Source organism: Bradyrhizobium sp. Leo114, from assembly GCF_055229415.2.
This window is the reverse complement of the sequence record NZ_JBUYEN020000002.1, coordinates 1-55,681: the sequence shown is the minus strand read 5'-3', so window position 1 is coordinate 55,681 and position 55,681 is coordinate 1. Positions and strand designations below refer to the sequence as shown.

At 63.4% G+C, this 55,681-nt stretch carries 57 protein-coding genes (1 of these 57 cut by a window edge); 24 read left to right on the top strand and 33 right to left on the bottom strand.

Annotated features, from left to right (window positions below; all coding sequences use genetic code 11):
- The 3 genes from ACZIRK_RS02630 to xoxF5 form a co-directional block, all read right to left on the bottom strand.
- Positions 1–177, bottom strand: partial view of an S-(hydroxymethyl)glutathione dehydrogenase/class III alcohol dehydrogenase gene (locus ACZIRK_RS02630; RefSeq protein ID WP_463326929.1) — the beginning only. The gene continues 933 nt to the left of window position 1, outside the view; 177 of the gene's 1,110 nt are visible here — the first part of the coding sequence; it begins with the start codon at positions 175–177; its stop codon lies off the left edge, out of view.
- 44 nt (positions 178–221) lie between these two features.
- A complete protein-coding gene (locus ACZIRK_RS02625) occupies positions 222–710 on the bottom strand; it encodes a c-type cytochrome, methanol metabolism-related (RefSeq protein ID WP_130225916.1) in 489 nt (162 codons plus the stop codon).
- A gap of 102 nt (positions 711–812) precedes the next feature.
- A complete protein-coding gene (gene xoxF5 / locus ACZIRK_RS02620) occupies positions 813–2,618 on the bottom strand; it encodes a lanthanide-dependent methanol dehydrogenase XoxF5 (RefSeq protein ID WP_130225905.1) in 1,806 nt (601 codons plus the stop codon).
- A 375-nt stretch (positions 2,619–2,993) separates the two neighbouring features.
- Here xoxF5 and ACZIRK_RS02615 point away from each other — a divergent pair, with 375 nt between their 5' ends.
- Complete coding sequence (locus tag ACZIRK_RS02615; RefSeq protein ID WP_130225906.1) at positions 2,994–3,971, top strand: helix-turn-helix domain-containing protein; 978 nt, start codon at positions 2,994–2,996, stop codon at positions 3,969–3,971.
- 98 nt (positions 3,972–4,069) lie between these two features.
- Entirely contained in the window at positions 4,070–4,468 is a 399-nt protein-coding gene (locus tag ACZIRK_RS02610; RefSeq protein ID WP_130225907.1) for a penta-EF hand family protein, read from the top strand.
- A gap of 69 nt (positions 4,469–4,537) precedes the next feature.
- On the opposite strand, the gene ACZIRK_RS02605 is transcribed toward ACZIRK_RS02610, so the two are convergent.
- Positions 4,538–4,777 carry a hypothetical protein gene (locus ACZIRK_RS02605; protein ID WP_130225908.1) on the bottom strand — a complete coding sequence of 80 codons (240 nt, stop codon included), beginning with the start codon at positions 4,775–4,777 and terminating at the stop codon, positions 4,538–4,540.
- A 158-nt stretch (positions 4,778–4,935) separates the two neighbouring features.
- Here ACZIRK_RS02605 and ACZIRK_RS02600 point away from each other — a divergent pair, with 158 nt between their 5' ends.
- A complete protein-coding gene (locus ACZIRK_RS02600; RefSeq protein ID WP_028162642.1) occupies positions 4,936–5,262 on the top strand; it encodes a hypothetical protein in 327 nt (108 codons plus the stop codon).
- 255 nt (positions 5,263–5,517) lie between these two features.
- A complete protein-coding gene (pqqA, locus tag ACZIRK_RS02595; protein ID WP_035689484.1) occupies positions 5,518–5,598 on the top strand; it encodes a pyrroloquinoline quinone precursor peptide PqqA in 81 nt (26 codons plus the stop codon).
- A gap of 99 nt (positions 5,599–5,697) precedes the next feature.
- Here pqqA and ACZIRK_RS02590 read toward each other — a convergent pair whose 3' ends face one another.
- Positions 5,698–6,006 (bottom strand): EthD family reductase, encoded by a 309-nt coding sequence (locus ACZIRK_RS02590; RefSeq protein ID WP_130225909.1) that lies wholly within the window; start codon positions 6,004–6,006, stop codon positions 5,698–5,700.
- A 209-nt stretch (positions 6,007–6,215) separates the two neighbouring features.
- Between ACZIRK_RS02590 and ACZIRK_RS02585 the strand changes: the two genes are divergently transcribed.
- Entirely contained in the window at positions 6,216–7,049 is an 834-nt protein-coding gene (locus tag ACZIRK_RS02585; protein ID WP_245474708.1) for a hypothetical protein, read from the top strand.
- 105 nt (positions 7,050–7,154) lie between these two features.
- Entirely contained in the window at positions 7,155–7,391 is a 237-nt protein-coding gene (locus tag ACZIRK_RS02580; RefSeq protein WP_130225910.1) for a hypothetical protein, read from the top strand.
- A 2-nt stretch (positions 7,392–7,393) separates the two neighbouring features.
- On the opposite strand, the gene ACZIRK_RS02575 is transcribed toward ACZIRK_RS02580, so the two are convergent.
- From ACZIRK_RS02575 to ACZIRK_RS02560, 4 genes are read right to left on the bottom strand one after another with little or no spacing between them, the layout of a single operon-like run.
- Positions 7,394–7,747 carry a hypothetical protein gene (locus tag ACZIRK_RS02575; protein ID WP_130225911.1) on the bottom strand — a complete coding sequence of 118 codons (354 nt, stop codon included), beginning with the start codon at positions 7,745–7,747 and terminating at the stop codon, positions 7,394–7,396.
- A gap of 53 nt (positions 7,748–7,800) precedes the next feature.
- The gene (locus tag ACZIRK_RS02570; protein WP_130225912.1) at positions 7,801–8,511 is read right to left on the bottom strand and encodes an ABC transporter ATP-binding protein; all 711 of its coding nucleotides are present in this window, start codon (positions 8,509–8,511) and stop codon (positions 7,801–7,803) included.
- A complete protein-coding gene (locus ACZIRK_RS02565) occupies positions 8,501–9,238 on the bottom strand; it encodes an ABC transporter permease (RefSeq protein ID WP_028162636.1) in 738 nt (245 codons plus the stop codon). Before ACZIRK_RS02565 ends, ACZIRK_RS02570 begins: the two co-directional genes overlap by 11 nt.
- Before the next feature lie 3 nt (positions 9,239–9,241).
- Positions 9,242–10,222, bottom strand: a complete 981-nt coding sequence (locus ACZIRK_RS02560; RefSeq protein ID WP_130225913.1) for an ABC transporter substrate-binding protein — start codon at positions 10,220–10,222, stop codon at positions 9,242–9,244.
- Between the two features lie 84 nt (positions 10,223–10,306).
- On the opposite strand from ACZIRK_RS02560, the gene ACZIRK_RS02555 reads away from it, so the two are divergent.
- On the top strand, positions 10,307–10,666 hold the full coding sequence (locus tag ACZIRK_RS02555; RefSeq protein WP_028162634.1) for a hypothetical protein: 360 nt from the start codon (positions 10,307–10,309) through the stop codon (positions 10,664–10,666).
- A gap of 6 nt (positions 10,667–10,672) precedes the next feature.
- On the opposite strand, the gene ACZIRK_RS02550 is transcribed toward ACZIRK_RS02555, so the two are convergent.
- Positions 10,673–11,503: a quinoprotein dehydrogenase-associated SoxYZ-like carrier gene (locus ACZIRK_RS02550; protein WP_463326928.1), complete on the bottom strand. Its 831-nt coding sequence runs from the start codon at positions 11,501–11,503 to the stop codon at positions 10,673–10,675.
- 59 nt (positions 11,504–11,562) lie between these two features.
- Positions 11,563–12,489 carry a quinoprotein relay system zinc metallohydrolase 2 gene (locus ACZIRK_RS02545; protein ID WP_130229623.1) on the bottom strand — a complete coding sequence of 309 codons (927 nt, stop codon included), beginning with the start codon at positions 12,487–12,489 and terminating at the stop codon, positions 11,563–11,565.
- Positions 12,490–12,652: 163 nt separating this feature from the next.
- Between ACZIRK_RS02545 and ACZIRK_RS02540 the strand changes: the two genes are divergently transcribed.
- Both ACZIRK_RS02540 and ACZIRK_RS02535 read left to right on the top strand, forming a co-directional pair.
- Positions 12,653–13,537, top strand: a complete 885-nt coding sequence (locus ACZIRK_RS02540; protein WP_130229622.1) for a substrate-binding domain-containing protein — start codon at positions 12,653–12,655, stop codon at positions 13,535–13,537.
- A complete protein-coding gene (locus ACZIRK_RS02535; RefSeq protein ID WP_130229621.1) occupies positions 13,534–14,097 on the top strand; it encodes a PQQ-dependent catabolism-associated CXXCW motif protein in 564 nt (187 codons plus the stop codon). The genes ACZIRK_RS02540 and ACZIRK_RS02535 overlap by 4 nt, the downstream gene beginning before the upstream one ends.
- A gap of 69 nt (positions 14,098–14,166) precedes the next feature.
- Here the strand turns inward: ACZIRK_RS02535 and ACZIRK_RS02530 are convergent, their stop codons facing one another.
- The 8 genes from ACZIRK_RS02530 to ACZIRK_RS02495 form a co-directional block, all read right to left on the bottom strand.
- Positions 14,167–14,460, bottom strand: a complete 294-nt coding sequence (locus ACZIRK_RS02530; RefSeq protein WP_028162629.1) for a copper-binding protein — start codon at positions 14,458–14,460, stop codon at positions 14,167–14,169.
- Positions 14,461–14,586: 126 nt separating this feature from the next.
- Positions 14,587–15,201: a hypothetical protein gene (locus tag ACZIRK_RS02525; RefSeq protein ID WP_130229620.1), complete on the bottom strand. Its 615-nt coding sequence runs from the start codon at positions 15,199–15,201 to the stop codon at positions 14,587–14,589.
- Positions 15,198–16,046 (bottom strand): ABC transporter permease, encoded by an 849-nt coding sequence (locus tag ACZIRK_RS02520; protein WP_130229619.1) that lies wholly within the window; start codon positions 16,044–16,046, stop codon positions 15,198–15,200. The genes ACZIRK_RS02525 and ACZIRK_RS02520 overlap by 4 nt, the downstream gene beginning before the upstream one ends.
- Positions 16,043–16,819 carry an ABC transporter ATP-binding protein gene (locus tag ACZIRK_RS02515; RefSeq protein WP_463326985.1) on the bottom strand — a complete coding sequence of 259 codons (777 nt, stop codon included), beginning with the start codon at positions 16,817–16,819 and terminating at the stop codon, positions 16,043–16,045. Before ACZIRK_RS02515 ends, ACZIRK_RS02520 begins: the two co-directional genes overlap by 4 nt.
- 41 nt (positions 16,820–16,860) lie before the next feature.
- Positions 16,861–17,832, bottom strand: a complete 972-nt coding sequence (locus ACZIRK_RS02510; RefSeq protein WP_245475051.1) for a YVTN family beta-propeller repeat protein — start codon at positions 17,830–17,832, stop codon at positions 16,861–16,863.
- A gap of 14 nt (positions 17,833–17,846) precedes the next feature.
- Positions 17,847–19,028 (bottom strand): ABC transporter substrate-binding protein, encoded by a 1,182-nt coding sequence (locus ACZIRK_RS02505; RefSeq protein WP_130229617.1) that lies wholly within the window; start codon positions 19,026–19,028, stop codon positions 17,847–17,849.
- Positions 19,029–19,229: 201 nt separating this feature from the next.
- The gene (gene fghA, locus ACZIRK_RS02500; protein WP_130229616.1) at positions 19,230–20,075 is read right to left on the bottom strand and encodes an S-formylglutathione hydrolase; all 846 of its coding nucleotides are present in this window, start codon (positions 20,073–20,075) and stop codon (positions 19,230–19,232) included.
- Positions 20,076–20,162: 87 nt separating this feature from the next.
- Positions 20,163–20,783 carry a response regulator transcription factor gene (locus tag ACZIRK_RS02495; RefSeq protein ID WP_130229615.1) on the bottom strand — a complete coding sequence of 207 codons (621 nt, stop codon included), beginning with the start codon at positions 20,781–20,783 and terminating at the stop codon, positions 20,163–20,165.
- Positions 20,784–20,975: 192 nt separating this feature from the next.
- Here ACZIRK_RS02495 and ACZIRK_RS02490 point away from each other — a divergent pair, with 192 nt between their 5' ends.
- Complete coding sequence (locus ACZIRK_RS02490) at positions 20,976–22,343, top strand: histidine kinase (protein WP_463326927.1); 1,368 nt, start codon at positions 20,976–20,978, stop codon at positions 22,341–22,343.
- A gap of 236 nt (positions 22,344–22,579) precedes the next feature.
- On the opposite strand, the gene ACZIRK_RS02485 is transcribed toward ACZIRK_RS02490, so the two are convergent.
- A complete protein-coding gene (locus ACZIRK_RS02485) occupies positions 22,580–24,190 on the bottom strand; it encodes a rhodanese-like domain-containing protein (protein WP_463326926.1) in 1,611 nt (536 codons plus the stop codon).
- 195 nt (positions 24,191–24,385) lie between these two features.
- On the opposite strand from ACZIRK_RS02485, the gene ACZIRK_RS02480 reads away from it, so the two are divergent.
- On the top strand, positions 24,386–26,824 hold the full coding sequence (locus ACZIRK_RS02480; protein ID WP_130229613.1) for a TonB-dependent receptor: 2,439 nt from the start codon (positions 24,386–24,388) through the stop codon (positions 26,822–26,824).
- Here the strand turns inward: ACZIRK_RS02480 and ACZIRK_RS02475 are convergent.
- The 3 genes from ACZIRK_RS02475 to ACZIRK_RS02465 form a co-directional block, all read right to left on the bottom strand.
- Positions 26,821–27,195 carry a YkvA family protein gene (locus ACZIRK_RS02475; RefSeq protein WP_130229612.1) on the bottom strand — a complete coding sequence of 125 codons (375 nt, stop codon included), beginning with the start codon at positions 27,193–27,195 and terminating at the stop codon, positions 26,821–26,823. The genes ACZIRK_RS02480 and ACZIRK_RS02475 overlap by 4 nt on opposite strands.
- Positions 27,196–28,185: 990 nt before the next feature.
- Positions 28,186–28,560, bottom strand: a complete 375-nt coding sequence (locus ACZIRK_RS02470) for a response regulator transcription factor (RefSeq protein WP_130224997.1) — start codon at positions 28,558–28,560, stop codon at positions 28,186–28,188.
- Complete coding sequence (locus ACZIRK_RS02465; RefSeq protein WP_463326925.1) at positions 28,557–29,426, bottom strand: S1C family serine protease; 870 nt, start codon at positions 29,424–29,426, stop codon at positions 28,557–28,559. Before ACZIRK_RS02465 ends, ACZIRK_RS02470 begins: the two co-directional genes overlap by 4 nt.
- A gap of 179 nt (positions 29,427–29,605) precedes the next feature.
- On the opposite strand from ACZIRK_RS02465, the gene ACZIRK_RS02460 reads away from it, so the two are divergent.
- The 4 genes from ACZIRK_RS02460 (at position 29,606) to ACZIRK_RS02445 (ending at position 35,092) form a co-directional block, all read left to right on the top strand.
- A complete protein-coding gene (locus ACZIRK_RS02460) occupies positions 29,606–30,838 on the top strand; it encodes an amidohydrolase family protein (protein ID WP_130224995.1) in 1,233 nt (410 codons plus the stop codon).
- A 174-nt stretch (positions 30,839–31,012) separates the two neighbouring features.
- Positions 31,013–33,271 (top strand): TonB-dependent siderophore receptor, encoded by a 2,259-nt coding sequence (locus ACZIRK_RS02455; protein WP_130224994.1) that lies wholly within the window; start codon positions 31,013–31,015, stop codon positions 33,269–33,271.
- Between the two features lie 12 nt (positions 33,272–33,283).
- Positions 33,284–34,423, top strand: a complete 1,140-nt coding sequence (locus tag ACZIRK_RS02450) for a PepSY-associated TM helix domain-containing protein (protein ID WP_130224993.1) — start codon at positions 33,284–33,286, stop codon at positions 34,421–34,423.
- A gap of 243 nt (positions 34,424–34,666) precedes the next feature.
- Positions 34,667–35,092 carry a DOPA 4,5-dioxygenase family protein gene (locus ACZIRK_RS02445; RefSeq protein ID WP_245474619.1) on the top strand — a complete coding sequence of 142 codons (426 nt, stop codon included), beginning with the start codon at positions 34,667–34,669 and terminating at the stop codon, positions 35,090–35,092.
- Between the two features lie 146 nt (positions 35,093–35,238).
- Here ACZIRK_RS02445 and ACZIRK_RS02440 read toward each other — a convergent pair whose 3' ends face one another.
- Complete coding sequence (locus ACZIRK_RS02440) at positions 35,239–35,682, bottom strand: MarR family winged helix-turn-helix transcriptional regulator (RefSeq protein WP_028162613.1); 444 nt, start codon at positions 35,680–35,682, stop codon at positions 35,239–35,241.
- 186 nt (positions 35,683–35,868) lie between these two features.
- Here ACZIRK_RS02440 and ACZIRK_RS02435 point away from each other — a divergent pair, with 186 nt between their 5' ends.
- The 8 genes from ACZIRK_RS02435 to ACZIRK_RS02400 all read left to right on the top strand — a co-directional run bounded on the left by ACZIRK_RS02435 (position 35,869) and on the right by ACZIRK_RS02400 (position 44,542).
- Positions 35,869–37,047 (top strand): substrate-binding domain-containing protein, encoded by a 1,179-nt coding sequence (locus tag ACZIRK_RS02435; protein ID WP_165435121.1) that lies wholly within the window; start codon positions 35,869–35,871, stop codon positions 37,045–37,047.
- Positions 37,048–37,205: 158 nt separating this feature from the next.
- Complete coding sequence (locus ACZIRK_RS02430) at positions 37,206–38,720, top strand: amidase (protein ID WP_463326924.1); 1,515 nt, start codon at positions 37,206–37,208, stop codon at positions 38,718–38,720.
- A 36-nt stretch (positions 38,721–38,756) separates the two neighbouring features.
- Complete coding sequence (locus tag ACZIRK_RS02425; protein WP_130224990.1) at positions 38,757–39,614, top strand: branched-chain amino acid ABC transporter permease; 858 nt, start codon at positions 38,757–38,759, stop codon at positions 39,612–39,614.
- 4 nt (positions 39,615–39,618) lie between these two features.
- Complete coding sequence (locus ACZIRK_RS02420) at positions 39,619–40,839, top strand: substrate-binding protein (RefSeq protein ID WP_463326923.1); 1,221 nt, start codon at positions 39,619–39,621, stop codon at positions 40,837–40,839.
- A gap of 7 nt (positions 40,840–40,846) precedes the next feature.
- Complete coding sequence (locus tag ACZIRK_RS02415; protein WP_130224988.1) at positions 40,847–41,941, top strand: branched-chain amino acid ABC transporter permease; 1,095 nt, start codon at positions 40,847–40,849, stop codon at positions 41,939–41,941.
- Entirely contained in the window at positions 41,928–42,662 is a 735-nt protein-coding gene (locus ACZIRK_RS02410) for an ABC transporter ATP-binding protein (RefSeq protein ID WP_130224987.1), read from the top strand. Before ACZIRK_RS02415 ends, ACZIRK_RS02410 begins: the two co-directional genes overlap by 14 nt.
- Positions 42,655–43,356 carry an ABC transporter ATP-binding protein gene (locus ACZIRK_RS02405; protein WP_130224986.1) on the top strand — a complete coding sequence of 234 codons (702 nt, stop codon included), beginning with the start codon at positions 42,655–42,657 and terminating at the stop codon, positions 43,354–43,356. The genes ACZIRK_RS02410 and ACZIRK_RS02405 overlap by 8 nt, the downstream gene beginning before the upstream one ends.
- Before the next feature lie 313 nt (positions 43,357–43,669).
- A complete protein-coding gene (locus ACZIRK_RS02400) occupies positions 43,670–44,542 on the top strand; it encodes a DUF2778 domain-containing protein (protein ID WP_245474618.1) in 873 nt (290 codons plus the stop codon).
- Positions 44,543–44,705: 163 nt separating this feature from the next.
- Here ACZIRK_RS02400 and ACZIRK_RS02395 read toward each other — a convergent pair whose 3' ends face one another.
- The 9 genes from ACZIRK_RS02395 to ACZIRK_RS02355 form a co-directional block, all read right to left on the bottom strand.
- Positions 44,706–45,752 (bottom strand): uroporphyrinogen decarboxylase family protein, encoded by a 1,047-nt coding sequence (locus ACZIRK_RS02395; protein ID WP_130224984.1) that lies wholly within the window; start codon positions 45,750–45,752, stop codon positions 44,706–44,708.
- 37 nt (positions 45,753–45,789) lie between these two features.
- Positions 45,790–46,659 (bottom strand): fumarylacetoacetate hydrolase family protein, encoded by an 870-nt coding sequence (locus ACZIRK_RS02390; protein ID WP_130224983.1) that lies wholly within the window; start codon positions 46,657–46,659, stop codon positions 45,790–45,792.
- On the bottom strand, positions 46,656–47,321 hold the full coding sequence (locus ACZIRK_RS02385; RefSeq protein ID WP_130224982.1) for a polysaccharide deacetylase family protein: 666 nt from the start codon (positions 47,319–47,321) through the stop codon (positions 46,656–46,658). The genes ACZIRK_RS02390 and ACZIRK_RS02385 overlap by 4 nt, the downstream gene beginning before the upstream one ends.
- A gap of 11 nt (positions 47,322–47,332) precedes the next feature.
- A complete protein-coding gene (locus ACZIRK_RS02380) occupies positions 47,333–48,133 on the bottom strand; it encodes an ABC transporter permease (protein ID WP_130224981.1) in 801 nt (266 codons plus the stop codon).
- Positions 48,134–48,141: 8 nt separating this feature from the next.
- On the bottom strand, positions 48,142–48,948 hold the full coding sequence (locus ACZIRK_RS02375; RefSeq protein WP_456642622.1) for an ABC transporter ATP-binding protein: 807 nt from the start codon (positions 48,946–48,948) through the stop codon (positions 48,142–48,144).
- Positions 48,927–49,682 carry an ABC transporter permease gene (locus ACZIRK_RS02370; protein WP_130224979.1) on the bottom strand — a complete coding sequence of 252 codons (756 nt, stop codon included), beginning with the start codon at positions 49,680–49,682 and terminating at the stop codon, positions 48,927–48,929. The genes ACZIRK_RS02375 and ACZIRK_RS02370 overlap by 22 nt, the downstream gene beginning before the upstream one ends.
- Position 49,683: 1 nt before the next feature.
- Entirely contained in the window at positions 49,684–50,649 is a 966-nt protein-coding gene (locus ACZIRK_RS02365) for an ABC transporter substrate-binding protein (RefSeq protein WP_474417445.1), read from the bottom strand.
- A 58-nt stretch (positions 50,650–50,707) separates the two neighbouring features.
- The gene (locus tag ACZIRK_RS02360) at positions 50,708–51,436 is read right to left on the bottom strand and encodes a GntR family transcriptional regulator (protein ID WP_130224977.1); all 729 of its coding nucleotides are present in this window, start codon (positions 51,434–51,436) and stop codon (positions 50,708–50,710) included.
- 221 nt (positions 51,437–51,657) lie between these two features.
- A complete protein-coding gene (locus ACZIRK_RS02355) occupies positions 51,658–53,616 on the bottom strand; it encodes a putative bifunctional diguanylate cyclase/phosphodiesterase (RefSeq protein ID WP_130224976.1) in 1,959 nt (652 codons plus the stop codon).
- 304 nt (positions 53,617–53,920) lie between these two features.
- Here ACZIRK_RS02355 and ACZIRK_RS02350 point away from each other — a divergent pair, with 304 nt between their 5' ends.
- Positions 53,921–55,534, top strand: coding sequence for a GMC family oxidoreductase (locus ACZIRK_RS02350; protein WP_130224975.1), 1,614 nt, complete (start codon positions 53,921–53,923; stop codon positions 55,532–55,534).
- The last annotated feature ends 147 nt before the right edge of the window (positions 55,535–55,681 follow it).

Below are 55,681 nucleotides of genomic sequence, written 5' to 3'. Positions count from 1 at the left end.
GATGGAAGGGAAGATTCCCTCACTGTCGAAGCCGTCAAGCGTGTAGGCGTCGGTATGACAGATACCGGTCGCCTTGATCTCGACCAGGACTTCACCGGCCTTCGGGCCTTCCAGGTCGAGCTCGACGATCTCAAGCGGCTTCTTGGCTTCGAATGCGACGGCAGCGCGTGTCTTCATGTTGATCTCTCCGTAAAGCGTGTTGTCGCCCGCGCTCCGCAGCTTCAATTCTTGCCCATGCAGGAATCTTCCGCCTGCTTATAGGCGGCGGGCTTCTCTTCATGCTTTGCGGGGCGTACGCGCCCCACCGCGTCATTGGCGCGGGCGCGCAGGTAGACATAGAGGTCGTCCATGTAGCAGGCGACGTTTGGATTGTCACCGAACGCCGGCATGACATTCTCCTGTGCGGTACTGACGTTCTTGCGGCCGCTGGCGACGACGCCGAGGAAATCGGCGTAACTCATGGTCTTCAGCGAACTCGCCAATGCCGGTGCATAGGTCGAACCCATGCCGTCCGGGCCATGGCAGACATGGCATTCGGAATGATACCGCCGATATCCGGAGTAGGTGTACCAATCCACCGTCCCGTCGGCTGCGACCTTGTAGGTCGGGTTACCTTCCTTATCCAGATATTTGCCGTTCTCTTCCTTGACGGCGGTCGGATCGACCGCATCGTCGGCAAAGGCGAATCCTCCAGATACGGCGATGATCATCGCCGCAACCACAAACCAGCTTTTACGCAAGAGCATGTCCTCGAGATCAGATACAGGCAAAACCGGCGCGTGGATGGTCCACGCGCCGGAACGACGTTCGGCTCACTGCGGGAGGGAGAACACGGTGAGCGTTCCGCCGAGGGCGGTATAGTTGCTCAGCGCCGCATAGCCGCCGACTGCGCCGAGACCGGCAGTCGGATCGGTCAGCCCTGCAGCAAGGCCGATGCCCGCCCAGCCGCCGACACCCGAGAGTATGGCCACATACTGCTTGCCGCCCTGCTCATAGGTCGTGACGTTGCCGATGATGCCGGAGGGAGTCTTGAACTTGTAGAGCTCCTTGCCGGTCTTGGCATCAACTGCCTTGAGATAGCCTTCGAGCGTGCCGTAGAACACCACGCCGCCGGCGGTCGCAAGCGCGCCTGACCAGACCGAGAACTGCTCCTTGTTCGACCAGACGATCTTTCCGGTCTTGTTGTCCCAGGCGATGAAGTTGCCCATGTGGGTTTCGCCGGGAGGCGGGTACATCGAGAGCGTCGCGCCGACATAGGGCTGGCCCGCGGTGTAGCTCACCTTGAACGGTTCATAGTCCATGCAGACGTGGTTGGTCGGCACGTAGAACAGTTGCGTCTCCGGCGAGTAGGCTGCCGGCTGCTCGTCCTTGCTGCCGAGCGCAGCCGGGCAGATGCCCTTGACGTTGACATCTTCGCCCTGCTTGTCCGTCGAATATTGGTCGAGGACCTTCGGCCGGCCGTAGGTCGGCGAGCTCTTGTTCATGTCGACGCCGCTGGTCCAGTTGACCTTCGGGTCATACTTCTCGGCGACGAGCAGTTCGCCGTTGGTGCGATCGAGCGTATAGGCCAAGCCGTTACGATCGAAATGCGTCAGCAGCTTGCGCTCCTGGCCGTTGAAGGGCTGATCGGTCAGGATCATCTCGTTGACGCCGTCATAGTCCCATTCGTCATGGGGCGTCATCTGATAGACCCACTTGGCCATGCCGTTATCCGGACTGCGCGCGAAGATGGTCATCGACCACTTGTTGTCGCCCGGACGCTGCTTCGGGTTCCAGGTCGAGGGATTGCCCGAACCGTAATAGACGAGGTCGAGCGTCGGGTCATACGACAACCAGCCCCAGGTGCAGCCGCCGCCGGTCTTCCACTGGTCGCCCTGCCAGGTCTTGAGGCTCGAGTCCTTGCCGACCGGCTTGCCGAGAGCGGTGGTCTTCTCGGGATCGATCTTGATCTGGTCGTCTGGCCCTTCGGAATAGGCGCGCCAGACCTGCTTGCCGCTCTTCGTGTCGTAGGCGGTCACGTGGCATTGCACGCCGAACTCACCGCCGGAGATGCCGACCAGCACCTTGTCCTTCACGACCAGCGGCGCGGATGTGCCGGTCTCGCCCTTGCCAGGATCGCCGTTCTTGGCCGTCCACTCCACCTTGCCGGTCTTGGCGTCGAGTGCCACCAGCGAGGTGTCGGCCTGGTGCAGGAAGATCTTGCCGTCGCCATAGGCCACGCCACGATTCACCGTGTCGCAGCACATCACCGGGATTACGTTCGGATCCTGCTTCGGCTCGTACCTCCAGACAATCTTGTTGTCCTGCGACAGGTCAAGAGCATAGACCTTGTTCGGGAAGGGCGTATGCACGTACATCATGTTGCCGATGATCAGCGGCCCGCCCTCATGGCCACGCAGCACGCCGGTCGAAAATGTCCAGGCGACCTGCAACTTTCCGACGTTCGAGGCGTTGATCTGATTCAGCTTTGAGTAGCGCGTATTGGCGTAGTCACCCGCCGGCATAACCCAGTCCTTCGGGTTCTGCGTCATTTTGCTGAGTTCTTCGTTGGCACTGGCAGCACCTCCGCCGAGCGCCGCCACGGCGCCGATAGAGGTCGCGATTAGCACCTTGCGCATAGTGATTTCCTCCCAATGATGACCTTCCGCTTTCAATCGAAACGGCCCATTTTTTTGGTTCCTCCTCCTATCCCCTTCGTCGACGCGCGACTTGCCCAAGAGAGAAGGGCGGCTTGCTCAGAAGTGAAACTCGAAGAACTTTTTTGCTTGCGGTGCAGCGCGGTGGCGCACGGGCGTGGCCCCGGTCGCGGGCGTAGGAGACTGATTTTCCTTGACGGCACTTGAAGTAAAGTCGAGGATTAAACCTCAAGGTTGTCAGGAGGAACGCTGCTCAGGGATCAAAGACCGCATTAAGATTGAGGTAACGGTACTTCACGGTGACCAAAGCCTCTTGCGGCGAGCAGTCACGCTTTCATCTCGAATCGGTGGCTGGATATGCCCGATACCGTCCGTTCGCTCACTACCTCCGGATTGACGCCAAAGAAGCAGGTTCAATGTTGGACAGACGCACTGACCGATCTATGCGGCCGGTTTGATGTCGATCCGATGGACGCCTCCTCGCTCGAGGCACGGGTCAACTACACCACAGTCTCGCGGCTGAAACTGTGCCAGATCGAGGTGAGTCAGCACCGTATCGCGCATGTGAATGCGCGCTCGAAACTGAGCGATCATCCCTACATCAAGATCCTGTTCCAGACCCATGGCACCTCCTATTTCGAGCAGGATGGCCGCCATTTCGAGCTCGTTCCCGGCGATTGCCTCGCCTATGACGTTTCCAGCCCGCACACCATCATCAGCCCGTCGCTGACGCGGCATGAGGTCGTGATCGTGCCGAAGGCGCTGTTGCAGGAACGTGGTTTCCGTTCGGCACGGATGCCGGCCTGCAAGCTCTCCGCCCGCAGCGGCACCGGCCGCATCGCCTACGATTTCGTGCATGCGGCCTTTTCCGAGGCGAGCCGGCTGTCTCCCTACAATGCGATGGGCGTCGCCGATTCGTTGATCGATCTGTTGCTGTTGCCGCTGCGTGAAGCCGAGACGACGTTCAACCATGGCGGTGCGGAGGCGACCTATATCCGAGCCCAGTTCTTCATCCGCGAACACCTGCGCGATCCGGATCTCTGCATCGACCAGATCTCGACCGCGCTAGGCTGCACCAAGCGCTATCTCCACATGCTGTTCAGCGAGCGCGGCATGACCGTGAGCGACTATATCTGGCGCGCGCGGCTGCAGCATTGCCGTGAGGAGCTGGAAGCGCAGCCCGGCAAGACCATCACCGACGTCGCATTCTCCTGGGGCTTTTCCAGCTCCTCGCATTTCAGCCGCGTGTTCCGGAAGTATTTCGGCATCGTGCCGTCAGCCGTCCACCGGCAGCAGCAGGTCGGCTCCGCGGAATTTTCCGCAACCTCGGACTAGATCGTAAAGCGCGCCGTGGGCGGCTGGCGTGCGCTCCGCTATCTACGCAAGCTTCTCTGCCGCCCTTGCCGTGCAGGTTCTGCCAAGGGAGATGAGAGATGAAATTGCGTGGTCTTGTTATCTTGATATCGGCTGCTGCGCTGCTTACGGCGCCCGCTCTGGCCGCGCCCAAACGCGCCGACCCGATCAAGGCATTCGACACCGACAATGATGGCACCCTCGATCTGGCCGAGGTGAAGAAGGCGGCATCGGCGCTGTTTACCAGACTGGACCGGGATCATGACGGCACGCTCGATGCGCGAGAATTGCGCGGCCGCCTCAGCGCCAAGGAACTGGCGGCTGCCGATCCTGACCACGACGGAACGCTGACGCAGGATGAATATCTTGCGGTCGTGGAGCAGCGCTTCAACGCGGCCAATCCGGACAAGGATGGAACGCTTGACGCCAAGGAACTGCAGTCGCCCGCCGGTCGCGCCCTCCTGCGGCTATTGCGATAGGATGACAGGGTCTTTGTTTGAGCATGGTCTTTTCGGAAAACCGGTTTCCACTTTTCCGGACCATGCCCTCTAGCTGGCAGGCCCGTGCGAGCAGGCTGCGGGCCGCGGCCTGGAGCCGCGCTTGTCGGGCGGAACGTTGCAATTATCGATCCGCTGCTCGTCCATCCATTTCTTGCCGAGCCGTTCCTTGCCGGTCAGCGTCGCCGGCATCTGCGTCCGCCCAGGCTGAGGCCGTTCCTCGGCGGCGGCTGGCGACGCAACAGCGATCATGATGAATGGAACGAGTAAGAGGCGGGATGACGTTCTCATGCGAGGCCTCGAAAAGCGCTTGCAACTGATGCGGCGTGAACGGCGGCAGTGAACAGCATCGGATTTCACCTCGCCACCCGGAACCTGGGACGCGTGCTTCGGTTCTTCCGTGATCCCGGCGTGCAGGGGCACGCGCCGATTCGAGAAGGAGACGAGACATGAGCACAAGACGCACCATCTTTGCGGGTTGCTCCATCCTGGTGCTGAGCGCCGGCGCCGCGCTGGCAGGTCCCTGCAATACCCAAGGCCAAAGCGCCAATAAGGATGCGGGTTCTGGCCCGGCATCGACCAGCAGCCAGACCACAACGGGCATGGCGAGCGACAAGGAGCATCCGCCGACCAGCACGATGAATAGGGCTACCGGAGATGTCGCCACGTCCTCGCAGGATGTGCAGCGGCAGATGCAGGGCGAGCCCACGGCAGCACAGCAAGCCGAAGGAAAGAAGTCCGAAGGCCAGATGGCGAACAAAGACAACGATTGCTGAGCGCGTTGCTCTTGAACGGCGTCACGCCTCACGCTGTGTCGTGCGATCGATCGTTGAAGCACTCGCGTGCGAGTGTGTGCCCAACGTGACAGGCTTTGCCCAAGAGGGAACTTGTTTGTCCAGGAGGGAACTATCGGCGCACAACTGCGGCACAGATGCGCTCGCTGGTCGATCTTGTCCACTTGCGCCACGCGCGAGCTGGCCATAGGTTCGACCTTGGCGTGAACCTCGCGCCAAGCCATTTGGGAGGATCGAATGAGCTGGAAGACTCCGAAGATCGTCGAAGTGCAGGTCGGCATGGAAATCAACATGTACGCCTGCGCATCACGCAAGTAAGCGTCAAGCGCCTGCCCGGCTCGCGCAGCGCTATCTGCGCAAGCCGCGGCAGGCGAATTCGTCAGGCTCACATTTGTTGGGCCTCTGTGTGAGACGCCCTTAAACTTCCTTCGTATCGAAAATGTAGAGATCGGCGCCGCCATCGGCAAAGTTGGCGAGATCCGCGCCTGCCGCCTTTCCTTCCGCCGATCCCATGCCTGCCTTCAGCGCGTCGAGCGAGTCGAAATACAGCGTTGCCGCAAGGTGGACGTTGCTCTCGCCCGCTGGCGTCCTGAGCGGAGCCGTGCTGATGTCGTATTTCTTCAGTCCCGGGATCTTCTTGGCCAGCGGAATGTGCACCGATGCGTAATACTTGTCGAAGGCCTCGGCGTTTTTCGGCATTTTATAAAGTACCAGAACTCGTGCCATTCGGTTTATTCTCCCTGAAGCGATTGTTCTTCCGCCGGCCCTTCCCGGGTCTTGCATTGCAGCCGAAATGGTCCTTGCAATCAAGCTTCCAATCGCTGCCGCTCGACTGGACGTTGTGATAGGAATGTTCTTGTCAGCGCTGCTGACGCTTTCGATTCGCTCTCGGGACGAGAATGTCTTTTCGCGCAACGATGCTCCGGGCGGCTGCCGTGTGCTTTTTCGCACTGCTTGCTGCCGTCGGCGCGCGTGCCGATGAAATCGATACTGAGCATCTGTTCGGCTTCCTGATCGGCACCGACGTCGGGCATGTCGGCGAGCGCGAATTCCAGACCGAGACCACGGGAAGCTTTTCCAGGAATGGTGGCAGCTATCGTGCCGTCGCCCAGGAGTTCGAACTCGAATTCGTGCCGGCCCGCGACATCCGCATCGAGCTCGGCGGCGCCTTTGTGGCGCACCAGATCTACGGCATTCCCGGCTTTGAAGATCGGCGTCAATTGACCTGGCAAGGTCTTTCTTTGGATGTCCGCTACCGATTTCTCGACCGCGAGACGGCGCCGTTCGGCCTGACCCTCGCAGTGGAAAGCCACTCCGACCGGATCGACGAGACCACAGCCGATCGCATCCGCAATTTCGGCACTGAATTGAGGTTGGCCTTCGATCGCGAGTTGGTACCGAACTTCCTGATCGCGGCACTCAATTTCATCTATCAGCCGGAATGGACGCGTTTTCTTGCCTCGCGCGCTGCGCAACAGGAGGCGACGGTTGGCGCGGCCGTCGGGCTGATGGCGCAGATCAGGCCCGGCGTTTTCGTTGGCGGCGAGGCGCGCTATCTCCGCCATTATGACGGGATCGGGCTGAACGAGTTCGAGGGGCAGGCCTTGTTCATCGGTCCGGTCGCCTATCTCCAGCTCTCGGAACGTTCGCGGCTGACCGCGGCCTGGAGCGTGCAGGCCTGGGGGCGTCCTGCCGGATCGGCTGCGGCGCTCGATCTGGTCAATTTCGAGCGCCATCAGGCGCGGCTTGTGTTTGGCATGAATTTCTAGGAACCTCCCGCAGTGGTTCCGGCTTTCACGGTGAGGCGAAACCTGGCCTCGCCGCCCACGTAGCTTGCTGTGCGTTACTTCACCGAAGCACCAGGGATTTGAGGCATGAATCCGATCGATCTCATCGTGACCGTCTGTGCCGTGCTGTCGCCCGCCACCTGCGAGGAGACCCATCTGGTGTTCTCCTTCAACGGTTCGCTGCGGCAATGTGCGATGGCGGCTCCGCCCTACATTGCGCAATGGATCGGCGAGCATCCGAAGTGGACCGCGGTCAAATGGCGCTGCGAATATCCGCACAGCAATGATCGAGCGGAAAAGACGGCGGCTCCGATCGCGGGCTGAGCCTATTTGTTGCAGTCCTTCAGATCCTTGTCAGAGATCGAGAACACCGCGTCGGCCTTGATCTCGATGTCGCGGACGAAGCACTGCCTGGCGCCGGCATAACTCACCTTGGCGTCGTAGCGTCCGGGCTCGACGCCAACGAGGCGCAGCCGCTCGTCGTGGTCGACCTCCTTGTCCTTGTCATTCAGGGTCTGATTGGGACCCCAATCGTTCTTACCGACCGGCGAAAGTTGGAAGCCGGAGATGGTCGACGTCGTGAGATTCCAGAGCCTGATGCCTTTACCTTTGGTCTGCGCGCTGAGTTCGCTGGGCAGTGCGAGCAGCAGGAGGGCGACAGCAATCAATCGGCGCGGCATCGTGAGCTCCCAATCTTTTCTCGATATAATTTTCTCAATATGAAGACCACGTCTCATATCTTTGCAAGCCGCCGCCGCACCAGGTCGGCCTTGATGTGGTTGATCTCGGCAGCGCTCCGTCGCGCGCGCGGTGTCGGGATCGGCACTTCCTGCAGAATCCTGGCCGGCCGCGCCGACAGCAGGAACAGCCGGTCGCCAAGATAAACGGCATCGTCGAGATTATGCGTGACCAGCAGCGTCATCATCGAGCGGCTTTCCACCAGCGTTGCGATCTGCTCGCGCAGGTGAGCGGCGAGCGCATCGTCGAGTGAAGCCAGTGGCTCGTCGAGAATGAGGAAATCCGGCTCGATCGCGAAGGCTCGCGCAAGCGCGACGCGGCGCGCGAGGCCAAGCGAGAGCTCGCCGGGGAAATGGCTGCGATGCTGCGTCAGTTCCAGGATGGCGAACAGTTCCGAGAGCCGTTTCTCGTCAATATGTGGCGCAGCGAGCCGGATATTGTCCTCGACCGACCGCCACGGCAAAAGCCGCGGCTCCTGAAACACCATCCCGAGCCGCGCCGCTGTTGGACGCGAGACCTTTCCCTGATAGTCGTGGTCGAGGCCGGCCAGGATCTTCAGCATTGTGCTCTTGCCGCAGCCGGAGGGGCCGACGAACACGCCGACTTCGCCGCCGTGAAGCGAGAACTTGACGCCCGCGAGCACGTCGTGCCGCTCGCCCGCCGCACTCTCGAAATGCTTACCGGTGATGTCGACCTCAAGCTGCACGGGGCCGCCACCGGGATGCGCGAAGTTCGAATGGCTGCACCAGCACCGTCTCGATCACCAGTACGACCGCGGCAAAGGTCAGCGAATAGGCGAGCAGCAGCGGAATATCGAACAACTGAAAGGCGACGCCGATCTCGAAGCCGACGCCGTTCGGACGTCCGAGATATTCCGCAACCAGCACGATCTTCCAGACCAGCGAGAGCCCCGATCGCGCGGCAGCCGCGATATAGGGCCCAAGCTGCGGCAGGATCACGTGCCGGAACGCTCTTCCGCGCGGGATCGCGAACACGCTTGCCATCTCGTCCAGCGAGCGGTCGAGCGCCCGCGCGCCCTCGCGCAGCGTAACGACCGCGGTCGGAAGCTTGTTGACGGCGATCGCCGCAATCGCGGCGACCTCGGTGAGCCCCGCCCAGATATAGGCGAGCACGATGACGACAAGTGCGGGCAGATTGAGCAGCAGGATCAGCCAGGGATCGCCGATCCTGTCGGCGAGCTTGACCCGGCCCATCAGGTAGCCGATGGCGGCGCCCAGCGCCATTGCGAGCGTAAAGGACAGGGCGACTCGCGCGAGCGTAACGCCGAGATTGATGAACAGCGCGCCGGATGCCGCTTCTCTTAGGATCACCGCCAGCACCGCCGGCGGCGCCGGCAGCTTCACGTCACCGGTCAGGAGCGCTGCGAGCCACCACGTCGCAAGGAACAGGAGGAAGGAGAGAAGGCGCACCACGGCTCAATCTCCCGGAATCGCGTGATAGAACGTGCCGGGGTCAAGCTCGGTTGCCGATCCCACCAGCTCGCCGCCGCCGATCTTGGCGAGCACCCGGTAGAGCACCCGTGCGTCGGCCTCTTCGTCCGCGATCGGGCGGCGCGGAATGCCTTCGCGATAGCGGTCGCGATAGGCGTGCAGCGTTGCGGCGTCCGGGGCACCGGTCAGGCGCGCGATCTTCTCCCATTCGTCGTCGGACTTCGTGAGGATCTCCTTGGCAGCACGGGTCATCGTGATGAAACGCTCGACCGCATCCCGGTTCGCGTTGGCCCAGCCTTCGTCGAAGACATAGCCGACCATCGCGATGCGACCCTTGGCGCCGAGTTTCGGCAGGATATCCTCAATGCCGGCGACGCGGCGAAAGCCCTTGGCTTCCAGCGCGGCGCAGAAATTCCAGTAGTTGACGACGGCATCGACCTCACCGCCCACGGCCTTGGCCGCAAGCAGCGGTGGCGCGCCATAGACGATGGTCGCCGCCGACTTCAGGTCGAGACCGTCCTGCTTCAGCGACGCCTGCAGCAGCAGCCAACTCTTGTCGATCGGTCCGCCGGCAACGGCAAGCTTGCGCCCCCGGAGATCGGTGAGCGAACGGATCGGCGAGGAGGTCGGCACCATCACTGCGCCCAGCGCGCTCGAATAGGGATAGAAGGCGAGCTTGGCGCCGAGCGTCCGCTCGCGAGACACCCACAGCCAATCGGAGACCATGACGTCGGCATTGCCGGCGCGGAGCGCGATCTTGCCCGCCTCCGGGCTTGCGAGCTCGGTGGCCTCGATCGCAAGATTGGCCTTCTTGTCGAGGCCATGCGCGCGGATCACCGCCAGTTCCCAGGCAAAGGTGCCGGTTTTCTGCACTGCAACGCGGATCGTGTCTGCGCCAAAGCAGGCGGCGAACGGCGTTACCGCAAGAACCGCGGCAGCCGCCAGCGTGCGAATGATGGCACTCATTTTGTTGAGCCGTTTCCTCGAACGTGTTCTTTTCTATCGCGTAGTCATAGCATAGCTTGCGCCATTGAAAGCGAGAGGATCGTCATGACGATTGCGGGACCGGTACGACCTATTGTCGCCGCTTTGATCGTATTCGCGGCAACCGCGGCGATCGCGCGCGGCGAGGAGGTCAACGATTATCCGACCGCCGCCCGCGCGGAATACGTGTTCGGCTGCCTGAAGGCGAATGGCGAGACACGGCACGCCATCGAGCAATGCTCGTGCTCGATCGACGTGGTCGCATCGCTGATTCCCTATGACCGCTATGTCACCGCTGAGACGGTGCTCAGCCTGTCCCAGGTGAGGGGCGATATGGGCTCGCCCTTCCGCACGTCCGAACAGGCGGCCAATGCCCTCAACGATCTCCGCCGCGCCCAGGCCGAAGCAGAAGTCAGGTGCTTCTGAAACCCTTCAACTATCCGAATCGATCTTCCATTCGTGCTCGAATACGTGGCCGTCGGTGTCCTTGGCCTCGGCGCGGAAACGCTTGGCGCCATTCGAGACATAGGTGAAGCGGATATTGGGGTCCTCGGAGATCGAGATTCCGCCTTCCATCTTCAGCACCAGGCTGTCGTCCTGCCAGAGCTGCAGCCGGTCGACATAGAAGGCGGGAATATAGAGCTGCGTCACCTGGTCCATCTGCAGGCCGGAATTGTTGGGATGGCCGATCATGACCTGCGCCTCCCGGGCTCCGCTTGTGGAGCCTTCACCAGCTTTCGAAAGCTGCCGATATCGGATCTGGCCGAGCCTGGCCTTGGCCTCCTCAGCGTTCTTGAGTGCGGGCGCAGCGCAGCCGCCGGACGCCTTCACGTAAGTCTTCACCACATAGAGCTTGCCGTCGGTGAGTTCGGCTACGGCATGGACGTCGGTGTAGTTGTTGATGCGCACGCGGGTCGAGATTTCCGTGACGTTGGCGTCCGGCCCAAGCGCGAACTTGGCCGCCATCGGCGCCGGGTTCTGGTCGATGACGAGGGTGATCGTCCGCACGCGGCGGGTGTCGTCGGGCGCGAGCTTGCTGCGCAGCGTCACCGGCACGATGGCAGCATCCTCCGCACGAGCCGGCATCTCGAGCGCGATCACGTTGCTGCCGTCGCTCATCGGGCGATTGTTGAAGATGTCCTGGACCAGGCCGGGCCAGGGATCATGGGCCTCCGCGCTCACCGCGGGCGCAAGGCGCGCGCCAAATGCGATGATGCCCAGGAGGCCGGCGATATAGACGAGACGGAAAGGTGCTCCGGACATAGTCGTTCTCCCCGCGGCGAGGATGGAAGCAACGCCTCTACTATATGGCCTCGCCAAACCTATTCCCACTCCAATTGCGAAAATGCTGCAGTTGCGTTCCGGGCGTTGTAGTCGTCGAACAGTTTCCAGCGCGGCCGCTCCGATGCCGCGGCAGTTTCGGCAGCAGCGGTGATCGGCTTGCCCTTCGCGATCAGCGCACGCACGTCGGCGGCCAGCGTCTCGAGATAGTGGCGCTCATCGGCCAGGGCTGCCGGCCATTCGCTCACGGGCCCGTGACCGGGAACTACACGCTGAGCGGGCAGGGCGGCAAGTTCGCCGAGGATGGCGAGCCAGCCTTTGATGCTGCCGTCGACAACAGGGATATGGGTGACGAATACGAGGTCGCCGGCGAACAAGGTCCGGGTCTTCTCATCGAACACGGTGAGGTCATTATCGCTATGCGCGGTCGGCCATGCCCTTAGTGTAAGCGATCGTCCACCGAGATCGAGCGCGAGGCTGCCATCGACGAGCGTCGTGGGCGGCACGATGCGCACGTCGTCCATCAGTTTCGCGCCCATCGTCCGGCGGAAGGCCTCGAGATAGAATGGGCCGCGCGCGGTCAGCGCGTCGGGAAGCTTCCTGTGGCCGACGAAAACGGTTCCATCCCCCGCAAACGCCGCGTTGCCGAAGGCATGATCGGGATGGGCGTGGGTGTTGATGACATAGCGGACCGGCTCGTCGGTGCGGGCGCGGATGGCGGCCAACAGTCGCCGTCCCTCGCGGACGCTGCCGCCGGTGTCGATCACGGCAACGGCGCTGTCGCCGATGACGAATCCGACATTGGCGATGGCGCCTTCGTTCTCGCCGGTCATCAGGGCGATCTCGCCGTTATGCACGAATATTCCCGGCGCGACTTCGCTCACAGGCAATTCTTGCTCCTGCGCCCGCGCTAGGGTCGATAGGCAGAGTGCAGCGACAAGCGCGATCAGCGAGACGATGCGAGCCATGTTTCCGCCCAAGTTCGTGCGCGAAGCGACATCGGCCGTTTCGCACTCACGTCACGCCTGTTTGCGCTGCAGCACGCCGGCGAGATCATCACGAATCTGTTGCACGCCGTGACGCGCCGGGCAATCTATGGTTAGCCCCAAACAAGAAAGAGGAGGAAGCGCGATGGCGGGTGCCGGACAATATCGCCGCTTGTTGCCGGCGCTGCTTGCGATAGCCACGATGGCAATCGGGCATGGTGCCGCTTGCGCGCAGACCAATGAAAGCGGCGATCTCTCGATCGAATTGATCGATCCCAAGGTTCTGCGCGTCTGTGCCGACCCGCGGAACTTGCCGTTCTCCAACGAGAAGGGCGAAGGCTTTGAGAACAAGCTCGCCGAGCTGTTTGCTCAGAAACTGCAGAAGAAGCTTGAGTTCACCTATTTTCCGCAGGCGACCGGCTTCGTGCGGATGACGCTCGGCTCGCATCGCTGCGACGTCATCATGGGCTTCCCGCAGGGCGACGAGCTGGCCCAGGGCACCAATCCCTATTATCGCACCGCCTATGCACTGGTGACGAAGCAAGGCAGCGGCCTCGACGATGTGACCACGCTCGAGGACGAGCGGCTGAAGGGCAAGCATATCGGCATCGTCGCCGGCACGCCGCCCGGCACCAATATGGCCGCGGCCGGCCTGATGGCGACTGCAAAACCCTATCCATTGATGATCGATACGCGCATCGACTCTTCCGCGGAGGCGATGATGAAAGATCTCGCCAAGGGCGAGATCGACGCGGGCGTGTTGTGGGGGCCTATGGCCGGCTTCTATGCCAAGGAGGCTAATCCGCCGCTGCACGTTACGCCGCTGGTGAAGGAGACGACGGGCCCAAAGCTTATCTATCGGATCGGCATGGGCGTGCGCCCGGCTGACCAGAACTGGAAACGCCAGCTCAACCGCCTGATCCAGGAGAACCAGGGCGAGATCAACAAGATCCTGCTCGACTACGGCGTGCCGCTCCTGGACGAGAACGATCGGCCGATCGGCCCGGACACGGCGGCGAAATCGCCATGAGGCGGTGGCTCACGAGCCTGGTCGTTGCCGCCGCGTCGCTCGTCGTCGCGGCCCACGCGCAGCAGCAGGTCGCCGAGCCGCAAGACTACCGCACGGAGAATTATCGCGCGCCGGTGCCCGCGACGCTTGCCGGTGCACGCGTGCTCTCCACCGCGGAAGCGGAGGCGATCTGGCGTCACAAGACCGGCGCTTTCGTCGACGTGCTGCCGCGTCCGCCTAAGCCCGCCAACCTGCCGGAAGGCACGGTGTGGCGTGACAAGCCGCGGCACAACATCCCCGGCAGCATCTGGCTGCCCGACACCGGCTACGGAAAACTCGCTGACGTCACCGAAGACTATCTTCGCCACGGCCTTGAGCGCGCCTCGGATGGCAACAAGGCGGCGCTGCTCGTGATCTATTGCCAGGAAAATTGCTGGATGTCGTGGAATGCAGCCAGGCGCGCGCAAACTTACGGCTATTCCAACATCGCCTGGTATCCCCTGGGATCCGATGGATGGGAGCGCGCAGGCCTACCACTCGTCGAAGCCAAGCCGGAGCCGCGGACGGGTGAAGAGAAATAACTCCTGCGACTACTTCACTCAGGCGAAGCTGAACCTCGGCCGCGAGGGCCGAGGTTCAGTGTGATGACACTACTGCTTCTTCAGGTCGGTGATGGTCTTGGTGCTGCCGCCTTCGGAGGCGGAGAAGTTCACCTTGTCGCCAGCGTGGAAGGGTTCAAGCTTGTTGGTGTCAGTCACCTTGAATTCCTGTATTGCGCCGCTGCCTGCGCCGACCGTGCCGCTCTGCGTTTGCTGGATCGAGATGGTGCTATTCAGCCGGTCGATCTTGGTGATGGTTCCCGTCATGTTTTGTTGAGCCGAAGCCGCGGTTGCAAAGATTCCGAGGGCCGTCGCGCCCGCCAAGATGATCGTCGTTGTTCTCATCAAAACTCTCCGGGTTTCGAGATGGCTTGAGCGACAAGACGCTGGAATCACGTTTGGTTCCGGCATTTAGTCGGCGGAACCGGACAAAAGGTGAGCTGTACTGACCTTTTTGCGCCGGAACCGGCGCTACTCCATCTCTTGCTGGATCGTACGGCCAAGCGCGAACAGGCGCTGGTCGATCGTTGTCGGTACTTCGCAGACAAATCTGACCACACGTTGGCGGTCTTCGAAGATCCGCGTTTCCCACAGCAGGGTATTGCTGAGTTCGTCGACCTTGGCTTGATCGGGCGAGGATGAGTTCTGCAGCGCCTGCAGCGCGAGCGTGTCGGCGCGGACCTTCTCGGCCGCCTCGCGTTGCTTGCGTGTCACCCGCTCGATGCCGTTCATGACCGAGGAACGCTGGGCGTTGAGCGAATCGAACAAGCCGGCGAACAGCAGCTTGCCGGCGGTCGTCTTGTCGGACGCGGAAGCCGCAAGGAAGTCAGTGATCGCCTTTTGGGCATCATCGAGCGGCGTGCGCCGCGCGGCCAGCTTCTCCACCAGCACGCTGATGTTGGGGTCCTCTTTCCATTTGTTCTGGACGTCGTCGAGCGGCGGTCCCGCCCAGACCGCCGCGAGCGAAATCTCCGGCACTTTGGCCTGCGCGCAGGGCCAGTCGGGATAGCGCGGATCCGCGGCGTGCGCGATCCCGAGCGACGCCGCGATGGCAAGCAATGTTCCGATCGCAATCCGCCCGATCATGTCTCCCCTCCCGCAGGCCCGCGCCGCGCCAAACCACGCGAGGGATCATAGGCCAGGATCGCGCCGATCATGAACACCGCCGTGCAGCCGGCGACGACGCCAAGCGAAATCCAGTTGATCTGGCCATAAAGCGCAAAGCGGATCAATTCGACCGCATGGGTGAATGGATTGAACTGGCAGACATAGTAAAGCATCGGGCTGCCTTCCTGCACCCGCCACAGCGGATACAGCGCGGATGAGGCAAAGAACATTGGAAAGATCACGAAGTTCATGACGCCGGCAAAATTCTCGAGCTGCTTGATCCCCGAGGAGATCAGCATGCCAAGCGCCCCCAACATCAGCCCTGATAGCACCAGCGCCGGCAGCACGGTGAGATAGCCGATCGGCGGCGGCGTGATGTCCCAGAGCCATGCGATGACGAGGAAGGCATAGACCTGCAACAGCGACACCGCCGTGCCCGCCAGCAGTTTGCAGAATAACAGGTAGCCGCGCGGCAGCGGGCTCACCAGCAGCGTGCGCATGTTGCCCATCTCGCGGTCATAGACCATCGAGAGCGAGGATTGCATGCCGTTGAAAAGCTGGATCATCGCCATCAGTCCCGGCGCGATATAGACCTCGTAGAGGATGTAGGTCTCGTAGGGCGGAATGATCGAGATGCCCAGCACCTGGCGGAAGCCGGCGGCGAAGATGAACAGCCATACCAGCGGCCTAACCAGCGCCGAGACGAAGCGTTCGCGCTGATGCAGGAAGCGCAGCGCCTCGCGCCACACAATGCCGTTCAGGCAGGTGAGGTATTCGCCGAACGAAAAGCCGCGCCGTGACGGCGTGACGGTGATGGAGCTCATGATGCCTCGCTCCCGGCTTTCCCTGCAGCCCCGGTCAGGCGCATGAAGGCGGTGTTGATGTCCTGCGCGCCAGTGTCCGCGATCACGCGTGAGACCTGGCCGCGCGCCAGCACCTTGCCCTGGTGCAGCACCACGAGGTCATCGCTTGCCATGATCTCGTCGAACAAATGCGTGGCCCAGAGCACGCCGATGCCTTGCTCGGAGACGAGCTGTCGGACGTGGTTAAGGATGTCTGAACGGGCCTTGACGTCGAGGCCGACCGTCGCCTCGTCCAGCAGCAACAGGCGCGGCCGGTGCAGCAGTGCACGCGCGATCTCCAGCCGGCGCATCTGGCCGCCGGAGAGATCGCGCACCTTGCTGCCGGCGCGGTCGGAGAGCGCAATACGCGCCAGCACCTCGCCTGAGCGCAGCCGCGCCTCGCGCCGGCCGATGCCGTGCAGGGCGGCGTGATAGAGCAGGTTCTGCGTCACCGACAGATCGAGGTCGAGCGTGCGCGGCTGGAATACGACGCCGAGCAGCCGCAGCGCCTCGCCCGGCGCGCGGCTGATGTCGTGGCCGAAAATGCCGATGCGACCTGCCTGGATGCCGAACAATCGGGTGATCAGCGAGAACAGCGTGCTCTTGCCGGCGCCGTTCAGGCCGAGCAGCGCGGTGGAGCTCGCCGGCGCGACGTCAAAGCTCACATCGATCAGCGCGCGGCGCGCGCCATAGGAATGGCTGACGCCGTCGATCGACAGAGCGGCAACGCCGGCAGGATCGTGCCGGGCCGACATGTCCGGCGATGATTTGTCAGCGATGGGTATCTCGGCTGCTGTCATTGCGGTGCAATCGTAACGCCCCAGGGAAGTTCGCCGACCTGGATGGTCTTGATCACCTTTTGCGCGGCGACGTCGATGACGGAGACGTCGTTGGACACGCCATTGGTCACCAGCAGGTATTTCTCGTCCGGCGTGAACGCCATGTGCCAGACGCGCTGCCCGACCAGGAGATATTTGGTCACCTTGTGATTGACGGCATCGACCACCGCGATGCGGTTGGCGGGACCGAGCGCGACGAAGGCGGTCTTGTCATCCTTGGTCATGCCGATGCCGACCGGCTGGATCGCCTCGCTGCGCAGGCCGGGAATGTTGAAGGTGACCTTGCCGCTCACCACGTGCTTGACGGGATCGACGATCGACACCGTGCCGCCGATCTCGGACGAGACCCACAATTCCGAGCCGTCATGCTTGAACTCGGCAAAGCGCGGCCGGGCGTCGACCAGCACGTTGGCGACGATCTGGCGCGTCGACGTATCGATGAAATGCGCCATGTTGGTGGTCTCGGAGGTGTTGATCAGGATCTTGCCGTCCGGGCTGATTGTCATGCCCTCCGGCTCGACGCCGACCTGGACGTCGCCGATACGGGCGCGCTTTTCGAGATCGATCACGGTCACCGTATTGTCGTTCTCGTTGGCGACGTACATGATCTTGCCCGCGGCATCCTGGGTGAACAGTTCCGGATCGGGACCGGAGGGTAGGGTATCCACCACCTCCTGCTTCTTGGCGTCGATCACCTGGATAGTGTCGTCGTCGCCGACCGCGACCATCACGAACTTGCCGTCGCGGCTGAATTCGATGCCGCGCGGCCGCTGGCCGACCTTGATGGTTTTCGTCACCGTCCAGCTATCGGTGTCAATCACCGAAACAGTGTTGCCCTTCTCGTTCGAGACGTAAGCCATGAAGGCGGAAGCGGGGGCGGCGGCCGTGAGCCAAAGGACCGTTCCGGAAAGCAGACAGCGGCGCCACATGCGCGATCTCTCCCTCATTGCAGCTTGCATTTCGTCTCGGGACGGTCGACGCCGAGCGTGTCGAGCTCGGAGACCTGGTGCAGGAAACCTTCCTGCGGCGACACCGAGACGACCATGCGTCCATCGACCAGAAGAATCGGCTGGCGAAGCTGCAGGTTCCAGTCGCGCAGCGTCAGCCGCGTGCCCTTGAACGCCGCCACCGAGAAATCCGGTCCCTTGAGGAAAGCAAGCAGCTTCTTCGGGTCGCCCGAGTTCGCGCGCGAGGCGGCTTCGCCGATCATGCGCGCGGCGGTCCAGGCCTGCATGTCGAGCGCGGTCATGCGCCGCGAATTCAGTTTCACGAAGCGGTTCTGGATCTGGACCGCGCCCCACTGATCCTGCGCTGCGTCCCAGCTCGTCGGCACGAGCCCGGCCGAGCCCGCGACCGGCCGCGGGTCCCAGGTGCGATAGGGCAGATAGGACGCGAAGACCTCGCTTTCATCAGCGGCAACCAGCACGTCATAGGCCGGAATCTGCTGGGTGAAGACCGGCATCTGCCGCTGGATCAGCGTCACGCCGCTGTCGGTGCGGCGGGCGCCGCCGGTGTCCTCGAAGATCTTTTCCTGCACGATCTTGGCGCCGAACCGCGTCGCCGCGCGGCGCAGCGCATCGGCATAGAGCTTGTCCTTGTCGTGTGAGCCGACCACGAGGAACCAGCGCTTCCATTGCTTCCACACCAGATATTGCGCCAGCGCATCCGCCAGCATCGAGCGCGTCGGCGCGACGTGGATCACGTTGGCGCGGCAGTCCTGCTCACGCAGCCGGTCGTCGATCGCGCCGGCGTTCAAGAGCACTGTGCCGCGATCGCGCAGTGCGTCCGCTGCCTGCAGCAGCGCATCGGGCGGAAGATCGGCGATGATGAAGCCATTGCGATCGGCGAGCGCAGTCGCGGCCTTCGCTGCGTCCTCGCCTTCCTTGAGACGGACCTCTTCCAGGTTAAAGCGCTGGTTGAGGAATTTTCCGGTGGTGTTGTTGTCCTCGACCGCAAGCCGCGCGCCGGCGATGCCGTCATTCTCGGCGGGCTGCTCGACCAGCGACAGTGTCTGCTGCACGCCGGCGCGGCCGAGATAGCCGATGCCGATCTCGATCGGCTCGGTGGCACGCACGGGCATCGCCATTGCGATCAGACCGATTGCGGCGACCAGCCATCGGACCATGTTTCCTCCGAACGCCTCCTCGCCTTGACCGGCGATGGAGCTACTTGTGGGCTGCAAGATGACTGAATTGTCCTGGCTTGCAACCCCGCATTTTGTCGTTGCGACGTCCTCGATTCCGCCCGATCACGATCATGAGAGCGCGGTCTGCCGTCGCGGCAATGATGTAAATGCCGCCGTACCCGTGGCCGCAATGGAGATGGTTCAGGCCGTCAGCCGCGCGGCGTGCCAGCGCAAGTGATCGCTCATGAAGGTGGAGATGAAATAATAGCTATGGTCGTAGCCTTCCTGGCGTCGGAGCAGGAGCGGGATATTTGCCTGCGCGCAGGCCTGTTGTAGCAGTTCCGGGCGAAGCTGTTCAGCAAGGAAGGAGTCGGCATCGCCGACGTCCACCAAGAGGTCGGAAAACCGCGCGCCGTCGTCGATCAGCGCCACCGCGTCATGCTTGCGCCAAGCGCTTCTGTCATCGCCGAGATAGCCGCCGAGCGCCTTGATACCCCAGGGCACCTGTGACGGCGCAACGATCGGCGCAAAAGCGCTCGCGGCGCGATAGCGGTTCGGATGACGCAGCGCCACCGTCAGCGCGCCATGGCCGCCCATGGAGTGGCCCATGATCGACTGCCGCACGGGATCGACCGGGAAGTTTGCCGCGACCACCTGCGGCAATTCCTGCGTCACATAGCTCCACATCCGGTAGTTCTGCGCAAACGGCTCCCGCGTGGCGTCGACATAGAAACCGGCGCCAAGCCCGAAGTCATAGGCGCCGGCGGGATCCCCGGGTACGCCCTCGCCGCGCGGGCTGGTGTCGGGCGCCACGAAGATCAGGCCGAGATCGGCGCAGGTGTCGCGGTATTCGCCCTTTTCGGTGACATTGGCATGGGTGCAGGTCAGGCCGGAGAGATAGTACACCACCGGCAGCTTCGCGCCCGCCGGATGCGGGGGGACATAAACCGAAAAGGTCATGTCGGTCTTGGTTTCGCGGCTGGCATGCTTGTACACGCCCTGGATGCCGCCATGGGATTTGTTGGTCGAAACGGTCTGAATCGTCATCTCCAGCACTCCGGCGCTCTTCTATGTCTGCGCATAATCTTTTCGGAAAACCGCTGCCTGCAATTCCGCATCATGCGTGCGCGATCTTCAGGCGACGCCGCTCTCGATCGCCAACCGTACTAGTTCGGCTGAGGTGCGCACGCCCAGTTTCTGGCGCATGATCGAGGAGGTGTTGGCGACGGTCTTGTAGGAAGAATGAACCAGCCAGGCGATCTCGGAGAGCGTCTTGCCGGCACTCAATAGGCGCAGGATCTCCATCTCGCGCGGATTGAGCTTCGACAGCGGGCTCTGCGCCGCGGCGGGGCCGGCAAAGGCCACGCGCCGCGCGATCGCGGGCGGCAGATAGACGCCGCCATTGCCGACTTCGCGGATCGCCTCGACGAGATCGTTGGGATCGCCAGTCTTCGCCACATAACCCTTGGCGCCAATCTCGATGGCGCGGGCGGCGAACACCGGATCGTCGTTCATGCTGAACATGATGATGCGCGCCGAATAGTCTCGCGCCAGCATCCGCCGCGCCAGTTCGAAGCCGGAGACGGTCGGCAAGTTGATGTCGACCACGGAGATGTCGGGACGTTCGGCGACAAAGACGCGCTCGCCGCTTTCCGCGTCGCATGCCTCAAGCAATTCGATCTCCGGCTCGTCGGCGAACACGGTGCGGCAGCCGGAAGCGACGATCGGATGGTCGTCAACGATCAGCACGCGCATGCTCGAAGTCCCGGATAGCTGCGTCAGTCCGTTGCTGCACCGCATCAGAATGCACGAGCGCGGCTCGCCCGCAGGCTCGCTCATGCATCTCCAGCGCGATTGCTGTACCCTTCGATTAGACAGACGCGGTATTTGTCTGTCAACGCTCCTCTTGATTGAGGAACCGAACGCGGGTGATCGTGGGCAAAGGCGATGTGGCAGAAACTTTCCTTGCGCGGGCGGATCAACCTGCTGCTGGCGCTCGTCCTCGCGCTCGGTCTCGCCATCAACATCGCCCGGCTTGTCGTCGAGGCAGGGCCCCGGGTCCAGGCCGAGGACCAGAGCGTCATTCGTTTGGCGCGGGAATTCGTGACCACGATCGTTGCCGGATTGAACGAGGCGCCGGATCCTGACGCCCGGCTCGACCAGATCGTTCGCGATCTGAGCCGGCTGCGTCACGTCAGCATCATGCGGCAGGACGGCGCGACCGCAAAGTCCGGGCAGGACGAGGCGACCGACAGCCGCGAGGAAGCGCGATCGCCGCCGGCCTGGTTCGTCGCGCTCGTCCATCCGGAGACAACGTCCGTTAGCGTGCCGATCTCGATCCGCGGCAAATCGGAATCGCTCGTGATCACCTCGCATCCGAATGACGAGATGGCGGAGATCTGGGACGGCATCGTCACCCAGCTCGCGATCGGTGCCGCGATCGTCGTCGTGCTTTTCCTGATCATCAGGAGCGTTGTCGGCCGTGCGCTGGCGCCGCTCGAAGAGCTGTCGCAAGCCATGGCGAAGATCGAGGCCGGGCAATACGATGTTCGGGTGACGCCGGGCGGCGCGCCGGAGCTGGCTGCGATCTGTGGCCAGCTCAACCACCTCGCGGCCACGCTCGGCGAGGCGATCGAGGACAAGCGGCAGCTTGCCGAACGCGCGTTTTCGCTGCAGGACCGCGAGCGCAAGGAGATCGCGCGCGAATTGCACGACGAACTCGGCCCGCATTTGTTCGCGCTGCGCGCTCACGCAAGCGCGTTGATGCGGCTACCTGATGCGCGCGAGGCAAGTTCGGACCAGGTGCGAAAGCACGGCGGGGCGATGCTGGAGCAGGTCAATGCGCTGCAGCAGTTCACGCGCCGGATATTGGAGAAGCTGCGGCCGGTCGGGCTCGCCGAGCTCGGACTTCACGAGGCGCTCTCTGCCCTGTTCCGCCTGTGGAAGGAATCGTATCCGGAGGTCGCGATCGAAACAACCATTTCTCCTGCACTCGGCGAGACCGGGGAGACGGCCGATCTCACGATCTACCGCGTCGTCCAGGAAGCGCTGACCAATGCCTTCCGCCATGCCGGCGCGACCGCGGTCACGGTCACCGTCGAGCCGGCGGAGCAGCCGGACAGCGTGCGGGGAAATCGCTGTTGTGCGCGGGTTCGGGTCCGCGACAACGGCCGCGGCTTGAGTGCGGATCACCAGTTCGGCTTTGGCCTGACCGGCATGCGCGAACGCCTGTTAGCGTTGGGCGGCTCGCTGACGGTTTCGTCGTCTGATGGCGTGACGGTGGAGGCGCTGGTTCCTACGGGAGCGCGCGCCTAGTTCCATGAGATGAGGTCGAATTGTATCCGCCAAGGGTGCTGCTCTTCACCTCTCCCATAGGGAGAGGTCGGCGCATAGCGCCGGGTGAGGGGATCTGCTCTATCGAGGGACCGTAGCCCCTCACCCGCGCCTTCGGCTCGACCTCTCCCTTCGGGAGAGGTGAACTTGCGGCCAGGCCGATTCAACCTAATGACATCATACTCTAGCTGGTTGTGCCGCCCCAGACGACGTGAGACCTACACGACGTGAAAGTTGGACACTGAATCGTTTGCGAGCTGGGCGACAAGGTGCAGCTCCCAATCGATATAGGCCTGCATCGCGGCCGCCGCATTGTCCGTTCCCTCATAAGGGCGCTTGTAGACATCATCAGGGTGCGAGATCCAGGAATGCCGGTCCCGCTCCAGCGGCTGATTGCTGCTGGTCCAGGCGCGCGTTCCGCCTTTCAGCACGGTTACTTTGCGCTGCGTCGAAGCGGTCGCATCCGCAAGCGCGAACAGGGCTTCGTCGCCGTCGGCGCTGGTGAGAATGATCGCTCCTTCGCCGGGTAGCCGCGGCAAATCTTCGGTGAAGCGCGAGGCCAGCACGAAATGCGCCCCGGGGATATGGCCCGCGGCGTAAGCGGGGCTGCGCGCGAGATCAATGACGGTCCAGCTATCGGGATTTGCGATCAGGTCCGCCACGTCGATCGTAGGGACCGAGGCTGCCGGCACGGGACGGCGCGGTGGCCGAGTGCCGGCCTCGGTCGCCCCAATCACCTCCGGCCCGACGATGTGAGCCTCCCAGCCCATCTGGATCAACCAGGATGCGGCCATGCGTGCGCGAACGCCGTCGTCATCGAACAGCACGAGCCGCGATCCGCGCACGGCAACCCATTCGTCCGTCGCCTGCACGAGCTGCCCGCCAGGTGCGGAGGCGAAGCCGGGCGGATATCCGCGCTCGTATTCCTCCGGCGTCCGCACATCGAGCAGATAGAGCGTGCGTTCGTTCGCCTGCGCGACAAAGCGATCGAATGTGCTGCGGTCAAGCGAGGGGACGCCGACGCGCTCGGCCCATCGCGTCGCGCTGGCGAGTGCTGTGGAATAAGTCGCTTCGGGGCGCTCCAGGAACCGGTCGGTCCTGTCACGTTCGACCTGATGTCCGGCCAAGGTCCAGCCGATCGTGCCGTTTCGCAGCGCGAAGACCTTGTTGGGAAGCCCGGCATTGATCAGCGACTGCGTGCCGATGATGCTGCGCGTTCGGCCGGCGCAATTGACGATGATGGTGGTGCCGGGCGCGGGCGCGATTTCCCTTGCGCGAAACGCGAGCTCACCGCCGGGAACGCTGACGCCGCGCGGAATGCTCATGGTCCGGTATTCCTCGAACCGGCGGGCGTCGAGCACGACCAGATCGGGCTCCGTCTCGATCAGGGCCTTGACCTCGTTTGCCGACAGGGACGGCGTGTGGCGGATCGCCTCGACGAGTTCGCCGAACGCCTTGCTCGGCACATTGACGTCGCGGAACACCTCGCCGACTGCGCGGTACGCCCCCAGGCCGCCGTCGAGGATCGAAACGTCCCTATAGCCGAGCGCTGAAATGCGTATCGCCGCCCGCTCGGCATATCCTTCGCCGTCGTCGTACACGACAATGGGGGCGCCAAGCCGCGGGATCAGATCGAGAACACGCAGCTCGATCTGCGAAAGCGGCAGGGAGACGGCGAAGAACGGATGCGCCAGCGAGTAGGGGCCTTCCTCGCGCACGTCGAGCAGCGCCACCTCCTCGCCGGCCCGCCAGCGCCGGCGCAATTCGGTGGGCGTAATAATTGGTGCGGCGTCAGACGGCTTCGGCTGCGTGCCGGAGATTGGCTTCATTGGTGCATCCAGAGAGGAACTCGTGAGGGTCGGCATATAGCAGATATTGTCGACGGCCGATGGCGCTGGCCGAAGCGGACCGGGAATTTTCCCGAAACTTTCGGGAACACTTACAGGTAGCGTATGGCTCGTCCTGCGCTCTAGTATCGCTCGAACCGGCGACAACGGCCGGACGGTGGGTGGAACGGGTGGTAAATGGCGGGCGTGCGGGTGCTGCTTGTCGCATCGATTGCGACGGGTGCTGTCGTTGTCGTCGGGAACGAGACCGGATTCGCCCAGAGCGGGGGCCAGCAGGTCGAGACATTGCCGCCGGTGGAGGTGACGCCTGCAGACCGCGCCAGGCGCGGCCGTCCTACGACGGCTCCCGTGCGCGCGCGGACAAGAGCGCCAAGGGTCGTTTATGTCCCGACCGCGCCGACGCCGACCTCGGATTCGGCCGCCGCGGTCGAAGCGGACAAGATTCCGGCGGCCGTCAATGTCGTCGACAGCAGGGAAATCGCGCGAACCGATTCGCTCAATATCACGACCGCGCTCGACCAGCGCGTGCCGGGCGTCATCGTCAATGAGGTCGCCGGCAATCCCTTCCAGCCGGATGTCCAGTTCCGCGGCTTCGTGGCGTCTCCGGTGGCAGGCACGCCGCAGGGCCTTGCGGTCTACCAGAACGGGGTACGGATCAACGAAGCCTTCGGTGACACCGTCAACTGGGACCTGATTCCAACCAGTGCGGTCAGGTCCATCGATGTTGTGACCAACAATCCAGCCTTCGGTCTCAACGCGCTGGGCGGCGCAGTCGTCGTCCAGATGAAGGACGGCTTTTCCTATCAGGGCGCCGAGATCAACACCATGGGCGGCTCGTTCGGCCGCATCCAGGGCGCGGCACAATGGGGCAAGCAGATCGACAATTTTGCCGTCTATGGCGCGCTGGAAGGTCTGCACGACAACGGCTTTCGCAACTTCTCTCCTTCCGACGTCCGCCGCTTCTACGGCGACGTCGCCCACAAGAACGACGTCAGCGAATTCCATCTCAATATCGGCCTCGCCGATAACAAGTTCGGCGCGGCGGCCACCGTGCCGGTCGAACTGCTGCAGCGATATTGGGGCGCGACCTACACCACGCCGCAAACCACTGCCAACAAGGTCGGCTACTTCAACCTGACGGGAAAGGTGGAGGCGACCCCGACCTGGACCATCGAGGGTGCTGCGCATCTGCGGTTCTACAAGCAGAAGACGCAAGACGGCAATCCGACGGCGACGGAGCCGTGCGAGGCCGATGCAGGGCTACTGTGCTTCAATAGCGATGATGTCCCGGCAAACGGCCTGAACGGCGTCCAGCTCGCCAATCCGTTTCCGGCGGGCGCGGTGCTTGGCGAGAACGACCGCACCACGACGAAATCGACCACGGGGGGCATGCAACTGGCGGCGACGAACACGGATCAACTCTTCGGCCATGACAACCGCTTCACGATCGGTGCCAGCTTCGACACCAGCGTCTCGAACTTCACCGCGAGTGCGGAGCTCGGCACCATCGGCCAGAACTACGTCGTCAGCGGCAGCGGCATCTTTCTCGGCCAGTCCGGCGATCCCGTCTCGATCGGCCCGGTCTCGCTGCGCACCACCAATCAGTATACCGGCATCTATGCGCTCGACACCTTCGACGTCACGAATGCGTTCTCGATCACGGCGGGCGGCCGCTATAACGATGCGCGCATCAGGCTTGAGGACCAGATCGGCACCGCCCTGAACGGCTACAGCATCTATGACCGCTTCAACCCGATCATCGGCGGCACCTACAAGATCACACCGGAGCTGACCGCCTATGCCGGCTACTCCGAAGCCAATCGCGCGCCGACGCCGCTGGAGCTGGGCTGCGCCGATCCCGCGCGCCCCTGCATCGTTGGCGCCTTCCTGGTCTCCGATCCGCCACTGCAACAGGTGGTGTCGCGCACCGTCGAGGCCGGCCTGCGCGGCACCAAGGAATTGAACATCGGCACGCTGTCCTGGAAGGTCGGCGGCTTCCGCACCACCAACAACAACGACATTCTCGCGATCCCAAGCCCGGTGCTGCAGGGCTTCGGCTATTTCCAGAATGTCGGTTCGACGCGACGACAGGGCGTCGAGGCCGAAATCCAGGTGAAATCATCCGCGCTGCAGATGTATGCGAGCTATGCCTTCATCGACGCGCGGTTCCTGGATGCGCTGCAGGTCGGCTCCAACAGTCCCTTCGCCGATGAAAACGGCAATGTGCAGATCCTGCCCGGCAACCAGGTTCCTGCGGTTCCTCGCCATCGCATCAAGGCCGGCTTCGACTATGCGCTCACCGATCAGTTCAAGGTCGGCGCGGACGCGATCTACGTCAGCGGCCAGTATTTTGTCGGCGACGACTCCAACCAGGCGCCGAAGCTGGCGTCCTACGCTGTGTTCAATGCCCATGCCTCCTACCAGCTCACCAAGAACGTCCAGATCTATGGTCGTATCGATAACCTCCTCGACAGCCGATACGCGACCTACGGCACCTTCTTCGAGACGGACCAGGTGCCCAATTTCGCCGCTGGCGGGGTAGCGTTCACCGATCCGCGCTCGGTCAGCCCGGCCCGGCCGCGCGCCTTCTATGCGGGAGTTCGGGCGACGTTCTAACCCCAATACCTGTAGGCGGCCCAGCCAAGCGCCAGCGCCGCACTGATCCAGACGAGGATGATGACGGCCATCGCGGCACGGCTGGCCGGAGGCGAGGCTTCACTCGCCTTGGCGCGGCACTCGACCATGATCTCCTTCGGAACCAGCGAGATCACGAGCCAGATGCCGAGCGGCACCAGCACGAGATCGTCGAGATAGCCGATCACCGGAATGAAGTCGGGAATGAGGTCGATCGGCGAGAGCGCATATCCCGCAACCGCAATGGCGAGTAGCTTCGCGTACCACGGCACCCGCGGGTCGCGGGCGGCCAGATAGACAGCGCGACTGTCGCGCTTGAGCGTGCGCGCCCAGGTTTTGATGGCCTCCAGCATCTGCTCTCTTTCCACCTCTCCCGCTTGAGGGCCGTTCGCAGGGAAGTTGAGCGTAACCCACTGCCTCCTGCGCCTCAAACTCCGCCGTCATTGCGAGCCAACGGATCGCGCGAACGCGCGCCCGATGACAGGCTCCTCCGCGAAGCAATCCATTCCTCCGCGTGCGACGCTATGGATTGCTTCGCTTCGCTCGCAATGATGATGTGGCTGGTTTGGGTGCGACAAATCAACCCGACGGGCAAATCACCAAAAGTCTGTCCAGCCCTCGCGCGAAAAACATTCCACTTTCGCCGTCGGGCAAATCAGTGATTTAACTCCGCGCGTCTCACGGCGGATGAGGGGCGGGTCGCGATCGTCACGAACGTTGCGGTGAGATGCGGTGGACGCGGGTGTTACGACTGACGAGCGTGATATTCGCGGACGGCGAAGTCGTGTGGTCCTGGCGCCCCGACGCTGGCGCTAAGCTTCTTGCGAAGTGACGGTGGCAAAAGAGCCCGGTCACCGGGGAGAGCACGAAGTAAGCCGTAAACCATCGCGCAGGGAAAGCCGGAATGCTTCGGTTGAACCTGTGGTCCTACCCCCGTGCTTTTTGTTGCACGGGACCCACGGGTGCAACCAGCACCCGGCTTTCCCTGCGCCCTCTGATATCGAGGAGGGTAACGGTCACGCAAACCTCGGGCGCAGCGCGCCGCGAGAACGCGAACTCACATCCGCCGTTTGAATCAGACGTAGGATGGATAGAGCGGAGCGAAACCCATCATTCGTGCCGCTTGCTCCTTCGCGATGGGTTTCGCTCCGCTCTACCCATCCTACAGGCCTGCTGGATCGCCCGATCGAGCCGGACGATGACGGCGCAGAGCTGTTTGACATTTGAATCAGAACTGTCCGCGCGCCTCATTGCGAGCCACCGGGTCGGCGCGAAAGCGCCGCCCGATGACAGGCTCCGCGAAGCAATCCACGCCTCCGCGTGAAGGGGACCCGCGCATCTCCTTACAGATGGATCACCCCGCGCCGCGCCGCATGCGCCACCGCATCGGTGCGGCCGGTGGCGTCGAGCTTGTCGAGCAGCGAGCTGACGTGGAATTTGGCGGTGTGCACGGATATCCCGAGCTGCCGCGCAATCGCCTTGTTCGAGGCGCCCTCGGCCATCAGCGCCAGCACGTCGCGCTCGCGCGGCGTCAGCTCGATCTCCGATCGTTCGCCCGCTGGCTGATCTCTTGAGACCAGCGCGATGCTCGCCGCTTCGCCCGGCGCGGCAAGGCGCAAGCCTGCGACGCCGCCAAGCAGCGATGCGAGCCGGTCCGCCAGCGCGGGATCGCCGACGTCGATGGCGACGACGAGGGGAGGCGAGGTCTGTTCGCTCACGTCTCCGGCCTTTCCCCGACCGTCAGCTTGACCCGCACCGGCTCGCCGCCACGCCGCACCGCGACGTCGACGGTGGCGCCGACGCTGTCGGGCCCGAGCGCCCTGAGCAGGGCCCGCACGCCGGAAATCTTCTCGTCGTTCCAGCCGACGATCACGTCGCCTTGCCGGATGCCGGCGGCCGCCGAGGGGCCGGCCTTGTCGACGCTCATCACCATCGCGCCGATGCCGTCGTCGAGCTTGACCGGCTGCAGGCCGAGCCCGAGATAGCCGCGCGCGATCCGGCCATGGGTCTCCAGCCGGCTCGCCACGCGCGCGATGGTCGCGGCCGGGATGACAAGGACGCGCCGGGCGCCGAGCACGGCCATGCCGATGGCATCGCCGGAGCCATTGAGCGCAAGCCCACCCTCATGACTCGGCCTCAGGCGGACGTCGAGCTCGATGCGCGCATCGATGTCGCCGCCGCGCAGGCTCCGCCAAGTGCCGCCGACCAGCGATATCAGGCCGAGCGCCGCCGCGGGCACGCCACGCTCGGCGGCGACGACCAGCGCCAGCGATCCGAGCGCCGGTACCGCCGATGAAAGTTTGGTCGGCGCGATGTTGGAGGTCTCGACCCGCAATAGCGCAATATCCGTGGTGTGATCGCGTCCGGCGATGGTTGCAGGCCGCTCCGTTCCGTCGGCAAAGCGGACGATGACCTCGCCTTCTTCTGCAAGCGCCTCGTCGGCGGTGACGACCAGGCCCGCTTTCCAGACAAAGCCCGAAGCACGCGAGCGGTGCGAGTGTACGGAGACGACGGCAGGCGCGGCGCGGGCGACGATGTCGGCCATCGCGCCGGAGAATGTGGCAAGCACTGAGGGATCGGACATGGTAAAACTCCGTTGGATTTTCTCCGATCTGGGCACGCTCCTGCGCCGTTGGAAACTGCCCGGGTGGGCAGGCGTGAACCGCCGCGCCGGAACGGTATCCTTCTTGCATCAGATGTGCATTGCGGCCCTCGATACGAGCCCCCGCTTCTCAATTCTCCTGCTCGACCGGAATTGCCGATATGACTGACCTCTTGATCCGAAATGCCCGCTTGCGGGGCCAGGGCGACGCGCTTGCGGACATCGCGATTTCGGACGGTGTCATTGCCGAGATAGCGCCGCGCCTCGGCGGCGATGCCCGCCTGACGCTGGATGCGGCCGGAAACCTGGTCACCCCTCCTTACGTCAACGCACATCTGCATCTTTGCAAGGTGTGGACGCTGCCGATGATGACGGAAGCAGCGCTTGAAGCCTATCACGGCGGCGGCATGAGCGAGGCGGCGAAAGCAATCGATCTCGCCGCCGCGGTGAAGGAGACATACGATGCGTCCTGGATCATCCCGAACGCCAGGCGTGCGGTCGCGCTGGCGGCGCTGCATGGCAATCTGCACATCCGCGCCTTTGCCGATGTCGACACCAAGGCGCGGCTCGAGGGCGTCAAGGCACTGCTGGCGGTGCGCGAGGAATTCCGCGGCATCGTCGATCTCCAGGTCGTGGCGTTCGCGCAGGACGGGCTTGCTCGCGAGCCGGGTGCCGACCGGTTGGTGCGGGAGGCGATGGCGATCGGCGCCGATGTGGTCGGCGGGATTCCCTGGATCGAATCCTGCCCCGATGACATGCAGGCCCACATCGATTTTTGTTTCGATCTCGCCGCCGAGTTCAACGCTGATATCTCGATGTTGCTGGACGACGTCGGCGATCCCAACATGAAGACGCTGGAATCGATGGCGCGCCAGGCGATCTCGCGCGGCTACCAGGGACGCGCGCTGGCGCATCATTGCCGGGCGATGGCGCTCTATCCGCAATCCTATTTCGGAGAATTGACCGAGCTGTTGCGGCAGGCGCGCGTCAGCATCGTCAGCGACCCCCATACCGGTCCGTTGCACGCACGGGTCAAGGAGCTCCTGCAACAGGGCGTCAACGTCTGCCTCGGGCAGGACGATATTTCCGATGCCTACTATCCATTCGGCCGGAACAACATGCCGGAGGTGGCGTTCCTTGCCGCGCATCTGTTGTGGATGACGAAGGAGCGGGACATCAATACGCTCTACGATATGATCACGTCACGACCGGCAGCGGCGATCAATCTAGCGAAGTACGGTATCGAGGTGGGGTATTCTGCCAACCTCGTCGTGCTTGATCATCCTGATGTTACCGACGTGCTTCGCTTTCACACGCCTCCGGCCGCAGTCGTCAGCCACGGACGCATGATCGATCTCGCGTACATGCGCGATGTCGCGCAGCTCAAGCGATGATGTTTCTCGATGCAATCGACGCTTGTATTTCAAGAATCATTCTTGGAATGATTCTTGAAAGTTCTAGAGGTGTTCTATTGGCGGTGGCCTCCACTCCTCGCCTAAGCGTGATCCCGCTGGCGCGCCGTGGTCATTCCCGGCGCGCAGGGGGCAAGCTGCAGTCGGGGTGGTGGATTGAAGGTTCTTCGTGGGTTGGCTGTCGCCGCGTCGGCGACGGCATCGTCTTTGGTATTGTTGCCCCAGGCAACATTCGCGCAATCGAGTTCTTCGCAAACGACGCAACCGCTACCGCCGGTCACGGTCCAGGCGCCAGAAGCGCGCCGTCGCGCGCAGCCTGTGGCGCAGCGCCGCGTTCAGCGCGCCACGCAGATCACGCCGCCGCGCCAAGTGCAGCCGTTACGCGGCAATACGACGGTAGTTGAGAATCCGCGCGGCCCGATCGATGGTTATGTTGCCGGGCGCAGCATGGCCGGCACCAAGACCAACACGCCGATCATGGAAACGCCGCAGGCGATCTCGGTGATCGGCAGCGAGCAGATCCGCGACCAGAAGCCGGGCAAGCTCGACGAGATCCTGCGCTACGCGCCGGGAGTCGTGGCCGGTACCTTCGGCGCCGATATCCGCAACGACTGGTTCCTGATTCGCGGCTTCAAGTCCGACGATATCGGCCTGTTCCTCGATGGCTTGCAACTGTTCTACACATCTTACGCGAGCTGGAAGCTGCAGCCGTTCAACCTGGAGCGGGTCGAAGTCCTGCGCGGGCCTTCAGCGGTGCTTTACGGCGGCTCAAGTCCGAGTGGCATCGTGAATGCGATCAGCAAGATGCCGCCGGCGGAGCCGATCCGCTATCTTGAAACCGGCGTCAACAATTTCGGCAACGCCTATGTTGCTTTTGACTTCGGTGGGCCGGTGCAAACGCAGGCCAATAACGGCCAATTATTCTATCGCGTGGTAGGCCAGGTCCAAAATGGCGGTACCCAGGTCGACTTCACCCCCAACAACAATTACTTCATTGCGCCGTCGGTGACGTGGAAGCCCGATGCCGACACCAGTTTCACCGTGCTCGCATCAGCCTCGTATAACCAGACGCGCAGCCAGAACTTTCTGCCTTACGTCGGCACCGTCGTCGACGCGCCGTTCGGCCGTATTCCGACCAGCCTGTTCGCCAGCGATCCCAGCATGGATACCTTCAAGCGCGAACAGGAAATGCTCGGCTATCAGTTCGAGCGCAATCTCTCCGACAGCGTCACGTTCCGGCAGAATGCACGCTTCGCCCATGTCGACGTCACTCTGGCGACGCTATACGGCCTCGGCTATGCCACCACGCCTGCCGCAGCCAATCTCGCGCGCGGCAACTTCGTGACCCGGGGCATCGCCAACCAGGCTGATCTCGACAGCCAGCTCGAATATCGTTTCGCCACCGGGCCGCTTGGCCACACCATGCTGTTCGGGCTCGACCTGAAGCATTACAGCCTGGCTGATTGGCAGGGTTTTGGTTCTGCGACGCCGCTCAACCTGGTCAACCCGGTCTACACGCCGACTGCACCCTTCAACGGAGCTCCTTACCAGGATGCGACGCTGACCCAGAAGCAGCTCGGCGCCTATATACAGGATCAGGTCAAGCTCGACCGCTTTACGCTTGTGCTGAGCGGCCGCAACGATTGGGTTTCAACCAACAACGACAATCGTATCGGCCCGGATCAGAACCGTGACGACAGCCGGTTCAGCGGCCGTGTCGGCCTGATCTATAATTTCGACAGCGGGGTCGCACCCTATGTCGCTTATGCGACCAGCTACAATCCGATTGTCGGCCGCAACGCCGCGAACCAGTTGCTCTTGCCCGAAACCGGCGAGCAGACCGAGATCGGCTTGAAGGTCCAGCCTCTCGGCTTCAACGGCCATTTCGGCGTCGCCTTGTTCGATCTGAAACGCCAGAATGCGCTGACGACAGATCCGAACAACACGCTGCTGCAGACCCAGAATGGTGAGGTCACCTCGCGCGGCGTCGAAGCCGAAATTGTGGCCAATGTCATGCCGGGTCTCAAGGTGACCGGCTCCTTCACCACCTACAATCTATTCATCAGCAAGGACCTGAACCCTGCTTTGATCGGCAAGGCGCCGACCAACACGCCACAGCAGGTGGCGTCGACCTGGGCGGACTATACGTTCCAGGATGGGCCGCTGCGCGGGTTTGGATTTGGCGGCGGTCTGCGTTACGTTGGTGAATCCTTTGCGGACACTGCCAACACGCTGACTGTGCCAGCCGTCTTCCTTGGCGACGCGACGGTTCACTATGAATGGCAGAACTGGCGGGCCGCCTTGAATGTCGTCAATATCTCCGACAAGATCTATGTCGCAAGCTGCTCATCGTCGACCGCCTGCTTCTACGGTGATCGACGCCGGATCACGGCGAGCCTTTCCTACAAATGGTAGAGGAGTACGACGCTGAAGGCACGCACTGTCAGGCTCTGGTCGCTCGTCCACACCTGGACCAGCCTGGTCTCGACCCTGTTCCTGCTGCTGTTGTGTCTTACCGGCCTGCCGCTGATCTTTCACCACGAGATCGACGAGGCGCTGGGCTATGCGCCGCAGCCGCAAGCTGCGGCCGGCCAGCGGCCGGTGCCTCCGCAGCGGATCGTTGAAGCTGCGCTCGCCGCCGACTCCGGCCGGGTGATGCAGTACATCTCCTGGGACAAGGATGAGCCCGGGCTGGTGATGGCTTTCACCAACGATGCCGTTGACGGCAAGCCGGACAATGCGACGGTGCGCGCCTTCGACGCGGTTTCGACCAAGCTGCTTGGCCCGGTCGGCACCGGCCCGATGCTGATCGTGCTGAAGCTGCACACCGATATGTTCGCGGGCCAGGCCGGCAAGCTGTTCCTCGGCGGCATGGGGCTGCTGTTCGCGGTCGCGATCGTTTCAGGCGTCGTATTGTACTGGCCGTTCACGCGCCGTTTGAGCTTTGCGACAATTCGCAAGAATAGCTCGCGTCGCGTCGGTTGGCTCGACTGGCATAATCTGATCGGCGTCGTCACCATCGCCTGGACGCTCGTGGTCGGCTTGACCGGCGTCGTCAACACCTGGGCGGAACTGATGCTGGCGCAGTGGAAGTCGACCGAGCTCGCCGCCATGGTGGCGCCCTATGCCGGCAAGCCGCCGCCGGCGCATCTCGCGTCGCTGGACGATGTTGTTGCGCAGGCGACCGAGGCTGCGCCGGGTATGTCGATCGCGTTCATCGCATATCCCGGCACGCCCTTCACCTCGTCGCATCATTTTGCCGCCTTCATGCGCGGCGACACGCCGCTGACCTCGCGCCTGTTGAAACCGGTGCTGCTCGACGGCGAGACTGCGGCGGTTGCCGATACCCGCGCGCTGCCGGCCTATCTCCAGGCGCTCTTGGTCTCGCAGCCGCTGCATTTCGGCGATTATGGCGGGATGCCGCTGAAGATCATCTGGGCGGCGCTCGATGTGCTGACGATCGTGGTGATCGGCAGCGGTCTCTATCTCTGGTTCGCGCGCCGCAGCAGGAAGGCGCATGCCCCTGCCATGCGGGCGGAAGGCCCCATGGCGCTCGCGTCGCGATGACTAGTCGCACTGACAGCTCGCCCCGTTGGCTCAGCGTATTCGGCGCGCCGATCCTTGTCGCCGTGTTGACGTTGATCGGGCTTCTGGCTGCACTGATGTGGGGCGATTTCGGCCGCTACCTTTCATGGGTGACTGTCGCCGTGCCGGTGATCATATGCCTGTGGACGTGGCTGCGCGTCCGGCCATGGCGCTGGAACCGAAGAACGCTTAGATAACTCCGCCTGAACAGGCGAGGTGAATCGAATGAGCGATTTGCAGGAAGGTGCCATGGCGCGGTCGGCCGGCGAGATCGCGAGCTATCACGCCCATATCTACTACGATCCGGCGACAACGAGGCCGGAGGCCGAGCGCTTGAGGACATGGATCGGCGAGCGCTTTTCGGTCACGCTGGGCCGATGGCACGACGTCAAGGTCGGGCCGCACGATCAGGCCATGTACCAGGTGGCTTTCGCCGCAGAGGTCTTTGCCGAGTTCGTGCCGTGGCTGATGCTCAACCACGGCAGCCTCAGCATCCTCGTGCATCCGAACACGAGCAATCCGCGCCGCGATCATCTCGTCGATCCGCTTTGGATCGGCCGCCCGCTCACCGTGCACGGCGAGAAGCTGCCGGAAGAGAGCGAACTCGAGCAGGCACCCGCGCCGAATACGACGCCGCATCTTCGGCCGTGAACCGCCTCGGTTGAAGGGTGGGCAAAGCGACTTCTGGCTGAAGCCTATCAACACGCGGCGGCGGAAGCGTGCCCACCGTTACGAGCGGAGCGCTTGATGGTGGGCACGGCGCTGACGCGCCTTTGCCCACCCTACAAGTTCACAACTCAATTCGCGCTGTCGATCAGGTTTTCGAGTAGCCGCTTCAATTCGTTGGTGGACTTGTTGCCGTAGTTCTCGACGATATGCGCTTCCTGGCTCATCGCGAGCGAGTTCAATCGCTGGCACAGAATTTTTCCGCGCTCGGAGCAGAACATCAGCACCTTGCGGCGGTCCTTCGGATCCTGGACGCGGTAGACCAGGGCATCCGACACCATGCGGTCGACGATCTTGGTCAGCGTCGGGTGGTTGAGCAGCACGGCTTCGGCGAGCTCGCCCATCGAACGGCCGTTGCCGTCGAACAGGACCTTCAGGATTCGCCACTGCTCGACCGGCACACCCTCCTTGGCCAGCCGCGATTCAAGCTGCCGGTTGATTTCCCGGTTGGCTTGCGCGAGCAGGTAGGCGAGATGTTCAGTGAGCGGGGTATCTTGGCTTGGCGGTTTGGCCACGATTGAAGACTTTGTTTTGACCCTGATGAGTGAACGACTGGCGCTGATTGCCCGTTCTATATGCATGGCAATTGTTGAAGTTTCAATATTTTCGCCTAGGATATTTGTCGAACGGGTGGGACAACCGGCGGCGCCGTGCATCGATGCACCGCGCGACAAGGGGCGAAGTGTCGGACAGGAGTGGGCGTGCTCTCAACAGTCAGCGTCAACAGCGGCGGCGCCCCCATGCCGCCCTTCGTGTTCAGAGGCCTGTCGGCGCCGACGACCGATCCCTCCTGGCATCCCGCTGATGTCGGCTTCAGCAAGCGAGGTGGCGCCCACAACAAATTGAGGGTCGCGAACTTCCTCACCTTCTCCGGCTCGCCGGGAATCTGGGGGCCGGCCACCACCAACGCGGTGTTGCTCGCGGTCTCCGAGATCAATCGTCGCGGCGGCATTTTGGGCCGCGAGATCGAATTGACGATGCTGGATGCCGGCGGCCCGATCGAGGATGTCGTCCGCCGTGCCGCGGAGGCGGTCGCCCTTGACGAGGTCGACGTGATCATGGGCTCGCATATCAGCGCGGTCCGCGTCGCGCTGCGCAAGGTCACCGGCGGCCGGGTGCCCTATATCTACACGCCGGTCTATGAGGGCGGCGAGCGCACGCCGGGGGTGATGGCGATCGGCGAGACGCCGCGCTGGCAGAGCCGGCCCGCGATCCACTGGCTCGCCGATGTCAAGAAGGCCTCGCGCTGGTATCTGATCGGTAGCGACTATGTCTGGCCGTGGCAATCGCATCGTGCGGTGAAGAAATATATCGCCGAGTCCGGCGGGCAGGTGGTCGGCGAGGAGTTCGTCCCCGTCGGCGAGGACAATCATTCCGCCCATCTCGACCGCATCCGTGCCGCGCGTCCCGATGTCGTGCTGATCTCGCTGATCGGCACCGACAGCATCACCTTCAACCGCGCCTTTGCCGAGAGCGGCCTGGCGGCAACGACGCTCAGGCTGGCCGGCGCGATGGACGAGACCGTGCTGCTCGGTATCGGCGCCGACAACACCGAGAACCTGTTCTGCGCGTCCGGCTATTTCATCGGCATCGGCTCGCGCGCCAATGATGATTTTCTCAGTCAGTATCACGCCACGTTCAGCTCCACCGCACCGCCGATCGGTTCGGTCGCGCAATCCAACTACGAGGGTCTGCGCTTCCTGCAGGCGGCGGCCGAGCGCGCGGGCTCGCTGGCGTTCAAACCGCTGCTCACTGCGGGACGCAACATCGTCTATACCGGCGCCCGCGGGCCGATCACCATTCGCAGCGGCCGCGCGGAGATGCCGATGTATCTCGCCGAAGCCGACGGCCTCGATTTCAAGCTGATCAAGACGATCTGACGCCCGCAAGGGGTTGCGTCCGCGCGCGCAGTTCTGCAAAATAATTCTTGAAAAGGAAAATATTTCCGTCTGTAATACCCGGGCGGCCTCGGGTGGGACCGCGTCTTCGCATGCATTCCGCGGCCGCGCGCCATCATCAAGCTTCCAGGGAGAGTGTCTTGTCCGTCGTGCTTCCGACCCCAACGCAACTTCGCGCGGTCGCCGCGCAATGCTGCCTCGCGCTTTCCGACGAAGACGTCGCTTCGTTCCGCGGGCTGATGCAAAGTTCGGTCGACGCCTACAACCTCGTTGCCGCAATGCCCGACGAGGTGCCGCCCGTGAAATATCCGCGTACGCCCGGCTATCGACCGAGCCCGGAAGAGAATCCGCGCAACGCCTGGTACCGCAAGGCGACGGTGAAGGGCGCAGATTCCGGCAAGCTTAAGGGCAAGAAGGTCGCGCTGAAGGACAACATCATGCTGGCCGGCGTGCCCATGATGAACGGCTCGTCGACGCTCGAAGGTTTTGTGCCCGATTTCGATGCGACGATCGTGACGCGCATGCTGGATGCCGGCGCGGAGATCGCCGGCAAGGTGCATTGCGAATCCTTCTGCATCTCCGGCGGCAGCCACACCAATTCCACCGGGCCGGTGCATAACCCCTACAAGATGGGCTATTCGGCCGGCGGATCGTCATCGGGCAGCGGCGTCGTGGTGGCGCTTGGCGAGGTCGACATGGCGATCGGCGGCGACCAGGGCGGCTCGATCCGCATGCCGTCCTCGTTCTGCGGCACCTATGGCATGAAGCCGACCTGGGGGCTCGTGCCCTACACCGGCGTGATGCCGATCGAGGTCTTCGTCGATCACACCGGGCCGATGACGGCCACAGTGGAAGACAATGCCTTGCTGCTCGAAGTGCTCGCTGGCGACGACGGCTACGATCCCCGCATCAAGGCGCCAAAGGTCGATGAATATACCAAGGCGCTCGGCAAGGGTGTGAAGGGATTGAAGATCGGTGTGCTCAAGGAAGGGTTCGAGCAGGCCGGAGCGCAGCCCGCGGTGAACGAAAGCGTTCGCGAGGCGGCGAAGCGCTTCAAGGACCTCGGCGCATCCATCAGCGACGTTTCCATTCCGATGCATCTGCTCGGCCCCGCGATCTGGATGCCGATCGGCACCGAGGGCATGACGCAGACGATGATGTATGGCGACGGCTATGGCCTCAGCCGCTCCGACCTCTACTCGACCTCGCTGATGGATTTCCACCGCGGCTGGCGACGGCAGGCGGACTCGCTTTCCGAAACTACCAAGCTGTTGCTGCTGTTCGGCACCTACATCAACAACACGTTCGGCCCGCGCTATTACGGCAAGGCTGTAAATATCTCGCGCCGGCTGACGGCCGCCTATGACGCGGCATTCAAGGATTACGATCTGCTGCTGCTGCCGACCACGCCGATGAAGGCGACGCCGCTGCCGCCGGCCAATCCGGGCCGCGAGGATTATGTCGCGCGCGCGTTCGAGATGATCTCCAACACTGCGCCGTTCGACATCTCCCATCATCCGGCGATGTCGCTGCCGTGCGGCATGGTCGATGGCCTGCCGGTCGGCTTGATGCTGGTCGGCCGCCACTTCGAGGAATCCACTATCTACCGCGCCGCGCATGCCTTCGAGCAGTCCGGCGACTGGAAGAAGATGTGAGGAAGTTATCGTTGCACTTCGGCCGGATCGCGATGCATGGGTAGTGCATTCGTCGCCGCTTTCGAAATCCTGAGCTTCGGCGCGATCATCGTCCTGGTCGTGCTGGGGCTCGGGATCATCGCCAGCATGATGGGCATCTTCAATTTCGCGCAAGGCGAGTTCGTCCTGCTCGGTGCCTACGTCACCTATCTAGCCTATAGCCATGGCATCCCAGTCTGGGTCGGCATGGCAGCCGCGCCGTTTCTGGTCGGCGCGCTCGGCTTCGTGCTCGAGGCGCTGATCATCCGGCGCTTCTACGCGGCGCCGATCGTCGCAATGCTCGGCACCTATGCGCTCGGCCTAATCATCCGCGAATGCGTGCGCGGCCTGATCGGCGGGCTCTATCTCTCGGTGCCCGAGCCGATCGGCGGCTCGATCGATCTCGGCACCGTACACATCTCGGCATGGCGCTTCACCATCATCGTGATCACGATCCTGGTGATGATCGGCTGCTATCTCTTGCTGTCGCGCACCACGTTCGGCCTGCGGGTGCGTGCCACGCTGGAGAATCCGGCGCTGGCGCGGGCCTCCGGCATTTCCACCGCTGCGATGTACGGCACCACCTTTGCCTTCGGTGCGGCGCTTGCAGGGCTCGCCGGCGCGCTGCTGGTGCCGGTGTTCAGCCTGTTCGCCGATCTCGGCATCCGCTTCCTGATCCAGGGCTTTGTCGCGGTCATGGTCGGCGGCGTCGGCTCGTTCATCGGCCCGGTCGCGGGCGCGGCCGTGATCGGCACGCTCAGTGCAGCGCTGCCGTGGGTGATGGCGCCGGTGATCGCCGACATCCTCGTGTTCGTGCTTGCCATTGTTTTCATCAAATTCCGGCCGCAAGGCCTGCTTTCGGGAAAAGGGGTCTAGTCTCATGCGTAGCGATCACTTGAAGTTAAGCCGGCGTCGTTTCCTGCAGAACTTTGCCTTTGCCTCCACCGCGATCGCGACCGGCGTAGGAAGCTGGGTGATCCGTCCCGAATGGGCCAATGCCGCCGAAGGCCCGATCAAGGTCGGCATCGCCACCGACCTCACCGGCCCGATCGCCTATGCCGGCAACGCCGATGCCAACACGGCCAAGATGGTGGTCAAGGAGATCAACGATGCCGGCGGCCTGCTCGGTCGTCCGATCGAGCTCTTCATCGAGGACACTGCGTCCAACGAATCGGTCGCGGTCGGCAACGTCCGCAAATTGATCCAGCGCGACAAGGTCGATCTCGTGCTCGGCGGCATCACGAGCTCGATGCGCAACGCGATCAAGGACCCGATCGTCGCCCGCGGCAAGACGCTCTACATCTACCCGCAGCTCTACGAGGGCAAGGAGTGCACGCCGTATCTGTTCTGCACCGGGCCGACGCCGGCGCAGCAATGCGACGAGTTCATCCCCTGGCTGATCAAGAACGGCGGCAAGCGCTTCGCGCTGCCGAGCGCCAATTACGTCTGGCCGCATACGCTGAACGTCTATGCGCGCAAAGTGATCGAGGCCAATGGCGGCGAGGTGATCTTCGAGGAATATTACCCGCTCGACCAGGTCGATTTCAGCGCCACCGTCAACCGCATCGTCTCCAACAAGGTCGACGTCGTCTTCAACACGGTGATTCCACCCGGCGTCGGTCCGTTCTTCAAGCAGCTCTATGAAGCCGGCTTTCTGAAGAACGGCGGCCGGCTGTCCTGCGTCTACTATGACGAGAACACGCTCAACATTAATCAAGCCAACGAGATCGAAGGGCTCGCGAGCTGCCTCGATTATTTCAAGGTGCTGACCAAGGACGATCCGGTCAGCGCCAAGATCCAGGCGACCTATGAGAAGGATTTCCCCGGCAATTTCCTGTTCGCCGCCGGCAGCGCCGCGACCGGCACCTATCGCGGATTGAAGCTGTGGGCCGCCGCCGTGAAGGAAGCCGGCAAGGTCGATCGCGATTCCGTTGCTGCCGCGCTAGATCACGCCAAGATCGCGGAGGGGCCGGGCGGTCCTGCCGAGATGGTGCCGGGCCAGCGGCACTGCAAGATGAACATGTACACCGCGGTTGCCAAGGGCGGCGTGTACGAGATCGTGGCCCGCAGCAGCGGGCTCGTCGACCCCAAGGAATGCTGAGTTAAGAATGGGCGCAACCGACCAGGCGGTTCGTACGGGGATCGACGAACAGCCGGACACCACGACGGCTGAGCACGGCGCGGGCGCCGCGCTGGCGTCACAGGCCAAGACGCCGCGCCGGGTCCTGCCGATCGTGGAGATCCTGGTGCTGCTGGTCGCAGTCTTCCTGCCGCTGGTGCTGCAGGATTATCTGACCGTCTTCGCCACCCGCGTCATCATCCTTGCGCTGTTCGCACTGTCGTTCGATCTCGTCTGGGGTTATGCCGGCATCATGAGCTTCGGCCAAGCCCTGTTCTTCGGCTCGGCCGGCTACGGCGTGGCGCTGCTGGCGCGCGATCTCAACGTCACGTCGATCTTTCTGGTGCTGCCGGCGGCGATGCTGATCGGGCTGATATTCTCGCTCCTGCTCGGCTGCTTCCTGTTGCTCGGCCGGAATCCGTCGAGCATGATCTTCGTCGCGCTCGGCACGCTCACCGGGTCCTATGCCGCCGATCGCCTGGCGCGCGGCTGGTACTATCTCGGCGGGCAGAACGGCATTCCTTCGATCCCGCCGATGTCGCTCGGCAGCACCGATATCACGGAGGGGCCGGTCTATTACTACCTCGCGCTCGGCATCCTGCTGGTCGTCTATCTCCTGTGCCGATTCCTGGTGCGCTCGCAATTCGGTCTGGCGCTCGCGGGTCTGCGCGAGAACGAGCAGCGCATCGCCTTCTTCGGCTACAAGGCGCAGCATCTGAAGGCGATCGTCTTTACCGTCGGCGGCACCATCGCAGGGTTGGCCGGCGGGCTCTATGCATTTCACGAGGGTTTCGTCTGGCCCAACATGCTGGGCGTCGTGATCTCGACCCAGGTCGTGCTCTACGTCCTCTTTGGCGGATCGGGTACGCTGATCGGTGCCGTCATCGGTACCGTGATCATCGAGGGCGTCAGCTTCTGGCTATCGGACAATTACCGCGACATCTGGCCGATCATCCTCGGCGTGTTGCTGCTCCTGGTGATCCTGTTCCGCCCGCTCGGCCTGATCAGCTTCGTGCTGGGTGAGCGCGAGCGCGTCGGCAGCTTCGGCGGAAGGGCGAAGGGAAGCAGCCATGCCGCTCCTTGAAGCCACCGGCATCAAGAAGGTGTTCGGCAAGTTGACCGCGCTCGACGGAGCGGGGTTGACGGTCTCCGAGAACGAATTTCACGGCCTGATCGGCCCGAACGGCTCGGGCAAGAGCACGCTGATGAAATGCGTCGCCGGCGCCGAAACGCCGACCGAAGGTACCGTGCACTTTGCCGGCAGCGACATCACCGCGCTGTCGCCGACCGAGCGCGCCCGCGCCGGCATGAGCCTGAAGTTCCAGATCACCAGCGTGCTGCCGTCGCTGACGCTTTACGACAACATCCTGCTGGCGCTGCAGGCGCAATGCTCGCTGCTCGACCTCGTGCTGTCGCGCACCCGCGGCATATTACACGACCAGGTCATGGCGATGCTCACGCAATTCCGGCTCGCCGATCGCGCCCATGACGCGGCGGCGACGCTGTCGCACGGCCAGCAGCAATGGCTGGAGATCGCGATGGCGCTCGCGGGCAAGCCGCGGCTGTTGCTGCTCGACGAGCCGACCGGCGGCATGAGCCTGGAGGAGCGGCGCGTCACCGGCGAACTGCTGCAACCGATCAAGTCGCACTGCTCGCTCGTGATCGTCGAGCACGACCTAGATTTCATCCGCGACATCTGCGACCGCCTCACTGTGCTCGATCAGGGGAAAGTGCTGGAGAGCGGCACCGTCGCCGAGATCCAGGCGAGCCCGGAGGTACAGGAGATTTATCTGCGCCGTGCCTGACAGTCAGTTCCTCGATATCATCAATCTCGACGCCGGCTATGGCCGCAGCCAGGTCCTGTTCGACGTCAATATGGGCATTCCCTGGCGCGGCGGCGTCGCCGTGCTCGGCCGCAACGGCGCCGGCAAGACCACGCTGATGAAGACCATCGTCGGCGAACTCGGCCTGACCAGGGGCGAGCTCAAATTCAACGGCAAGGATATCGGCCGCAGCCCGACCGAGCAGCGTGTGCGGCTCGGCATCGGCTATGTGCCGCAGGAGCATTCGGTGTTCGCGCGGTTGTCGGTGCGCGACAATCTCGCCGTCGGCGCACTCTATAATCACGACGCCACGGCCATCGACCGGGTACTGGCGATCTTCCCGAAGCTGGCTCAACGCCTCGATCAGCCCGCCGGCACACTATCGGGCGGCGAGCGCAAGATGCTGGCGATCGGCCGCGCGATGCTTGGCGATCCGAAACTGCTGCTGTTGGACGAGCCGACCGAGGGCGTGTGGATCGGCGTGATCGAGGAGATCACCGAGCGCCTGATCGAGCTGGCAAAGGACATTGCGGTCGTCATCGTCGAGCAGCATCTCGACCTTGCGCTGCGGGTGGCCGACTACGCCTATGTCCTCGACCGCGGCCGCGTCGCGCTGCAGGGCCCGGCCGCCGCAGTCAGGGACGACCCGGAACTGCTGCGGTATCTGGCTCCCTAAAGGGAGACTTGCGCGGGCCTTTCTGTCATCACTTTTCGGGGGTGACCGGCCATTTGGTCTCGATTGTGCCCAAGTCTTGTTCCGTGATATGTCCAGTCAATTCGGTGAATCCTTATCTGGAGCCCGTCAGAGGCTCCGATGCGCCGAACGGGGTTAGATGGGTCGGATTGGGACAGGTGCAGCCGAGCGCCCGCGGGGTGGTGCTCGATGGATGGGCAAGGCGACATTTTCTGTCGCCTCGTTTGCGTTGGCGTCTGCCCTTGCCGCCTGGATCGCAGAGATTAACCCCTTGGATTTGCTGCGTGGTTCGGCCTTGGCGAACACTTCCGCGGCGATTTCCTTCAACGATCGGTTCGGGGCGCGCTCAACGCTCGATTCCGCCTTCATCTACTACCCCTCGCGCCCGATGCTTCGTGGCAGCCGTAACGATTTCAACGCGGAATTCGCCCATATCCAGGGTTCGCTGACCGAGCAGCTTCGGGACACCCAGACCGACGAACCCGCGCAAGCCAGCCCGCCGAGCCCGGCGCCGCCCCCCGCAGTCGCCGCGATTCCGCTCCCGCGGTCGCGTCCGGTCGATGCCAACCTGCAGGCAAGGAACGATCTGCCCCCCGCGCCGGCACCTGTGGCGCAGGCGGAGGAACGCTCCATTTGGCAGAAGATCACCGACTGGGTGCCAGGACGGGTGCAACTGGCGTCCCTCGAGCCGAATGGCGGAATCCTTCCCGGCACCGGGCCGAGCCTGACCACGCTTGGCTACGACAGCACCACCGCCGTCTATGACATCACGGCGCGCACCGTTTACATGCCTGACGGCACCAAGCTCGAGGCGCATTCGGGTCTCGGCGGCCTGATGGACGACCCCTCCCGCGTGAATACCCGCAACGCTGGTGCGACGCCGCCCGGCATCTACGAGATGAAGCCGCGCGAGAAGCTGTTCCATGGCGTGCCGGCGCTGCGCATGACCCCGGTCGATAGCACGGATACGTTCGGCCGCGCCGGCCTCCTGGCCCACCCTTACATGCTCGGCCCGAACGGCGATTCCAACGGCTGCGTCTCGATCAAGAACTACGACCATTTCCTGAAGGCCTACCGCAACGGCGAAATCAAGCGAATCGTCGTCGTGGTCCGGCTCAACGACCGCCCGCCGCAGGCCGCAGCCACGCGCTCAGCGTCGCAGTCGTAAGTTCCTTCCACCTCGCCCGCTTGCGGGAGAGGTCGGCGCGTGAGCGCCGGGTGAGGGCTCTCTCCACACATTCGGACAGAGTCAATCGCGGAGATACCCCCACCCCGGCCCTCCACCGCAAGCGGGAGAGGGGGCGCAGCATCCGACGTGGATGCAACTCGACTTAACCGCCGATCTCCTTCCGCACCAGCGCGGCGGCGTCGCACATCGCCTTCAGCTTTCCGAACGCGACGTGCCGCGGCATGTATTTCATGCCGCAATCGGGCGCGACCACCAGCCGTTCGGCGGGCACCTGCTTCAGGCCGCTCCGGATGCGTCCGGCGACCGTCTCCACGGACTCGATCTCGGGATTGCCGAGGTCGAGCACACCAAGCATGATTTTCTTCGACGACAGCTCCTTAAGTACGCCGAGGTCGAGCTTGGGCTGCGCGGCTTCGATCGAGATCTGGTCGGCCGTGGTGTCGTTGAGCTCGCCGAGGAAGGAATAGCCGGCGGGCTTGTTCGAGCCCGGCACGACGGCGGCATAGCCGAAGCAGAGATGAACGACGGTCGGCACCGTGATGCCTTGAAGCGCGCGGTTGATCGCCTTCACGGCGTAGCGCTTGGCGAGATCCGGATTGTTGCGCACCCAGGGCTCGTCGAGCTGGATCACGTCGGCGCCGGCCTTTTGCAGGTCGAGCGCCTCGGCGTTGACGGCTTCGGCGAACGCCATCGCGAGTTCCTCGTCGTCCTTGTAGAACTCGTTCTTGGCCTGCTGGCTCATGGTGAACGGGCCGGGCAGGGTGATCTTGGCCGCGCGGTCAGTGTTCTGCCGCAGGAACTGCATGTCATGCAGTTCGACGGCGCGCGTGCGTTTCACCGGGCCGACCACGCGCGGCACCGGCGTCTGTGTGCTGCCGGTGCGGGCGGTGATGATGGCAGGATTCTCGTCATCGATGCCTTCGAGCGCGGTGGCAAAGCGGTTGGAATAGCTTTCGCGGCGGATTTCGCCGTCGGTCACGATATCGATGCCGGCGCGCTCCATGTCTCTGATGGCGACGATGGTTGCATCGTCCTGCGCTTCTTCCAAATGCTCGGCCGGCAACCGCCACATCGCGTGCAGGCGGGTGCGCGGCACGACTTTCGACAGCATGGCGCGATCGACCAGCCATTCCGGCTGCGGGTAGCTGCCGACGACGGTGGTCGGCAAGAGATGCGTCGGGAGGTTCATGATAGTCTCCTTGTTGTTCTTGGTTCAGCGAATCGCGTCACGCCGCGCGAGTTGCCGCGGCCGCAGCTTCGTCCTGCACGGGATTGCGCAGCACGCCGATGCCGGAAATCTCGACCTCGACCACGTCGCCACCCTTCATCCAGAGCGGCGGGTTGCGATAGGCACCGACGCCGCCGGTGGTGCCGGTGACGATGACGTCGCCGGGTGCAAGCTCGGTAAAGGTCGAGCAATAGGCGATCAAGGCAGGGACGTCGAACACGAGGTCCGAGATCGGCGCGGCCTGCACCTCGACGCCGTTGAGGCGGGTGGCGATGCTCTGCTTGCTGATGTCGGGGAGTTCGTCGGTCGTCACCATCCACGGGCCGAACGCGCCGGTGCCGACGAAGTTCTTGCCCGGGGCGAATTGCGAGGTGTGGCGCTGCCAGTCGCGGATGCTGCCGTCATTGTAGCAGGCATAGCCCGCCACATGCGAAAGCGCAGCCTCGCGCGAAATCCGCCGGCCGGCCTCGCCGATGATGACGGCCATCTCGCCTTCATAGTCGAAACGCTCGGACTCCAGCGGCCGGATCATCGGCTGGCCGGCGCCGACCTGGCTGTTGGCGAAGCGGGTGAAGATCATCGGATGCGGCGGCGTCGGATGGCCGCTCTCGGCAAGATGCGTGGCGTAGTTGACGCCGATGCAAAGGATCTTGTCGGGATCGGGCACGGTCGGCAGCAGCTCGACATCCCTGAGCGCGTAGTCGGCGCGTTCGCCCTGCAGCTTCCTCAACTCGTCGAGCGAGCCCTCCGCAAGCAGCGCCTTCAGCGTGGGAAAATCCTTCAGCCGTTTGCCGGCGTCGATCACGCCGGAATCGGTGACGATGCCATAGCTTGCGACATTGGCCGCCTTGAAACTTGCGATCTTCATGATTTGACACTTTCTTCGATGGAGGAAACGTAGGCGTCGATAGGCAGCACGATCTCGCCCGCGCGGATCGGGACGCAGTCGGGCGGGAATTCCTGGCGGAAGCCGGCGCCGTGGGCGGCGGCGCGATCGAGGAAATCCTCGAGATGGTCCATCGCGCCGGTCGGCAGATCGTGCAACACCATCAGCGTCCAGGGCTGCGAACCGCATTGATCGAGCGCGCGGCCGACCCAGCCGTCCGGATCCTCCCAGTCGCGCGGGATCGCGTTCCAGAGCACGCAGCTATGTTTGTTGCGTTTGAGGTAATCGACGACGGATGGTTTCAGCAGCCGGTCGTCGAGATTGCCGCCGCCGCCAAACGGCCGGAACCAGCGCTGCGGATGGGCGAGGTCACCGATCGCCGCCTGCGTGCGGCCGATCTCGTTCGCCGCCGTATCCGCATCCGCCTGCTGGCCGAGCGGAATGCTGTGAGTGAAGGTGTGGTTGCCGATCCAGTGGCCGTCGTCATGAGCGCGGGCCGCAAGCTTGCGCCGCGCGGGATCGCGGAGCTTCTCGCCGATCACGAAGAACGTCGTCTTGATGTCGCGCTCGCGCAGGATGTCGAGTACGCGCGGCGTGACCTCCGGCTCGGGGCCATTGTCGAAACTCAATGTCAGGTCGAACACGCTGGCATCCTTTACGTCGCCGGCTGCACGGCGCCGGACCCGACGTCGTCGGCAGCGCTGTGGCCGGCGCGGGTGCCGGTCTGCCAGATCGCAGCCTTGCGCTCGATCCACTTGATCAAGGCATTGAAAGCCATCGCCATGAACAGCACCAGCAGCACGCCGGCGAACACATGCGGGCTGTCCAGGATGGTGCGGTAGCGCGAAATCAGGTAGCCGATGCCGGCGGACGAGATCAGCATCTCCGACACCACCACGCCGACGATGACGAGCGCGCCGCCGACGCGCAGGCCCGACAGTACGGTCGGGATCGCGGCGGGAATGATGACACGGACGAGGCGCTGACTCATCGTTGCGCCCATGCTGCGCGCGGCAAGTATGAGCTGCGGGTCGATGGTTTGGATGCCGGCTGCGGTTGCGAGCATCGTCGGCAGGAAACCGTAGATCGAGGCGAAGGCGATCTTGGATTCCGTGCCGATGCCGAGCCACACCGTGAACACGGGATAGAGGATCACGAGCGGCACCGCATAGAGGCTCGAGACCATCGGCATGATCAGTACGCGTGGCCGCGGCAGGCTGCCGACGATGGCGCCGAGCAGGATGCCGCCGCCGCAGGCGAACGCCATCGAGATCGCGACCTCATAGAGTGTCACCGCCAGCGCGTGGCCATATTCCGGCGCCTCGTTCCATCCGGCCCTGAGCGTCGAGGACAGCGACGGCAGGAACAGTTCCGGAATAAGACCGGTGCGCGGCAGGATTTCCCACAGCGCGATCAGGCCGATCACGATCAGATGCCGCAGCGTCTTCGCGCTCATCGCAAGCCTCACGCCGATTTGCGGATGTGCCGCCAGATGCGGTCGCGCAGCGTGCCGAAGGCATCGCCGCTCAGCATCTCATAGGTGCGCGGCCGCGGCAGCGGCACCTGCAGATGGTCGACGATGCGGCCGGGCCGAGCCGACATCACGATCACTTCGTCGGCGAGGTAGACCGCTTCGGTCAGGCTGTGGGTGACGAACACCACGGTCTTGCCGGTCGCCGACCAGATGCGCAGCAGCTCGTCGCCCATGGTCATGCGGGTCTGCTCGTCGAGCGCGGCGAACGGCTCGTCCATCAGCAGCACCGGCGGATCCTGCACCAGGCCGCGCGCGATCGAGACGCGCTGCTTCATGCCGCCGGACAATTCGTGCGGATGGCGCTTGCCGAAACCGTCGAGCCCGACCAGCTTCAGAGCCTCCTGCGCCTTGGCGCGACGCTCCGCTTTCGCCACGCCGCGCAGCGCCAGCGGAAACTCGACATTCTCTTCCGCGGTGAGCCAGGGGAACAGGCTCGCTTCCTGGAACACCACGCCGACACGGTCCGGGTCCGGCTTGGGGATCGGCGCGCCATTGATGGTGATGCTGCCCATGGTCTGCTGGCGCAGACCGGCCATCATCATCAGAAGCGTCGACTTGCCGCAGCCGCTCGGGCCGACCAGCACGACGAAGCGGCCCGGCTTGATCTCGAGCGAAACGTTGTCGAGCGCGACCACGTCCTGCGTTGAGGTCTTGAAGACCTGGCCGACATTCTTGACCTCGATCGCGCCGGCGCGGGGCGGAGGCTTGAGCTGTGTCACGTTCGCCAATGACTGCATCGCGTTTCCACCCATCTGATCAGTTCGTTGAAGGTCATCGCGATCGCCGCGACCATCACCACGCCTGCCAGCAATTGCTTCATCTGGAAGTTCTCGCCCCAGGTCGCGATCTGGTGGCCGATGCCATCGCGCGAGGCATACATCTCGGCGAGGATCACGCCGGTGAGGTTGAAGATCATGGAAATCCGCAACGCCTCCAGCAGCACTGGCAGCATGCTCGGAAGGTAGACGCGGAATGCGGTCTGCGCGCGCGTCGCGCCGTAGGAGCGGGCGACCGTCAAATGCTCCACCTTCACCGACTCCACAGCCGTCGTGGTCGACATGATCACGATGAAGATGGTCGAGAAGAAGCCGAACCCGACCTTCTGCGAGAAGCCGACGCCGAACACCAGGATGAACATCGGCAGGAAGATCGATTTCGGGATGCTGAAGGCGAAGAACAAGAGCGGCTTTGCCACTTCCGCAAAGTAGCGGTTTTCCGCGATCAGGAACCCGATCAGTGCGCCTGAGGGGACCGCGAGCGCGAATGCGGTCAGCACTTCGGTCGCCGTCACCATCAGATCCTTGCGCACGGCGGCGCGCTGCAGGAGATCGCCGAGCGTCACGAGCGTGTCGGACGCCGACGGCAGCAGCCGCGGATTGACGATGCCGGTGCGCGACAGCAGTTCCCACAGCGCAAAGATCGCGACCACGATCGCGATCCGCGCCAGTTTTATGGCAAGCGCGCCCTGCATCTCAGAACTTCGTCGGGACCGGCTTGAACTTGGTGGAGATGATCTCCTCCACCGGCACGATATCCTTGAGCCCGCCGAGCTTGGCGAGATCAAGCGAAAGCTGCACGGCGGCGGGCACGTTCGCGGCACCCATGTTGCCGTCGGTCTCCAGCTTCAGAATCGTGTTCTCATATTCCAGCGCGGCGATCTCGGCCGGCATCTCGTAAAGCTCGGCGATCAGCTTCACCGTTGTGTCGCGGTTGGCGCGCATGAATTGCAGCGCGCCGTAGAGCGCGTTGACGGCCTTCTGCACCACCTCGGGCTTGGCATCGGCATATTTGTCGAGCACGATCCAGCCGGCGCTCAGATTCGGCGGCACTTCCTTGGCGTAGTCGAGGATGGTGCGGGCCTCGCCCGACTTCGCAATCTGGAAGCTGAGCGGCGAATAGACCACGGCGGCATCGACATTGCCCGCGAGCAGGTTCGGTACCAGGCCGCCACCGCCGACCGGCACGCGGGTGAATTCGAGCTTCTTGTCCTGCGCCGTCCACAGCGCGAGCAGGTCGGAGCCGGAGCCGGCCGAGGTGATCGCCACCTTCTTGCCGCTCAGATCCTTCACCTCGAGCGTCGACTTGACCGGCACCATCAGTTGCCAGCCGAAGCTGCCCATCGCGGCATTGGCGACGAGCTTCGACATCACGCCCTTCTTGCGCCCGGCCGACACCAGGGACGGAGGGTCGAGAATGATGTCGGCAGCACCTGCCGCCATCGCCTCGAAGGTCTCGGCGCCGCCGCGGTAGATGGTCAGCTCGGCGTTGATGCCTTCCTTTTCGAACAGCTTCTGCCGCACGGCGGTCTCGGCGATCGTCGTCGGCCAATAGGTCTTGGTCGGCAGCCCGACGCGAATCGTCTCGGCCGCGGAGACGGCGATGGGCGCTGCGAGCACGGTGACGGCGACGAGCGACGCCAGGGCATGGCGGCGGGACATGGGCATAGTTCTGTTTCCTCCAGGATGGCTGTTTGTTTCCGGGAACTGCTCCCGGCCTTCAGTTCGTGCCGTTCACCTCCGAGATCCGGGGCGCGGCGAACTCGACGAATTCCATGGTGATCGTGAAGTGCTTGGACAGCGCGATGACGGCGGCATCCGCATCGCGCCTGCGTACGGCTTCGACGATCGCGGCATGCTCGGCTTCGACATCACGCGGCTTGCCGACCTCGCGTCGGATCGACAGCCGGCGATAGCGCTCGCTCTGCTCGTGCAGTTCGTCGCGAAAGCCGAGCAGCCATCGCGAGCCGCAGGCATTGACGAGCGCGCGATGAAAGACGCGGTGGCGCACCACCCATTCCTCGTAATGCACGCCCGGCTGATCGGGATAGCGGTAAGGCACCGCCTTGAGCGCCTCCCAGGCGGCCTCGACGGCGGCGAGCCAGGCTGCGTCGCCGCGTTCGATCGAACGCCGCAGCGCCAATCCTTCGATGTCGATCCGCGTCTGCGTGACGTCGGCGAGATCGGCGAGCGAGACGGGGCTGACGCGAAAGCCGCGCTGGTCGGAGGCCTGCACCAACCCGTCCGCCACCAGTCGCGACAGTGCCTCGCGCACCGCGGCGAGGCTGACGGAAAACTGTTTGGCCAGCCCCGCGATGTGGAGCTTCTGCCCGGGCAAGAGCCGGGTCGAAAGGATGTCCGCGCGCAGCCGCTCCTGCACCGCAGACGTGAGGCTTCGCGGCCGCTCGTCGCCAAATCCCTCACGAAAACTCAACTCGATGCCGTTCATGGCGGCGGAGATTGACGGGCCCGACCACTGCCGTCAATCGAAAATCGATTTTTCCTATTCTCGAGTTCCGCGACGCGACGACGTGCTTCGCAGCGTGTTCGCCGCGAGTGGTGCTGGTATTTTCGGATACCATTTCGCAGTCGCAAAAAGTCTGACCGCTTGAAGACGGAGCAGGGCGATGCGCCATTGCAGTAGCAAGTCGGAACGGTTCGGCGTCCAGTCTAGGCCGCGTGGATCGAACGCTGCTTCTGGTCGAGCAGAGCAGGGATCTGTTCGGCCGGAACCGGGCGGCCAATGAAATAGCCCTGGGCCTCGTCGCAATTGGTCTGGCGCAGATATTCGAGCTGGTCCGCCGTTTCCACGCCTTCCGCCACCACGCCGATGCGCAGCTCCTGCGCAAGCCCGATCACGGACTTGACGATCGCAGCGCAGTCGGGCTGCACCAGCATGTCGCGGATGAAGGATTGATCGATCTTGATGCGGCTAAAGGGCAGTTTGCGCAAGTATGTCAGCGACGAGAAGCCGGTGCCGAAATCGTCGAGCGCAACCCTCACCCCCAAATCCAACAGCGAGTTCAGGATCGACAAGGCTGATCCATACTTTGCGATCAGCATCGATTCCGTGATCTCGATCTCGAGCCGTTCGGGGCGCACGCCGGCTCGCGCAAGCGCCTGCACGATCGTCTGCAGGATGCCGGCATTGTTGAACTGCACCGCGGAGAAGTTCACGGCCACGCGGATGTCGTCGGGCCATTCCGCAAGCGCCAGGCAGGCGCGGTGGACCACCCATTCGCCGATCTGGTGAATCAGCCCGGTCTCTTCCGCGATCGGGATGAAGTCACCAGGCGACACCAGCCCACGCTCGGGATGCTGCCAGCGCAGCAGCGCTTCGAACCCGGTGATGCGGTTTTCGCCGATCTCGATGAACGGCTGATAGACCAGGAATAACTCGTTGCGCTCGATTGCCCCTTCCAGATCCCGCCGCAATGCCAGGCGATCGCGCGCCGACTTGTCGTCGCCGGGTTCGAAGAAACAGATCGTGCCGGGTCCCGCCTTCTTGGCGCGATACAGCGCGATGTCGACGTGTTTCATGAGGTCGTGGGGCGTGTTGCCGTCGCGCGGCGCCAGCACGATGCCGACGCTGGTTGCCCCGAACGCTTCGCGTCCATCGATCACCAACGGATCGTCGAAGGAGGCAACGAAACACTCGGCGATCTCGAAGGCCTCTTTCGGCCTGGTCAGATTGGCCATGATCAGCGCGAACTCGTCGCCACCGATGCGCGCGACGTGTTCGGTGGCGCGGGTGCAGCGCTGCAATCGCGCAGCCGCCTGGATCAGAAACTCGTCGCCGGCGGGATGGCCGAACTTGTCGTTCACTTCCTTGAAGCGGTCGAGATCGAGCAGCAGGACGGCAAACTCCTCGCCGGTGCGTGCCAGCCGGTCAAGCGCGGCTTCCAGGTTTTCGTTGAAGGCAATTCGGTTCGGCAGCCCCGTCAGCAGATCCCGCCGCACGGTCCGCTCCGCCTCAAGCTGGGTGATGATGCGCCGTGTGAATTCGAAGGAATTGACGAACACGGCGCGGAGCAGGACGAAGCCATAGATTGCGAGCAGGATTGCAACCAGCAGGTAGACAAAATCGCCAATCCTGTACAGGCAGATCGCGGAGCCGATGAAGATCGGCGTGGTGAAGGCGATGGTGGCGATCGGGATGGTGGCGAAGGCGAGCGCACCGCCCGCAAGCATTCCGGCGCAAAGACAGGTGATCACCAGTTGACCGCCATTCGAGGCGTTGGCAAAGAACGCCACCGGAACGATCGCCCACGCGGACCCTAGTACGACTGCATTTAGCACCAATCGATGCATGGTGCGTCGAGAGACGAATTGCGGCTTCGCGATCCGTCGCGACGCGCGTGACTGCCATCCGAGCCATGCTGCGCCGCCGGCCACGGCCGCGGTCCAGATGCTGGCACGAAGCCAGTCCGCCGAGTGCCAGAGCGCGATCGCAAGTATGATCGCATTGCAGATGTTGGCCAGCATGAAGCCGACGGCATGGCCGAGCACAAGCGACATCTGCTCGGAGCGGATATAGCCGGCGCCGGTCTCGTCGGTTGCCGGTCCGCCGAACGCGGCGAGATCGCCGGCGAACAGTTTTGAGAGATATGAGCTCAGATACGTCCGCATCCCTCGCCCTGCAGGCCTGGCCCCAAGGCGGGCGCCGATTGCGGAACCTCGCTGCAAAGCTTTGACAAACTATGAATTATGGACCGGGCGGACATTGCAACAAGACGTTGTGATAACCGCGTGCGCGTGCATCGCTAACAAATCGATACAAATGCGCTTGACCGCGATTGAGCGCGGCGCCGGCGGAGCCGCCAACTGAGCGCGGCAGTCAGGGCCCTCAGGCGAAGGCGCATGGCCATAAGTCTTTTCAAATTGTAGCTTTGTCTGTACGACCACAGAAAATAAAAACCCTGGGGGAAACAAAATGAACAATAACAATGACAGCTTGGAATTTGATTACGTCATCGTCGGCGCCGGTTCCGCCGGTTGCGTGCTCGCCAATCGCTTGAGCGCCGACGGCAAGAATTCGGTGCTGCTGCTCGAAGCGGGACCCAGGGACACCAACATCTGGATCCATGTGCCGCTCGGCTACGGCAAGCTGTTCAAGGAAAAAACCGTCAACTGGATGTACCAGACCGAGCCCGAGCCGGAACTCCACGGGCGCCAGGTGTTTCAGCCCCGCGGAAAAGTGCTGGGCGGTTCGAGCTCGATCAATGGTCTGCTCTATGTGCGCGGCCAGCACGAGGATTACGACCGCTGGCGTCAGCACGGCAATGCCGGTTGGGGCTATGACGACGTGCTGCCTTATTTCAAGCGGGCGGAAGACCAGCAGCGCGGCGCGAATAAGTATCACGGCGCCGGCGGTCCGCTGCCGGTCTCGGACTGGCGGCATCACGATCCGCTGTCGGAAGCCTTCGTGAAGGCGGCGGCCGAGGTCGGCATTCCCACCAATCCCGATTTCAATGGCGCGACGCAGGAAGGCGCCGGCTTCTTCCAGACCACGACGCGGCGCGGGCGCCGCGCCAGCAGCGCGTTCTCCTATCTGCGCCCGGCGATGAAGCGCGGCAATCTGCATGTCGAGACCTCGGCGCTGGCGCAGCGCATCGTCTTCGAAGGCCGCCGTGCTCGTGCGGTCGAATTCAAGCAGGAGGGGCGGGTCCGCACGGCGCGTGCGCGGCGCGAGATCCTGGTCGCCGGCGGCGCCTACAACTCACCGCAACTGCTGCAGCTCTCCGGCGTCGGTCCGGCGGCGCTCTTGAAGAAGCACGGCATCGAGGTCGTGCTCGACCAGGCGGGCGTCGGCAATGATCTGCAGGATCATCTGCAGGTGCGGCTGATCACGCGCTGCCTGCAACGCGTCACGCTCAACGACGTCGTCAACCATCCGCTGCGACGCCTTTGGGCGGGCGCGCATTATGCGGCCTTGCGGCGCGGCCCGCTGACGATCGCCGCCGGCACTTCGGGCGCATTCTTCAAGACCGATCCGCGACTGGCGACGCCGGACATCCAGATCCACTTCATCCCGTTCTCGACCGACAAGATGGGCGAGAACCTGCACATGTTTTCAGGCTTCACCGCCTCCGTCTGTCAGCTCCGCCCCGAAAGCCGCGGCTCGCTCCGCATCAAGAGTGCGGACGCTTCCGTGCCGCCGGAAATCCGCATCAATTATCTGTCGACCGAAACCGACCGTCGCGCCTTCATCGACGGCCTCCGCATCCTGCGCAAGATCCTCGCAGCGCCGGCGCTGAAGACCTATTGCGCGGAAGAGATCGAGCCGGGTCCGAAGACGATCAGCGATGAGGACCTGCTCGATTTCTGCCGCCGCACCGGCTCAACGGTCTATCACCCGACCTCGACCTGCCGCATGGGCAACGACGCGCTGGCCGTCGTCGACCAACGGCTCAAGGTGCGCGGCATCGAAGGTTTGCGCGTGGTCGATGCTTCGATCATGCCCGACCTGATGTCAGGCAACACCAACGCGCCGACGATCATGATCGCGGAAAAGGCGTCGGACATGATTTTGGAGGATGCGCGCTGATCGTCTCTCTCCGCCTGCGGCAGGGGAATCGCATATGGATTTGCGGCCTCTATTGCGTTGTTTTGCAGGATGGATTCTGAGAGCGGCTCCCACAAGGCGGAGGGAGTCGTATGGGGAAGTTCAAGAAGGCTTTTCGGCGGTTGTCGG

What these genes read in the sequence shown, in the direction of transcription:
- ACZIRK_RS02625 (WP_130225916.1), bottom strand. Translation starts at nt 710, where the DNA reads ATGATCATCGCCGTATCTGGAGGATTCGCCTTTGCCGACGATGCGGTC.
- xoxF5 (WP_130225905.1), bottom strand. Translation starts at nt 2,618, where the DNA reads ATGCGCAAGGTGCTAATCGCGACCTCTATCGGCGCCGTGGCGGCGCTC.
- ACZIRK_RS02615 (WP_130225906.1), top strand. Translation starts at nt 2,994, where the DNA reads ATGCCCGATACCGTCCGTTCGCTCACTACCTCCGGATTGACGCCAAAG.
- ACZIRK_RS02610 (WP_130225907.1), top strand. Translation starts at nt 4,070, where the DNA reads ATGAAATTGCGTGGTCTTGTTATCTTGATATCGGCTGCTGCGCTGCTT.
- ACZIRK_RS02605 (WP_130225908.1), bottom strand. Translation starts at nt 4,777, where the DNA reads ATGAGAACGTCATCCCGCCTCTTACTCGTTCCATTCATCATGATCGCT.
- ACZIRK_RS02600 (WP_028162642.1), top strand. Translation starts at nt 4,936, where the DNA reads ATGAGCACAAGACGCACCATCTTTGCGGGTTGCTCCATCCTGGTGCTG.
- pqqA (WP_035689484.1), top strand. Translation starts at nt 5,518, where the DNA reads ATGAGCTGGAAGACTCCGAAGATCGTCGAAGTGCAGGTCGGCATGGAA.
- ACZIRK_RS02590 (WP_130225909.1), bottom strand. Translation starts at nt 6,006, where the DNA reads ATGGCACGAGTTCTGGTACTTTATAAAATGCCGAAAAACGCCGAGGCC.
- ACZIRK_RS02580 (WP_130225910.1), top strand. Translation starts at nt 7,155, where the DNA reads ATGAATCCGATCGATCTCATCGTGACCGTCTGTGCCGTGCTGTCGCCC.
- ACZIRK_RS02575 (WP_130225911.1), bottom strand. Translation starts at nt 7,747, where the DNA reads ATGCCGCGCCGATTGATTGCTGTCGCCCTCCTGCTGCTCGCACTGCCC.
- ACZIRK_RS02560 (WP_130225913.1), bottom strand. Translation starts at nt 10,222, where the DNA reads ATGAGTGCCATCATTCGCACGCTGGCGGCTGCCGCGGTTCTTGCGGTA.
- ACZIRK_RS02555 (WP_028162634.1), top strand. Translation starts at nt 10,307, where the DNA reads ATGACGATTGCGGGACCGGTACGACCTATTGTCGCCGCTTTGATCGTA.
- ACZIRK_RS02550 (WP_463326928.1), bottom strand. Translation starts at nt 11,503, where the DNA reads ATGTCCGGAGCACCTTTCCGTCTCGTCTATATCGCCGGCCTCCTGGGC.
- ACZIRK_RS02545 (WP_130229623.1), bottom strand. Translation starts at nt 12,489, where the DNA reads ATGGCTCGCATCGTCTCGCTGATCGCGCTTGTCGCTGCACTCTGCCTA.
- ACZIRK_RS02540 (WP_130229622.1), top strand. Translation starts at nt 12,653, where the DNA reads ATGGCGGGTGCCGGACAATATCGCCGCTTGTTGCCGGCGCTGCTTGCG.
- ACZIRK_RS02535 (WP_130229621.1), top strand. Translation starts at nt 13,534, where the DNA reads ATGAGGCGGTGGCTCACGAGCCTGGTCGTTGCCGCCGCGTCGCTCGTC.
- ACZIRK_RS02530 (WP_028162629.1), bottom strand. Translation starts at nt 14,460, where the DNA reads ATGAGAACAACGACGATCATCTTGGCGGGCGCGACGGCCCTCGGAATC.
- ACZIRK_RS02525 (WP_130229620.1), bottom strand. Translation starts at nt 15,201, where the DNA reads ATGATCGGGCGGATTGCGATCGGAACATTGCTTGCCATCGCGGCGTCG.
- ACZIRK_RS02520 (WP_130229619.1), bottom strand. Translation starts at nt 16,046, where the DNA reads ATGAGCTCCATCACCGTCACGCCGTCACGGCGCGGCTTTTCGTTCGGC.
- ACZIRK_RS02515 (WP_463326985.1), bottom strand. Translation starts at nt 16,819, where the DNA reads ATGTCGGCCCGGCACGATCCTGCCGGCGTTGCCGCTCTGTCGATCGAC.
- ACZIRK_RS02510 (WP_245475051.1), bottom strand. Translation starts at nt 17,832, where the DNA reads ATGTGGCGCCGCTGTCTGCTTTCCGGAACGGTCCTTTGGCTCACGGCC.
- ACZIRK_RS02505 (WP_130229617.1), bottom strand. Translation starts at nt 19,028, where the DNA reads ATGGTCCGATGGCTGGTCGCCGCAATCGGTCTGATCGCAATGGCGATG.
- fghA (WP_130229616.1), bottom strand. Translation starts at nt 20,075, where the DNA reads ATGACGATTCAGACCGTTTCGACCAACAAATCCCATGGCGGCATCCAG.
- ACZIRK_RS02495 (WP_130229615.1), bottom strand. Translation starts at nt 20,783, where the DNA reads ATGCGCGTGCTGATCGTTGACGACCATCCGATCGTCGCTTCCGGCTGC.
- ACZIRK_RS02490 (WP_463326927.1), top strand. Translation starts at nt 20,976, where the DNA reads ATGTGGCAGAAACTTTCCTTGCGCGGGCGGATCAACCTGCTGCTGGCG.
- ACZIRK_RS02485 (WP_463326926.1), bottom strand. Translation starts at nt 24,190, where the DNA reads ATGAAGCCAATCTCCGGCACGCAGCCGAAGCCGTCTGACGCCGCACCA.
- ACZIRK_RS02480 (WP_130229613.1), top strand. Translation starts at nt 24,386, where the DNA reads ATGGCGGGCGTGCGGGTGCTGCTTGTCGCATCGATTGCGACGGGTGCT.
- ACZIRK_RS02475 (WP_130229612.1), bottom strand. Translation starts at nt 27,195, where the DNA reads ATGCTGGAGGCCATCAAAACCTGGGCGCGCACGCTCAAGCGCGACAGT.
- ACZIRK_RS02465 (WP_463326925.1), bottom strand. Translation starts at nt 29,426, where the DNA reads ATGTCCGATCCCTCAGTGCTTGCCACATTCTCCGGCGCGATGGCCGAC.
- ACZIRK_RS02460 (WP_130224995.1), top strand. Translation starts at nt 29,606, where the DNA reads ATGACTGACCTCTTGATCCGAAATGCCCGCTTGCGGGGCCAGGGCGAC.
- ACZIRK_RS02445 (WP_245474619.1), top strand. Translation starts at nt 34,667, where the DNA reads ATGAGCGATTTGCAGGAAGGTGCCATGGCGCGGTCGGCCGGCGAGATC.
- ACZIRK_RS02425 (WP_130224990.1), top strand. Translation starts at nt 38,757, where the DNA reads ATGGGTAGTGCATTCGTCGCCGCTTTCGAAATCCTGAGCTTCGGCGCG.
- ACZIRK_RS02420 (WP_463326923.1), top strand. Translation starts at nt 39,619, where the DNA reads ATGCGTAGCGATCACTTGAAGTTAAGCCGGCGTCGTTTCCTGCAGAAC.
- ACZIRK_RS02415 (WP_130224988.1), top strand. Translation starts at nt 40,847, where the DNA reads ATGGGCGCAACCGACCAGGCGGTTCGTACGGGGATCGACGAACAGCCG.
- ACZIRK_RS02410 (WP_130224987.1), top strand. Translation starts at nt 41,928, where the DNA reads ATGCCGCTCCTTGAAGCCACCGGCATCAAGAAGGTGTTCGGCAAGTTG.
- ACZIRK_RS02395 (WP_130224984.1), bottom strand. Translation starts at nt 45,752, where the DNA reads ATGAACCTCCCGACGCATCTCTTGCCGACCACCGTCGTCGGCAGCTAC.
- ACZIRK_RS02390 (WP_130224983.1), bottom strand. Translation starts at nt 46,659, where the DNA reads ATGAAGATCGCAAGTTTCAAGGCGGCCAATGTCGCAAGCTATGGCATC.
- ACZIRK_RS02380 (WP_130224981.1), bottom strand. Translation starts at nt 48,133, where the DNA reads ATGAGCGCGAAGACGCTGCGGCATCTGATCGTGATCGGCCTGATCGCG.
- ACZIRK_RS02375 (WP_456642622.1), bottom strand. Translation starts at nt 48,948, where the DNA reads ATGCAGTCATTGGCGAACGTGACACAGCTCAAGCCTCCGCCCCGCGCC.
- ACZIRK_RS02370 (WP_130224979.1), bottom strand. Translation starts at nt 49,682, where the DNA reads ATGCAGGGCGCGCTTGCCATAAAACTGGCGCGGATCGCGATCGTGGTC.
- ACZIRK_RS02365 (WP_474417445.1), bottom strand. Translation starts at nt 50,649, where the DNA reads ATGTCCCGCCGCCATGCCCTGGCGTCGCTCGTCGCCGTCACCGTGCTC.
- ACZIRK_RS02360 (WP_130224977.1), bottom strand. Translation starts at nt 51,436, where the DNA reads ATGAACGGCATCGAGTTGAGTTTTCGTGAGGGATTTGGCGACGAGCGG.
- ACZIRK_RS02355 (WP_130224976.1), bottom strand. Translation starts at nt 53,616, where the DNA reads ATGCGGACGTATCTGAGCTCATATCTCTCAAAACTGTTCGCCGGCGAT.
- ACZIRK_RS02350 (WP_130224975.1), top strand. Translation starts at nt 53,921, where the DNA reads ATGAACAATAACAATGACAGCTTGGAATTTGATTACGTCATCGTCGGC.